The sequence below is a fragment of the Salinisphaera japonica YTM-1 genome (assembly GCF_003788585.1).
GTDB classification, from domain to species: domain Bacteria; phylum Pseudomonadota; class Gammaproteobacteria; order Nevskiales; family Salinisphaeraceae; genus Salinisphaera; species Salinisphaera japonica.
This window is the reverse complement of the sequence record NZ_AYKG01000019.1, coordinates 1-52,417: the sequence shown is the minus strand read 5'-3', so window position 1 is coordinate 52,417 and position 52,417 is coordinate 1. Positions and strand designations below refer to the sequence as shown.

Below are 52,417 nucleotides of genomic sequence, written 5' to 3'. Positions count from 1 at the left end.
ATACCAATAAAAACCGTCATCTCGTCACTTCTCCTTGTCCGTACAGCATCACCGATCGATTGTCGGGCGCTTGGATACCATTCAAGTTGGTCGAGATTAAAACGCCGGGGGCCTGATCTAACGCGCAGGTTAAAAACCTCAGGGCGTGTGGAAGCTCACCCGGCGAGCACCCCGGATACTAGCTAGATATCCGGGGCAAGACACAAGGGCGTGTCGTTCAGCCTGACAGCCGTCGCCGCCGCGGGGCCATGTTCTCGCGGCGCTGGTCGGGCGAGTCGAGATCGAATCGCTGGCCCCCGGTGGGCAGGATCACACGTGCCAGGGCGCGATCGCCGGGGGTGTTCGCATCGGCCCGTGCGCGCAGGGTCTCGGCCAGGGCGATACGGGATTCGGTCTCGCCGTGGTTGAGAAACACGGTCGCCGGCACGCGGGGCCGAGCCTCCGGGCCGGCCGGGTCGAAGACAAACCGCTGCAGGGCATCGAGATCGCCGTGACCGGAGTAGTAATCGCCGAAATCCACGATGCGTGCACGAATACGCGAGGTGTCCAGGCGGACATTGCCCAGCGGCAAGGCCATACCCTCGGGCCACTCGCCGTTCAGATAGGCGCGCAGCCGCCCGGCGCCGGTGGTGGGCGGGGCATAGCCGCACAGTACAATGGTGGCCGCCGGATTGGTGATCTGGTCGGCGATGAAATCCACGATACGCCCGCCTTCGCACATACCGGAGCCGGCCAGGGCGATCACGCGGCTTAAAGTCTCGTCCTGCATGGCACGCAGGGTGCCGCCAGGGGCCTTGTTGTCAGCCACGCGTCGCCAGAGCGCGCCCAGATAATCATCCACGGCGGCCTCGTCGGCCAGGCCAAGCCGGGCCGCCATGTCCGGATTGCGATAAGCCGGCGCACCGGCTGGACCGGGCCGGTCTGCCAACGCCGCGGCATAGACCTCGGTCATGCGCGTGGCCAACGGGGCATCCAGCGACAGCCAGCGCGGCCGGCCAGCGGCATCGGGGGCGCCGGCACCGGTCACACGCAGTACGGTATCCAGATCGAACCACAGCTCCTGGGCCCGGTGGATCGCGAAACAGGGCGCTATGACCGGGCCGCCGCCACGGGCGTCGCTATCGGCCAGCAAGTCGGCCCAGGCCTGAATGCGTGCATCAAAGGATTTGTACTCGGGCCCGCGTGCCGGCTCGGCCCCGCGAGTGGATTCGACCACCATGTAATCCACGCTGGGCGGCAGGGTCTGTCCGGCCAGAAGCGACTGGTACGGGTTGTCCGGGGTGTTGCCGCCGATATCGCCGGAAAACGTGATCGCACGGGCCACGCCCACGCGGCTGCGCCAGCCGAGGGTGGCCGATACCGCACCCAGAATATGCGCGCTGCGATGAAAGGTGATCGCCAGGCCGTGCAGGCGCAGCGGCGTGTCGAAGACGAAATCCGGCCAGCGATCCACGGTGTGGAAATCGATCATCTCGACGTCGCTGGCGTCGTACTCGCGCGAGAACTTGGCCGCGTCCAGCAGTGCCAGGCGTGTCATCCAGGCCGTGGCATCGGTGCAGTAGACCGGCCCACGAAACCCCGCACGATGCAGCTGCGGCAGCCGGCCGCAGTGATCCCGATGGGCGTGCGTGAGCACCACGAAATCCAGCAGGCGGGCATCAAACGGCAGGCGCGGGGCGCCGTCGGGGATACCTGCCGGGCGCTCGGCGTAGGCCCCGCAGTCCACGAGTGCCCGTACACCAATGCGGTCATCGGTGAGCAGGGTGCATGAACCGGTCACGCCGTCGGCGCCACCGATGAAGGTCACTTGCATAGTCTCGATCCGTGGATCCTGGATGATGCCGATCCGCGCCGGCGGCGCCTGACGTCGACACGTCGGTGTCACAGGCACACGCCAGTTTCAGGCTACGCAGCGCGGCGGCGATTGGATCAGTTGCCCGTATCGTGCATACGGTCTCGTACTGAGACGATATGGGGGTGGCCCGGGCGCAAGCCAAGCGCCGGTGATGGATGGCCGTCAGTGATTGCGCAAAGCGGCTTTCAGCTCTGTCTTGTTCATCTCCGAGCGGCCCTCGATACCGATCTCCTGAGCGCGCTCGTAGAGCTCGTCCTGTGTCCAGTCTTCGTAGGGATCGGCCTGGCCGCCTTTCTTGCCGGGGTTGTCGGCGTTGGCGATTCGAGCGGCTTTTTCCTTGCTGGCGCCTTCCTCGCGCAGCGCTTCGTACTGATCGTCGTTCTTGATCGATTTGCCGTGGTTGTCGTCTGCCATGGGGGCGTTCGATGTGTGTTCGATGATTCGACGATAGGCCGCGAGCCGCGCGCGCTCAAGTGCGATCCTTTCATCACGCTTTCATGATGGGCGCCGAGACTCATCGGCAATCGCGTCGAACAACAACATAGGAACCGTGCATGGGTCACCGCGAAAAACGCCGTACGTCTTTCTTCGCGCCGCAGTCGCGCCGCTCATTCTTGCGGCGGGCTGGCTATACCGCGGGTGCGGTCGTGGGCGCCGGGCTTGTCACCGGCTGTAGCGACGGCGCGGATGTACGGGTCGGGCGCAGTCCGGGCAGTTCGGACACGGCGTTTGCCCACGGGGTCGCCAGTGGCGATCCGCTGGCCGATCGGGTGATGCTCTGGTCGCGGGTCACGCCCGCTATGGCCGGGGACGTCAGCGTCGAATGGCGCCTGTCGGAATCACCGGATATGACCAACCCGCTACGTAGCGGCACGGTCGTGACCCATGCCGAGCGCGACTACACGGTGAAAGTTGATGCCGCGGGCCTGGCGCCGGGCACCACGTATTACTACGACTTCCATGCGCTGGGCACGGCCTCCCCGATCGGGCGCACCCGTACGCTGCCCGAGGCCGGCGTCGAGCGCCTGCGCATGGCCGTGGTCTCCTGCTCGAACTACCCGTTCGGGTTCTTCAACGTCTATGGGCGGATCGCCGAACGGGCCGATCTGGATGTCGTGCTGCACCTGGGCGACTACATCTATGAATATCCGGGCCGCGGCGTGCCGCCCGAGGTCAACCCCGACGAGTACGGCGACGGCCGCTCCTTGGGCCGCGCGCCCGAGCCACCGTATGAGATCGTCACGCTGGATGATTATCGCACCCGCTATGCCTGTTACCGCACCGATCCCGATCTGCAGGCCGTCCATCGCCAGCATCCGATGATCGTGGTCTGGGACGATCACGAATCGGCCAACAACAGTTGGCAGGGCGGCGCCCAGAACCATGACCCGGCCCGCGGTGAGGGGCCGTGGCCCAAGCGCGAGACGGCCTCGGTGCAGGCCTACTATGAATGGCTGCCGATTCGAGAATCCGAGCCGGATACGCCGCTACCGATCTATCGCAGCTTCGATTTCGGTGATCTGGTGCGCCTGAACATGCTCGATACGCGCCTGATCGGCCGTGACGAACAACTCGACAACAACGCCGAGAACGGCTTCACCGATACCGGCGCCTACGCCGATTCGGAGCGTACCCTGATCGATAACGACCAGTATGACTGGCTGGCCGATCAGCTACAGAACAGCCCCGCGCGCTGGCAGCTCTTGGGCCAGCAGGTCATGTTCGGCCAGCTCAAAGCCGTGGGCGCGCCGAACAGCGCCAATACAGAGAATCCCGACGGCCAGGGCGGCGTGTTCATCAATGCCGATCAGTGGGACGGCTATCCGCGGGCCCGCGAGCGTGTGTGGCGCCTGATCCGCGGCGGCCAGGGCGCGCCCAATGTGGCCATCGACAATATCGTGGTACTGACGGGCGATATCCATACCTCCTGGGCGCAGGACATCACCGAAGATCCCAACAACCCCGATTTTTATAATCCGGACACCGGCACGGGCAGCATGGCCGTTGAGTTCGTGGGCACCTCGGTGACTTCGCCCGGCAGCAACGGCGATCCCGAAAGCGTCAAGAGTCAGAACCCGGCGATGCAATACGTGGAGCTGGCCAGCCGTGGCTATATGTTGCTGGATATCACGCGCGAGCGTGTTCAGTCCGAGTGGTGGTTCGTCGACGACATCGAAACCCGCAACGACCGGCAGCGCTTTGGCGCAGCCTATCTCGTCGAGAACAGCCAGAACCACGTGGTCGCAGGCGAGGGGGCCTCTGTCGAACGACAGACCGCGCCGGCGCTGGCGCCGGTACGCGCCAACTTCAATACCGATACCGCCTGACGCGCGTGGCCCAAGAAACAGCCGGCGCGGTCTGTGCGGCGGCGCCGAATGTCGTATCGGCACCTTGACGAAACGACGCCATACTCGGGGGTTATTCCGACGAGACCGCGCCATGCACTCACTCATGCCCCGTTGGCGCTGCGGCGCCGTCGGGCTGACGCTCCTGTTCGTAGCGCTCGTTGCCGGCTGCGCCGGCGTCGGGCGCTCGGATACCGCCCAGCTCGCGGATTTCATGCGCCAGGAGCGCGGCTGGGCCGGCCTGTCCACGCATGTCGCGACATTGCCCGACAACACGCCGGTCACGTATTCCGAAGGTGGGCCGGCGGCCGCACCGACACTCGTGTTACTGCATGGCTATACCGGCGATCGCAACCATTGGAACCGGGTGGCCCGAGAGCTGACGCCCCGCTGGCATCTCATCGTCCCCGACCTGCCCGGCCACGGTGAAACGCCGTTGGATGACAACGCCTCGGCCGACGGTATGTCCAACACCCTGATCGATTTCGCCCGTGCGCTGGGGCTGGATGATTACACCCTCGTGGGTCACTCGATGGGCGGGGCCGTGGCCGAGCTCTGGGCGCTGGGCCAGCCGGACAAGACCCGCGGCCTGGTGCTCATCGACGCCGCCGGCGTATATCGCAACAACCCCTCGCCCGTGATGCAGGCCATCGCCCGCGGCGAGAATCCGCTGGCGGTTCGGTCCATCGCCGATTATGACCGGCTGCTGAGCTTTGCCATGGCCAGACCGCCGTTCATCCCGGACAGCATCGAGCATGCACTCGCACTGCAGGCCGTGGCCCATCGCTATGCCCAGAGCAAGATCCTCGACAACCTGCTCAGCGTACAGAACAACCTGCCGGCCAGTTCGTTCCAGATGGTGTTGAACGGGCTGCGGATGCCCGCCTTGATTATCTGGGGCGCGAAAGACCGGATCTTCGATGTCCGCGTGACCGACGAGCTGGCGACCGGCCTGGCCGACAGCCGTGTGGTCATCTTCGACGACGTAGGCCATACGCCGATCCGCGAAGCCCCGCGGCGTACCGCGCGGGCCATCGACGGCTTCGCGGGCGAGGTGTATGGCCCCTAGTTCGACTGTTCCGTCGGCCGGATCGCGATCTCGTTGACGGCCGCGTGGCGCGGCCGGGTGATCATGTAAGCCACGGCATCGGCCACGTCCTCGGGCGCCAGATAACCCAGCCCCGTGGGTTGGGTCGTGTCCGGGGCATAGGTCTCGCCGGTCGTGGTCATCTCGGTCGTGACCAGGCCCGGCTCGATCAGGCCCATACGGACATGCTTGGCGCCAAGCTCCTGGCGCAGGGCCTCGGAAAAGCCGTTGACGGCGAACTTGGTCGCCGAATAGACGTTGCTGTTCGGCCCCGGCACGCGCTTGCCGGCGATCGAGCTGATCGTGACCACATCGGCGATCCCCCGCGGCCCGTCAGCGGCCGAGACCAGATGGGCCAAGGCCGCATGCGTCGTGTTCAATACGCCGGAGACGTTCACATCGACCATGGCCTGCCAGTCGGCCAGCTCGGCTTCCAGCGCGGGCGCCCATGTCCCCACCCCGGCGCCGTTGACCAGGATATCGATCCGCCCGAAATCGGCCGCGACGCGGGTCATCACGTCGCGTACGGCATCGGCATCTGCCACATCCACCGAGTAGGCCACCGCCTTGCCGTGGTTGTGCTGGGTGATCTCGTCGGCCAGATCAGCCAGGCGATCGGCGCGCCGGGCCAGAAGCGCCACATGGGCACCGCGCTCGGCCAACGCCCGGGCCGTGGCCGCGCCGATGCCGCTGGAGGCACCCGTGATGACCGCGACCGTATCGTCAAGTCTCAAAGACATGGGATCTCCTATTTATCACGTTCAGGCAATCGTGTGGCCTGCCGCGATCAGCGGCTGGCCTGAGCCTGTTGACTGGCCGTGCAGTGCAGATAATCACTGTGCTTGATCCAGTCCGGTTTCGGATAATAAGCGAACAGATACTGACCGCCCTTGAGACTGTTGATCAACGGTTTGACGATTGCCGGACGCACCGCCGGACAGCCCCAGCTGCGCCCCAGCCGGCCGATGCGTTTGACGAACGACGGCTTGGCGTAATCCGCCCCGTGCATCACGATCGCCCGGCGATAAGCATTGTCATTGACGCCGTCTTCCAGGCCTTTCAGGCGCAGCGCATAGCCCTTGCTGCCGTAATAACTGTTGGCCGTGCGATACAGGCCGATGCTCGAAGCATGGCTGCCCGGCTTGTTGGAAAAGAAGGTGGCCTTGTTGTCGCCCGTGGCGCTGCCGTGGGCGACCCGCTCATGAAACAGAAGCGCCGGTTTCGACAGATCGAACACCCACAGCCGACGCGCCGTCGAGGGTTTGGAATAATCAATGACCGCCAGGGTGTTGGCATCCGGCTGGCCGTGATACTCCGCACACTGCATGGCCTCGGCGGCCATCGACAACACGTGTTTGTCGGCGTTGGGTGCCAGTTTTTGGAGCGTGTCACCGAGCGGCGACGCTACGGCACCGGTACTGGCGAGCAGCGCGCCGAAGACAACCCCGGCGCTGCCAGCCAGCAGGCGTGGCACGTGTTTTTTCTGACGAAAACGATAGAGCGATTTCGGCACGATGGCTACGACCTGTTAGTCAAACATTTGAAAACGTTGACTTATGATACGCGTTGCCACTTGCCCCCGATTTAACATAGTGGCGGGCAAAGGTCGGGCGAATCCCAAATCAACGCGCTCGATCCGGGTTCGGCATGACTGAACACAAGCCATCGATGTGCTCGTTGAGATCGGGTTTGATCGGATTCCACATCGGGTCGAGAATGAAATCGATGCCGTTGCGTCGGGCCATTTTTGATGCTGGTACGAAGTCAGAATCACCAGCCACTAGAATAATTTGATCGACAGCCTGTTGTTGAGCCAGCGATGCGATATCCAGCCCGATACGCATATCGACGCCAGACTGCTTGACCTTGTAGTACATCGCCGACCGATCCAGATCTTCAAGGCATATGCCGCGACGCAATTGTTTGATCGCGCCGGGCGTCAACGTCCAATCGCCGTTCTTCGCTTGAATCTCGCCCAGACGAAGCGCCATTTTTCGTTGTTGTCGCAACTTGGCGTGCAGATCCTGTCTGAATCCGAAATCAATCGTGTCTTCGACGCGAACGATCTCCCCGGTTATCGGATGCGGGCCGGCGTTGTACCGAGTCGGCGCACAGTCGTAAAAGAAAATACGATAAAGCTCGCGGCGTTTGTGACCAATCGGATTTGCTTTACGGATCCATCGGTAGGCAGAAGCCGAAATATCTCTTGCCATAACGTCAGCGGTAATCGCCTGATCAGGCGCCACGCGTGCCTTGATCGACCTGTAACGCCGGACGAAGAAGCCACCATCGATCAATATCGCGGTCTTCATCGTCGCTCCTTCCAGCCAAAAAAAACCCATGAGGCCGCTCCGGTGATATCGCTACCGGTTAAGCCTCATGGGCGCTATACGGTTGAAATATAGCGAGGTGCTAAATTCGGGTCAAGGTTGAAAAAAGCACGCGTTTCCTTCGAGCCGAGGGGCATCAACGAGCGCCGATCTGGCTTAACAAGAACGCAAAGATCAGCCCCATTTCCTCCAGTGCGGCAAAACGCCCGGGCAGGCCGCCATGGCCGGCGGCCATGTGGGTCTTGAGCAGTAGCGGGTTGGTATCGGTCTTGGTGGCCCGCAGCTTGGCGGTCCATTTGGCCGGTTCCCAGTAGGTCACGCGCGGGTCGGACACGCCGGCGATGACCAGCAGGGCCGGGTAATCCTGGGCGGTGACGTTCTGGTAGGGGCAATAGCCGTGGATAGTGGCAAAAGCCGTCGCGTCGTCGCGCGGGTTGCCCCATTCGGGCCATTCCGGCGGGGTGAGCGGCAGGGTGTCGTCCATCATGGTGTTCAGGACATCCACGAACGGCACGTCGGCAATCGCTGCGCCGAACAGATCGGGCCGTTGGTTGACGACCGCTCCCACCAGCATGCCGCCGGCACTGCCGCCGAAGGCCGCGATCCGGCCGGGGGCGGTGAGGCCCGTCTCGCAGAGATGCTCGGCCACGCGGATATAGTCGGCAAAGGTATTGGGCTTCTTGTCGAGTTTGCCGTCCAGATACCAGCGATAGCCGCGTTCCTTGCCACCACGCACATGGGCGATGGCGTGGATGAAGCCGCGATCGATGAGCGAGAAACGACTGGACGAGAACGCGGCTGCCTCGCTGATGCCGTAGGCGCCGTAGCCGTGGAGCAGACAGGGCGCGCTGCCATCGATCGGCGTGTCGCGATGATGAATCAGCGTAATCGGCACGGCCTCGCCGTCGGCCGTATCGGCCGTGATTCGGCGCACGATGTAATTATCGGGCTCGAAACCGCTGGGCACCTGGCGCTGCTTGCGCAGCACGCGCGTGCGCTGGGCCATGTCGTAGTCGAAGGTCTCGTCGGGGACATGCGGCGCGCTATAGAGAAAACGCAGGGTCTGGGTGTCGTACTCATAGCCTACCGACATGCCCAGCGAATACGCCTCGTCGTCGAAGGCGATGGCGTGATCGGTGTCGGTCTGTTTGTCGGTGATGATGATCCGCGGCAGGGCATCGGCGCGTTCCATGCGTACGCGATACCGGGCCAGTTCCACGTGATCGAGGATCAGCCGGCCCGGTTCGTGGGCCACGATTTCCTGCCAGTGGTCATAGGCGGGCGTGCCCACCGGCGTGCGCATGAGCCGGAAATCCTCGGCGCCGCCGGCGTTGGTGAGGATGACGAAATGCGTGCCGTTGTCGTCGTCCACGCTGTATTCGCGGCCCGTTACCCGTTCGGCGATTAGCGTAGGTGTGGCCTCGGGCGTGGCGGCCGGGATGAAACGGGTTTCGCTGGTGGCGTGGTCATGGGCCTGGATGAGCAGAAAATCGCCCGACTGGGTCTCGCCGATCGAGACGAAAAAACCGGCATCGGGCTCTTCATAGACCAGCGTGGCTTCGGTTTGGGGCGCGCCCAGCGCCAGGCGCCAGACGCGGCACGGCCGGTGATTGTCATCCAGGGTCGTGAAGAACAGCGTGGCGCTGTCGGCCGACCAGGCCGCGTTGCCGGTGGCGTTGTCGATCGGCGGCTGGATCTCGTCACCGGTCGCGATATCGCGCACGTGGATGGTGTAGGCCTCGGAGCCGCGCTCGTCGAGGGCGAAGGCCAGCTTGGCATGGTCGGGGCTGTGATCGACCGCGCCCAGCGAGAAATAAGTCCGGCCTTCGGCCTCGGCGTCGCCGTCCAGCAGGATCTGCTCATCGGTAAGCGGCTCGCCCGGCTCGGCGCTGCCGTCGGCGGACCTTGGCGCGCGACAGAAGATCGGGTGCTGGCCGCCTTCACGAAACCGCACGTAATAGACCCAGTCGCCGTCGGGCGTGGGCACGCTGGCATCCACCTCGGCCATGCGGGCCCGCATCTCGGCCACCAGCTCGGTCTCAAGCGCGGTGGTAGCGGCCATCATGGCCTCGGTATAGGCGTTTTCGGCTTCGAGATACGCCCGAATCTCGGGGTCCAGGCGGCTCGGGTCCATCATGGCCTCGCGCCAGTCGGGATCACGCAGCCAGGCATAGTCGTCGATGAGGCGCACGCCGTGCACCGTGGTTTCGACGGGCGCTTTCTTGGCGATCGGTGGGGCCGGCAGGTCAGCGCGTTGGCTCTGGTTCATCGAGGACATCACGGTTACAAACGAAGGCGTGTCACAGGAAATGGCGCCGCGGCTGATGAGTTCAAGCGGGCAGTGCGCCGCGGCGCTCGTCGGGGTGTGTCAACAAGCGATCGGCACGCCGGGCGGCTTCATCGAGCCGTGCCTCGTCGCGCGGGTTGTGGATATTGGGCCGGGCCGCGGTGTCGAGCGCTTTGGCATGGGCATGCAACAGGTCGCGATCGGTCGAGCGGCCTATGAACTCGCCGCATTCGCCCAGCCGGTCGAGCATGTGAACGGCCGCATTCACGTCGGTGGCGAAATAGCAGCGCAGCTGATCGAAGATGGCGTTGGCCAGAGCCTCGAAATCGAACGTTGGCGCCCAGAGCCGCAGCACGTCGTTGTCATCGAAATAGGTCAACGAGGGCATGCGCCGACGCGCCAGGCGGTTGAGCGAGGCAACCAGCCAGTCCAGGCAACTCATGGCGGTATACGGGTCGTTGGTGCCGGGCGACAGGGCACGGGCCGCGATCTCGACCAGCTCGTTGACCAGAAAGAGCACGTCCTGTGGCTTGGTGCGCTGGCTGCCGATGGCATAGGCGCGTTGTACCGTGCCCTCTATATTGCTGTTGTCGAGCGCATCGGCCGGCCACACACGCGCCAGAATCTGTTGCTCGGCCACGAAATCGCCCGGCACGCGCTCTACGCGCACCACCAGATCGTGCTTGAAGGCGGCGTTCACGATCGTGGCGTGCGCCATGTTCTGGATATAACCGTCCTGGGTGGCCCGCACGGGGGCCGAGCGCTCTAGGAAATCGGTGGGCAGGGCCGCGGCCGGCTGGCGGTCTTCGGTATCGCGCGAGCGATTATCGAAAGCCTCGATCGCCCGATCCAGATCAGCCGCGATATCGGCGATGACGTTGGACACATGCAGCGATTCGGCGATGTGATGAATGAAATAGATCAACACCGCCAGGCTGGCCATCGCCAGCATGATCGCGAACAGGATCGACAGATGCGGCACGAAGGTGGTGCCCGTGTCGTTGCTGGCCTGAATCGTGCGCAGCAGCAACAGGCAATAAGTGAAGGTGGCCAGAAACGTGCCCAGCGTAATCTGATTACCCTTGTCGCTCATGAAGTTGGTGAGCAGGCGGGGGCCCAGAATCGTGGTGGTGTAGGACAGGGCAGCGATCGTGATCGAGAACGTCACCCCGGCCACGCCGATCATCGAGCCGGCCACCGTGGTCAGCACGTCGCGCGCGCCCGAGGCTTGTACGCGATAGACCCAGGGCACCGCATCGATCCACGAATTACCCAGCCAGCCGTCGGCGGCGGCCAGCAAAAACGACAGCAGAGCCGCCCCCAGCGACATCACCGAGGGAATGAACCAGTAGCTGTTCTGTATGGCGGTCCAGAATTGGACAAGCTTGGCCACAGGGGCTCCATCGCGTAAATATGGGGCGACTTTACAGGCAAACAGAGCACGAGTTATGCAGCGCGCCATCGGCGAGATGACCATCGAATGCATCAAGGGCGATATCACCGATCAGGGCGATATCGAGGTGATCGTCAACGCGGCCAACCAACAGCTCAAGGGCGGTGGCGGTGTCGACGGCGCGATTCATCGCGCAGCCGGGCCGCAGCTGGTCGAGGCCAGCCGCGCACTGGCGCCCATCAGCGCCGGGCAAGGCGTGATCACGCCGGCCTTCGATCTGCCCAATGATTGGGTGGTGCATTGTGCCGGGCCGGTCTATTCCGATGACCCGGATGTGCCCCCGCAGTTGGCGGCCTGCTATCGCACGGCCATTGAGCTGGCTGAAGACAAGGCCGCGGCCTCGATCGCGTTTCCCGCGATATCGGCCGGCATCTATGGGTATCCGCTGAGTGAGGCCGCCACGATCGCCATGGAAACCGTGGGCGAGGCCGCGCGCTCGGTCATTTCGCTGCGCCGGGCGCGCTTCGTGTTGTTTTCCGATGAGGCTCACGATGCGTTTGCCGAGGCATTGTCGATTCTCACGTGATGCCGTGGGCTGCATCAGTTGCGGGCTATATCACGTTGGTTACACGTGAAACGCCTGCACCATCAGTATTTTTGCCAAGAGGACACCATCGTGGCGCAATCGCATAAAGACACCTTGATCGAATGGCTACAAGAGGCCCATGCCTTCGCCAAGCACGGCGAGACCATGCTTTCTGGCCGCACCGACGCGCTCGAGGACGACTATCCCGAGCTGGCGGCCCGCATGCGCGAGCACGTCGAAGAGACCCGGGCCCACCAGAAAGAGATCGCCGAACTGCTGGCTGACCTGGGCAGCGATGTCAGCAAAGCTAAGGACATCGGCGGCAAGGTCTCGGCCGTGGGTCATTCCTGGGGCACGCAGATGAGCGGCGAGACGCCGGTACAGAGTGTGGCCGCCAGCATCGCCTTCGAGCACTTCGAAATCGCCAATTATCGAGCGCTGGTCACGACCGCCGAGGCCGCGGATGAAGGCCAGGCCAAGGCCACGCTCGAATCACTCGTGGCTGATGACGTGGCCATGGCCAAATGGCTGGACGACGTGCTGGTGGATACCACGAAGCACTATCTCGCCAGCTAAGGTCGAAAGTCGTATAGGTCGGGGCGCGGTCAAGTGGCATCGTCAACGCATCGTTTTTGATCGTGCCCGCCATGAGCCCATCGCCTGCGACACGCTACGCCGCGGATTTCGAGCTTGCCCGTACCGACCCCGCGGCCTTCTGGGACCGTGAGGCCGGCCATATCCGCTGGATGAGCGAGCCGGAAAGCGTGCTCGATGCCCGTGCGGCCCCGTTCTATTCCTGGTTCGTCGGCGCCACGCTCAATACCTGCGACAACTGCGTGGATCGCCACGTCGAGGCCGGCCACGGCGAGCGCGTGGCCCTCATCCATGACAGCCCCGTCACGGGCACGATCACCCGCCTGACCTATGACGAGCTGCTGACGCGTGTCGCGCGTTTCGCCGGGGCCATTGCCGCGCTGGGCGTGGAAAAAGGCGACCGCGTGATCATCTATATGCCGATGATGCCCGAGGCCGTGATCGCCATGCTGGCCTGCGCGCGGATCGGCGCGGTGCATTCGGTGGTCTTCGGCGGCTTTGCCGGGCCGGAGCTTGCCAAGCGTATCGATGACGCCACGCCCAAGCTCGTGATCTCGGCCTCTTGTGGTATCGAGCCGGGCCGGGTGGTGGCCTACAAGCCGCTGCTGGATCACGCCATTGAGCTGGCCGCGCACAAGGTCGAGCGCTGCATCATCATCCAGCGCGACACCCAGCCCTGTGATCTCATCGCCGGGCGTGATATCGACTGGCATGAAGCCGTGGCTAGCGCCCGTCCGGCGAATTGTGTGCCGGTAGCGGCTACCGACCCGCTTTATATTCTCTATACCTCGGGCACCACCGGCCGCCCCAAGGGCGTGGTGCGCGACAACGGCGGGCATGCCGTGGCCATGCACTACTCGGCCCGCGCGGTCTACGGGCTCACGCCGCAGGATACGTTCTGGACCGCCTCGGACGTGGGCTGGGTGGTCGGCCATTCTTATTGTGTGTATGCGCCGCTGCTGCTCGGCTGCACCACGGTCATCTACGAAGGCAAGCCCGTGGGCACGCCCGATGCCGGGGCCTTCTGGCGCGTGATCGAAGACCACGGCGTGAACGTGTTCTTCACCGCGCCGACCGCCTTCCGGGCGATCAAGAAAATCGATCCGGAAGGCCGGGCCGCCGCCGGCCACGATGTCTCGTGCCTGCGCGCGCTGTTTCTGGCCGGCGAGCACTGTGATCCGGATACCGCGGCCTGGGCGGCCCGGCATTTGAACGTGCCCGTGGTCGATCACTGGTGGCAGACCGAGACCGCCTGGGCCATCACGGCCAACCCGCTGGGCATCGCGGATCTGGCCGTGCCCAGTGGCTCGGCGGGCCGGCCCATGCCGGGCTATGACGTGCATGTGCTGGGCCCCGACGGCCAGGACGTTGCCGCCGGCGAGATGGGCGATATCGCGATCGCCCTGCCGCTGCCGCCGGGTACGCTGACCACGCTCTGGAACAACGACACGCGCTACGTCGAGGCCTATCTATCGGCCTACGAAGGCTATTATCGCTCGGGCGATGCCGGCTATTTCGACGCGGATGACAACCTGTGGGTGATGAGCCGTATCGACGACATCATCAACGTCGCCGGACATCGGCTGTCCACCGGGATGATCGAGGAGATCGTGGCCGCCCACGACGACGTGGCCGAGGCCGCGGTCATCGGCGCCCGCGATGCCGACAAGGGCCAGTTGCCGGTGGCCCTCGTGGTTTTGAAGGCCGGCTGTGAGCGCCCCGAAGCCGATATCGTGGCGGAGCTGATCGCCGCCGTACGGGCGGCCATCGGCCCGGTGGCGGCATTCAAGAAAGCCGTGATCGTCGAGCGCCTGCCCAAGACGCGCTCGGGCAAGACCGTACGGGCCACCCTGCGCCAGATCGCCGACGGCGACGAGGTTCAGATTCCGGCCACCATCGACGATGCCAGCGGCCTGGACGAGATCGCCGAGCGGCTGGCGACTATCGGCTACGGGCGCTAAGATCCATGGTCATCAGGTAGTCATCCATGACATACCCGTGGCCGATGGCCTTGGCGTGCTCGGCCACGATCACGAACCCGGCGCGCTGGTAGAACGCGATGCTGGCGGTGTTGTGGCGATTCACGCGTAGCGTGAGTTGGCGCGCGCGGCCCGCCCGTGCGGCATCGATCAGATACGCGAGCAGCCCGCGGCCGATGCCTTGACCACGGGCCGAGGCGTCGAGATAGAGCTTGTCCAACAGCATCGTGGCGGGTTCCGGCCCCGGCCCCGGCCCCGGCCCCGGCCCCGGCCCCGGCTCCGGCGCCAGCGCGGCATAGCCCAGCGCTTGCCCGGCCTGCTCGGCCAGGTAGAACGCAGTGCCGGCGTCTTCGGCGGCGGCAAGTGCGGTCGGCGTATAGCCCTGGGCCAGCATGTAATCGACCTGGGCGTGGCCAATGATCGGTGCGTAGTGGGCGGGCCAGATGCGATGCGCCAGCTCACTGATTGCGGCCCGATCGGCCGGGCCGTGCGCACGCCGAATCGAGATATCAGCGTTGCTTGTCATCGCACTCGTCATCGGCCCCGTTATCGCTCCCGGCCAGATGCCGGCGCAGGGCATCGCCGTAGGTGCGATCAGCCAGCAGCGCCCGCCCACGGCGCGAGGTCGATAACTGTGTCTCGATCCAGCGCGCCCGACGGCTCAAGCGCTCGTGCGCCTCGGACTCGGGCAGGGCCTGGGCCAGCAGATCCTCGACTTCGCGCAGCTCGCGGTGGGTCTGTATTTCGGGCGGCACGAAGCCGGCGTTCTTGAGCAGGCGATAGCCCGCGCGCAGCTCGGCCGGCACCTGGCGGGCCTCGTCCGGGGGCAACGGCTTGCCCTGGCCGGGCAGGTTGTCCAGATCGCCGTTGTCGATCGCGGTCTGGATATGGGCGTCGGCGAGTTGGTCGAGTAGGCTCATCGGTCTGGATTGTAGCGTGCGCGTGCGGCATCAGTACGCGGTCGAATCAGGACACGAGTTTATGACGGAGTTTCTTGCCCCCGCACTCGACGGCGCGGATACGGTCGAACGCTGCGAGATCGGCGACATGACGATCGCCTACGAAACCTTCGGCCGGCCCGACAAGCCCGCGCTGCTTCTGATCGTGGGCCTGGGCATGCAGCTGCGCGCCTGGCCGGATGCCTTCTGTCGCGCGCTGGCCGATACGGGGCTCTACGTGGTTCGTTTCGATAACCGCGATATCGGCCTGTCGAGCCAGTTCAAGACGAAAAAGCCGTATCCGTCGCCGGTGAAGGCATTCCTGCGCGGGGTGATGAAGCGCGATATCGGCGCGCCGTATGATCTGTATGCCATGGCCGACGATGCCACCGGCCTGCTCGATCATCTGGGCGTGACCGAGGTGCATGTGGTGGGGGTGTCCATGGGCGGCATGATCGCCCAGATCCTGGCCGCGCAGGATCCGGGCCGGGTCAAGACACTCACCTCGATCATGTCGACCTCGGGCCATCAGAAACTGCCGCGTAGCCGTCTACGCGTGCTGCGACGCCTGGCCAAAAAGCCAAAGAGCCGCGCGCCGGAAGACGTGGCCGCGCAGATGGCCAAGACCATGCGCATGATCGGCAGTACGGATCCCAAGCTCGCCCGCAGCGAAGCCGACTGGTACCGCGAATGTCTGAAAAACGCCGAGCGGGCCTACTCGCCGGCCGGCACGCATCGCCAGATGCTGGCCGTGCTCTCGGCCACCTCGCGCCGCGATACCTTGGAAACGATCCGCCAGCCGGCGCTGGTCATCCACGGCAAGGCCGATCCGCTCTTGCCCGTGGCCCACGGGCGCGACACGGCCGCCCACCTGCCCAACGTGCATTACGAGGAGATCGACGGCCTGGGCCATGACCTGCCGCCACGGCTGTTGCCGCGCTATGTGGCCTGGATCCGCGCCCTCATCAACGGCGAGCTGGCCATGGATAACACTCACGGCGTATAGGTACGGCCGCGCCAGGTGCGGGCGCGCCCGCGACGGGCGGCGATGAGTGCCTGCCATTGCAGGGCCAGCGTCGCGACCACGGCCGCCGGGTGCAGCGCCACGGCCAGGGCGCGCTGACCCGTGGCGCGGGCCACGGCAATCCGTGCGACGGCAAGCAGCACGACAGCAGGGGCGGCGACCCCGAGCGCCTGAATCGAGGCCGTGAACAAGGCCGCGATCAGCACCACGAACGGCCAGAGATGCCCGCCGGCCAGGAGCAACGTCCAGACCGGCAACGCCGGCGGCGTGGCCATGCCCTCGGTCGCGTCCTTGGAAAACCCGCGCCAGGCGCTTTCAAACCCGTCGTACATGCGACAGCGCGCCAGGCCCGCGGCATTGAACAGATCCGTGGCATGGCCGGCCCGGCGTGCATTGGCCGGCAGGTTCAGCCCGTCGTGCATGCGCGTGGCGATCGCCGCGTGCCCGCCGGCGGCGGTATAGGCCGCGCGCGTCACGAGCATGAGCTGGCCACAGCCGGCGGCCAGGCTCGGCGCGCGCGGCATCAGGCGGGCCAGGCCCAGCGGCAGATAGCCCAGCAGCAGCACCGGAATCATCGGCACCAGAAGCGTCTCGCCCCAGGTATCGGTCGGCTGGCTCGGAAACCCGCTGGCCAGCCCCAGCCCGCGCCCGTGCAGCCAGGCCGTGGCCCGGGCCAGCGCGTCGGGGGCCAGATGCACGTCGGCATCGATGAAGACCAGCGTGTCGTGGCGGGCTGCAGTGGCCAGCTGGGCACAGGCATGTTGCTTGCCGTTCAGGCCGGCCGGCAGCGGGGCCCCGGTGATCAATCGCACACGCGCGTCACGGGCGGCCAGGGCGCTGACCTGATCGGGCGTATCGTCGCTTGAGTCGTCGTCGAGCACGATGATTTCCAGCTCGATGTCGCGGCTGGCTAGTGCGGCGTCGAGCGTGGCGCCAATACGCGCGCCTTCATCGCGAGCCGGAATCAACAGAGACACGGCCCGGCGCGGCGCACCATCCGACACCGCCCCAGGCACTCGAAACAGCGCCAGGTTGATCAACGTCAGCCCGGCGTAGAGCCCGGCCAGTCCCAGCGCGATCCAGGCGGCGAGGATCATCGCGGCGGGGTTTGATCATGCCGGGCATCAAACGCCCGGCCCTGCAGCGCGGCCTTCACACGCCGGCCCAGATCATAGACGCCGCCGACGCCCGCGCGCCCGGCGATCAGGGTGTCGAAATCATCGGGCGAGCGCATCATCGCGCTATCAGCCAGGCGATCCATCTGCTCGGTGAGCGCCGTGGTTAGAGCCTCGGCGCTGGCCTGATTCGCAGCGATCGGCGTGCCAAAACGACACAGCGCCTCGGGCTGTTTTTCTTGCCAGAACGGGTATTCGATCGCCAACGGCACGGCAACGGCGTTGGGTACGCGGGCCAACAGCCGGGCCAGGCCCGGGCGCAGGGTGAGCGGGCGTGCCCGCGGATCGGCGAAGGCGCCTTGTGCCGTCACCCAGAGCATGCGATCCGGGCTTGCAAGCAGGCCCTCGGCCACGCGCAGGAAACGCGCGGCCCCGCGATAGCCTTCTGTATCAATACCGAAGATACCGACGCGACGCAGAATCCGGTATTGATCCAGGGCCGCGGCGTCCATCGGCCCGTAGCTGTCACGATCAGCGAACAGCTGCCCGGCCAGCACGATATAGAGTGCCGGGTCCCACCAGGCCGGGTGGTTGGAATAGACCACGAGTGGCGTGTTGGCGGGCAGCTCGGGCAGGCCGGGCCGGGCGATCCGCAGCGCGTTAAACGAGCCTGCGATCTGGCGCTGCATCACCCACGTGAAAAACGCCGTGGCCAGCGCCGAGCGCTGGGCCATGACGGCCCCGGCCGCGGGTGATACACGGCTCACGCCGCGCCCTGTCGTTCTCCGAAATCCGCATCCAGCGCATCGGCGGCGATCCAGCCGGACATCAGCGCCATGGGCATGCCCGGGCCGGGATGGGCCGAGCCGCCGGCCAGATACAGCCCGTCGACATAGCGGCTGCGGTTGCCGGGCTTGAACGCGCCCATCATCTTGCCGTGGCTGGCCAGGCCATAGATCGCCCCGTCCAGCACGCGATAACGCTCGTGGATATCCTGTGGGGTGAGCGCACGCTCGACCACGATCCGCTCCTCCAGATCATCCATGCCGGCCGCACGGGCCAGCTTGTCGAAGATCACCTGGCGATAGCCGGGCAGCATGTCCTGCCAGTTCTGGCCGGGCCGCAGATAGGGCGTGTGCACCAGCACGTAGAGCGCTTCGCCGCCGTCCGGGGCCACGCCGGGCTCCGTGCGCGCGGGGGCTGCGATATAGGCCGTGGGGTCGGGTGCGGGCACGCCCTTGTGATAGATCGCTTCGAACTCTTCTTCCGGGTCGCGCGAGAAGACGAAGTTGTGATGCGCCAAGTGCTCGTAGGCACGATCCAGGCCCAGGTAGAGCACCACGCCCGAGCAGGCTGGCTCGCGTTGGCCGGTCTTGGCAAAGGCCTTGGCCGGGGCGCCGCCCACCAGCTCGCGATAGGTGCGCACCGAATCCATGTTGGAGATCACGGCGTCAAAGGCCATGGTCTGGCCGTCGGTGGTCTTGATGCCGGTGGCGCGTCGCCCGTCCATCGTGATCTGGGCGACATCCACGCCGGTATGAAACGTCACGCCGAGTGACTCGGCCAGGCGCGCCAGTGCCGCCGGCACGGCCCGCGTGCCGCCCATCGGGTACCACACGCCTTCGCCGACCTGCATATGGGCGATGCCGGCCAGTACGGCCGGCGAGGCCGCCGGCGAGCTGCCCACGTACTGAATGAAATGATCGAGCATCTGGGCCACGCGCTTGTCTTTCACGTGCTTGCGTACCAGCCCGCCCACGGACTGATGCATGCGCAGGGCCATCACGTCGCGCATGGTGTGCCATGACATGTTCTGGCCCACGTCGATGGTGTCCTTGAGATCCTGAACGGCCTTCCAGAAAAAGAACTTGTCCGAGATACGCGACAGATTCTCCGCCACGGCCAGAAAATCGCGATAGCCTTTTTCCGTACCCGGTGCGAAGGCGGCCAGCTCGCGATCCATCGTGGCCATGTCCTGGTGCAGATCGAGCACGTCGCCGGGCTCGAAGAAACAGCGCCACTGCGGGTCCAGGCGCACCAGATCGAGCATGGATTCGATGGGGGTATCGGCCTCGCCGAAGATACGTTCCAACACACGCGGCACGGTCAGGATCGTCGGGCCCATGTCGAAACGAAAGCCGTCTTCTTCCAGCACGGCGGCCTTGCCGCCGAGCCAGTCGTTCTTTTCCAGCACGGTGACGTCGTAACCGCGGGCCGCAGCGGTCACGGCGGCGGCCAGGCCGCCGAGGCCGGCGCCGATGATGCCGATGGTAGGCCGGGTCATGACAACACTCCTTGTCGTGAGAGATGCAGATCATCGTCGATCAGACTAGCGGCAATCCGGGCGGATTCGAAGATGGTGGGCAGCCCGCTTCCCGGATGGGTGCCGCCGCCGGTGAGATACACGCGCTCCAGATCCTCGAAGCGGTTATTGGGGCGCCAATGCAACATCTGGCCGATGTTGTGCGCCAGGTTGAAGGTGGCCCCGCGATAGATAGCGTAGCGGGTGGCCCAATCGGCCGGCGTGATCATGTGCTCGGTCTTGATACGCGTATCAAGATCGGTGCGCTCGATGCCGATCAACCCGGCCAGGCGGTTCAACATCAGCTCGCGATAGCGCGGGCCGGCCTCGGCCCAGTCCATCGGCCCGCCGTCGGGGGCCAGGTTCCCCACCGGGGCCAGCATGTAGATCGTGCTGTGGCCGGCCGGGGCCAGGGTGGGGTCGGTCTGGCTGGCGTTCTGGATATACAGCGTGGGATCAACCGGGGCGCGTTGGTCCTCGATGGCCCGGATATCGTCCAGATAATCGGCCGAGAGATGAATCGTGTGGTGATGCAGCGCCGGGTAGCTGCCTTCCAGCCCGATATAGAGCATGCAGGTCGAGCAGCTGTATTGTTTTTTCTCGATGCGGGCATCGGTCCATTTCCGGCGCAGCCGGTCGGGCACCATCTTGTGCATGGCACCGGCAAAATCGGCGTTCACGACCATGGCATCGGCCGGATAGAACCCCTGGCCGGTGATGGCACCCACGGCTTTCCTGCCGTCGAACTCGATCCGGGCGACCGGCTCGGACAAACGAATATCCACGCCCGTATCACGCGCCACGCGCGCCATGGCCTGGGAAATGGCTCCGCAACCGCCGATCGGGTGAAACACCCCAAAGCCGTGTTCCACGTGCGACAGAATCGTGAACAGGCTGGGGCACTTGAACGGCGACATACCCAGATATTTCGATTGGAACGAGAACGCCAGGCGCACCTGGGGATGGTTGAACCAGCGCTTCAGGTCCGTATCCACGCTGGAAAACGGGCGCATCAAGGGCAGGGCCTTCAATACGTCCGGGTGGGTCAGATCACGCAACGAGGCAAAAGGGCGCTGCAAGAGCGGGCGAAACGCATCGAACTTGATGCGATTGGCTTCCAGAAACGCCGGCACCTGCTTGGCATCGTCTTCATCAAAGCGGGCGACCTCGGCCTGGAGCTTGTCCACGTCGTGGCTGGCCAGGATCGAGCCGCCGGATTCGAAGATCAGCCGGTACATGGGATCGAGCCGCACCAGATCGACCTCGTCTTCGAAACGCCGGCCACAGGCGGCAAAGATCTCGGCCAGAATCTCGGGGTAGAGGAAAAAAGTCGGGCCCAGATCGAACGTAAAGCCGTCCATGACCAGCGAGGATGTGCGCCCGCCCACGCGATCCTCGCGCTCAAGCAGCGTGACGTCGGCGCCATTGGCGGCCAGCAGCATGGCCGTGGCCAGCCCGCCCGGTCCGGCACCGATGATGACCACCTGCTTGCCGGCGCTGCGCCCGGCCATGGCGCGCAGCTGGGCCACGGCCTGGCGTGCCCCGGATCGAAGGGCTTGTTGAATCATGTGGTTGCCTTTTCTCGTGAGCCCGCGAAGCCACGGCAGCTGCGCCGTCGTATCGACAACGCTTACGTCAGCTGCGACGAGCGCGATGCACGCGTGCATGGCCGTCACGATAGTATGGCGCACCGTGCCGAACGCGTCGTTCGGCGGTTTTGTCGCGGTGGATGAACGCCATGAACGACCCGCAGACCGCGTGCCTTAAGGCCCGGATCGATGCTGCCCGCGCGGCGCTGCCGGCCTGGCAGGCACGCCCGGTCAAGACACGGGCGCGGTTGGTCGGGGCCGTGCGCCACGCGCTGGCCCAAGAGGCCGATACCGTCATCGCGGCCGTCGGAGATCGCTTCGATCGCGGGCCCGCCGAGACACTGACGACCGAGATCATCCCGTTGGCAGATGCGGCGCGCTTTATCGAGCGCTGTGCGGCGCGCGTGCTGGCTACCCGGCATTTTGGCGCGAACGGGCGCCCGGCCTGGCTCTGGGGTGTGCGCGGCACGGTTCGGCGCGTGCCGTTGGGTGTCGTCGCGATCATCGCCCCGGGCAACTATCGATTGTTGCTGGCCGGCGTACAGATTCTTCAAGCGTTGGCCGCCGGCAATGCTGTCATCGTCAAGCCCGCGCCGCACGCCAGCGCGTCGCTCGTCTGGCTGCGCGCCGCACTGGTCGCCGCTGGCTTGCCGGGCGCGTTGTTTCAAATCATCGAAGAGGATCCGGGCGCCGGTGAAGCGCTGGCCTCGGCCGCCATCGACAAACTGTTTCTGACGGGGTCAGCAGCCACCGGGCGCGCCGTGGCCGGCCAGCTGGCCGCGCGCACGGTGCCGGCCGTGCTGGAGCTTTCGGGAAACGATGCGGTGTTCGTATTGGCCGGCGCTGACATCCACGTGACCGCGCGGGCGATCGCCTGGGGCATGAGCCTGAACGGCGGGGCGACCTGTATCGCACCAAGACGGGTGTTCGTGGTGCGCGAACGATTTGATGCGCTGGCATCAGCACTGCGCGACGCCCTGGCCGATGCGCCGGCGCGTGCGCTAGACGTCAAACCGCGGGCCATGGCCTGTGAGCGCATCGCTGGCGCGCAGGCATGCGGCTGGCGTCTTCTCGGCGCGTCGCCCGAGCTCGGCGCGACCGGCATGGCGCCCTGTGTGCTGGCCCAACAATCGCCGAGCGATTCACCGCTGCCGGGCGATCTGTTCGCCCCGGTGGCCACGTTGCAGCCGATCGACACGATCAACGACGCAATCGCTATCGATCACGACAGCCACTATGCCCTGGGGGCCGCGGTTTTTGGCGACCCGGTCGAGGCCGCAGCACTGGCCGAACGCTTGCACGCCGGCGTAGTCACGATCAACGACTTGATCGCGCCCACCGCCGATCCCCGTGCGCCGTTTGCCGGCGCCAAGGCCAGCGGCCATGGCACGACCCGCGGTGCTGAGGGCCTGCTGGAAATGACCCGGCCCCAGACCGTGCTTACCCGTCGCGGCATGGCCCGCCCGCATCTGGCGCCGGCCAGCGAGCACGACGCCGATCTGTTCAAGGCGTATCTCACGATCGCGCACGGGCGCGGTTTCGGGCAAAAACTGGCCGCGCTCAAGACCGCGATCCGTGCGGGCCGGGCCCGGATGCGTTGATCAGAAATACTGCATGGCAAAGCGAATCGTGCCGCCGGGCTCACGCAGCTTGATCGCGGCCGCGTCATAGTCCGGCGGGCCGTGATGCATCTTCGCGTCATTGGAAAAGCCCATGCCTTCCTTCGGCCAGCCGATCCAGTTGGTATCCAGCGTGTCGTTGTCGTTGGTATCGGCATAGGCCTGTACGGCATACACGCCGGGCGGAATATCCCCAATCGTGACCGCGGCGGCCCCATTTTCAGGTGCGGCGGCGCCTTTATAGGCACATTCGGCCTCGGTGAAATGATCGCGATCACAGACCGCGACCCGTACCACGCCCGTGTTGTTCTTCAGCCCGGTCACTTCGACGGTCAGCGTGGCCGCGCCCGCCAGCGCGGGCAGCCACAGACCGGCCAACATCAGACCCATCAACAATCGTTGCATCAGCTTTTCTCCATCGATACCGGGCGCGCCCGGCCGAGCCCGATCAATAACATCAAGGCCACCAGCACGGCGATACAGGCCACCAGATACGCATCTGAAAAAGCAGCCGTGGCCGTGCCTTGACCATAAAACGGATTGAGCGCGGGCGTGCCCTGGCGTTGTCGAAGTGCCAGCACGCTGCCGAACACCGCGGCCCCGGTGCCAGACCCTAAGAAGAAGAAAAGCTGATAGATCCCAAAGCCCACGCCGGCAATCTCGGCCGTCAGCGCCTTCGAGGCCGCATTGGCCGCTGGCGAGGTCACGCCGGCATAGCCGGTACTGGCGATCACCAAGGCGATGGCGACCCGCCAAGGTGCGGCGCCGACCGCAAACGACGACATGAACAACAGGCCGGCCAAAAGAATCGAAAGGCTCGTGCCGAGCACCGCACGCGGCCCAAAACGATCCGACAGCCGCCCGATCGTGGGTGAGAGCAGGGCGACCGAGAACGCACCTGGGGCAATGACAAGCCCGGTTTGAAATGCCGTGAGCCCCATCTGATTGATCAGCAGCAGCGGGGTCAAAAACAGCCCACCGCCGATGAATGCCCCCTGGGAAAGCAGCGCGATGCCCGAGGCCGAGAGGAACTGGGTATTGGCAAACAACGCCGGCGGCACGAAAGGAAATGCGGCCCGCCGGATCCGAATCGTGAAGCCGGTCAGCAGTAAGACGGCGGCTACCAGCGCGCCCCAGGCCTGTGGCGCGGCTAGCCCGCTGTGATTGGCAGTCGTCATACCAAACAATAGGGCAGCCGCACCGGACGCCAGCAACAGCCCGCCGGGCAAGTCCAGCCGGGCAAACCGATGCGGGCTGCGCGCCCGTTCGGCGTTCAAATCCGGCAGATAGCGCCAGGCCGCGGCGAACAACAATGCGATCACCGCCAGTGTGCCGTAGAACAACACCCGCCAGCCGGCGGCCGTCACGCCGATACCGGCCACCAACGGCCCGGCGGCCGCCCCCAGGCCCACCGCGGAGGACAACGTACCGAACACCGCCCCGCGTTGCCCGGCCGGAAACAGCCGTGCCACCGAGCCATAAGCCAACGAGGGGATCGCGGCAGCACCTGCTGCCTGTACCGCCCGCCCGGCGACCAGCACGCCGAAGGTCGGGGCCAGGGCACAGGCCAGCGACCCGATGCCGAAGATGACGAGGGCCGCCAGAAACGTCGCCCGCAGGCTGTAGCTGTCCGAGACGCGCCCATAGAGGGCAACGCCAGTCGCAAAGACGATCGAATACGCCGTGACGATCCAGCCCGAGGCACTGGCCGAGACGTGCAAATGCGCGCTGACCGCCGGAATGGCCACGTTGACCATGCTGTTGTTGAGCACGCTGGTGAAGGCGGCCAGCACCATCACCAGCAACAGCGGGTTGGTCAACGGCGAGGTCGAGGCAGTGTCAGAAGCACGATTCATGCAGGGCGCACCGAGGTAGAGCGGCGCTTACTGTGCCACGGGCGTCGCTTGGCTCAGAACCCAAGCCCCATCTGATCGCCTGACGCCGGCGGCGGGGCGAAGGCCGAGGTGTCCAGCTCGAAGCGTTCATGGTTCAGCGCGTGGCGCGTACAGGCCAGGCGAAACCGCTTGGCGATGAGATCGGCATAGGTGCCGGTGCCGGTCATGCGCGTGCCCCAGGCCGACTCATAGTCTGCGCCGCCGCGCATCTGGTTGATCAGGCTCATGACGTGGGCCGCGCGGTCCGGGTAGTGGGCATCCAGCCATTCGCGAAACAGGGTTTTCACGCTGTGGGGCAGGCGTAGCAGCACGTAGTTGGCGCGCGTGGCACCGGCGGTGGCCACGGCTTCTATCAAGTGCTCGATCTCGTGGTCGGTGATCATCGGGATGATGGGGGCCACGAGCGCGCCGGTGGGCACGCCCGCATCGGCCAACGCCGCGATCGTTTTGAGCCGCTGGCCGGGGGCCGCCGCGCGCGGCTCCAGCGTGCGCTTGATCGCCGTATCCAGGCTCGTGACCGAGACGAACACGCTGACCAGATTCTGCTTGGCCAGGCGCGCCAGAATATCCAGGTCACGGGTGACGTGGGCGCCCTTGGTGATGATCGAGACCGGCTGGTTGAAGGCCTCGGCGGTTTCCAGAATCTCGCGCGTGATGGCCAGCTTGCGGTCATCCGGCTGGTAGGGGTCGGTGTTGGCCCCCAGCGTGATGGGGGTGCAGCGATAAGCCGAATGGCGCAACTCATCGGCCAGCAGCGTAGCGGCCTCGGGCTTGTAGTAGAGCTCGGTCTCGAAATCCCGCCCGGCCGAATGATCGAGATATTCGTGGGTGGGCCGGGCGAAACAATAAATACAGCCGTGGGCACAGCCCTTGTACGGGTTGATCGAGGCGGCAAAGGGCACGTCCGGCGAGTCGTTGGTCGCGATAACCCGGCGTGTGGGGTCGCGGTGCAGGCGTGTCGGCGGGGCCTGCTCGGCGTCTTCTTCGGCCGTTGTGTCCAGCGTGTCCCAGCCGTCGTCGAAGTCCTCTGCGTGCGTGGCCGCGAAACGGCTGGCCGTGTTGGTCAGCGCGCCGCGAGAGGTGTGATGAACCGGGCGATGCGTCATATAAAAACTGTATGGAAGAACAGTCTGAAAGACAAGATCAGTTCTGGCGATTTGTCTTTTTGCGACAGCCTGCGGCGGTCATGACGCCACGATTGAGCGAGTCCTCATTTAGTTGTATTTGACAGCTATCGTGCTGACGCCTAGATTACGATCACCCAGACCACCCGTGCAGTTCATCATTCCACGCCCGGATTCTTGCTCTATGCGATGTACTCTTGGCGGTTCTTCACGCCTTTTCGGTATGGCCGCGGCCGGCCTGCTGCTTGGCGCATGTGCGGTCGGCCCGGATTATCAGGCCCCGGCAGCGCCCGAGGACACGGCCTATGACGTGAACCCGGAAACCGCCGGCGATACGAACAAGCCCGCAGCCGACGATAGCGCGGGCATCGCGGCGCAGGCATTCGATACCGCCGCCCGGGTGCGCGCCGACTGGTACCGGGTATTCGAATCCCAGCGCCTGGACGCGCTGATCAAGCAGGCGATCGAGGACAGCCCGACGCTGGCCGCCGGCCAGGCCCGGATCAAGGCCGCGCGTGAGGTGGTCAAGCAGAACAAGGCGGCCCTGTATCCCCAGATCAACGTGGGCGCGGGTTATGACCGTAGACGGGTGACGGGCGCCCAGTTCGGCATCAACGATCCGCAGTTCACTAACGTGTTCAATTTCTATGATGCCCAGGCCACGGCCAGCTACGATCTGGATCTGTTCGGCCGTACCCGGCGCCAGATCGAGGCCGCCAGTGCAGCGCTCGACGAGCAGCAGTATCAGGTGGTCAATACCTATGTCACGCTGATCAATAACGTGGTGGCCACGGCCGTGGCCGAAGCCGGGCTGAACGCGGCGATTCAGACCACCGAGGCCTTGATCGACAGCCAATCGGACGCCCTGGATATCGTGGGCAAGCAGATCGCCTTCGGTGTGGCGATCGATGCCGATGCGACCCAGATCCGTACCCAGCTTGCCCGCACGCGTGCCTCGCTCGAGCCGTTGAAGAAACAGAAGACACTGGCCGTGAATCGACTGGCCGTGCTTGTTGGCAGCACGCCGGGCCAGTTCAATGACCCGGCCTTCACGCTCGATGAACTCGCTCTGCCGCGCGACCTGCCGGCCAGCCTGCCGAGCCAGCTGGTCAACCAGCGCCCGGACGTTCTGGCCGCCGCGGCCGCCGTGCACGCCGCCAGCGCACAGATCGGTGTGGCCACGGCCAATCTATTGCCTGACGTGCGGATCAGCGGCTCGTATACCCGCCAGGCGCTCACGCCGGCCAATCTGGGGGACCCCATCAACGCGCTCTATACCCTGGGCGCCCAGCTGGCCGCGCCGATCTTCGCCGGCGGGCGTCTGCGGGCCCAGCGTCGCCAGGCCCAGGATCTGTACGTGGCCGCGCTGGCGGATTATCGCGCGACCACGCTGGCGGCCTTTGGCGATGTGGCCAATGCCCTGCGCTCGCTGGAAGCCGATGCCCGCGCGCTGATCGCCCAACGAACCGCCGTGGATGCGGCCGGCAACAATCTGGATACCGTGCGTACCCAGATCAGAAACGGCGCGGCCGATTATGTTTCGCTCTATACCGCCCAGGCGCAATACCAGAACGCGCAGCTGGATGTCACCAAGGCACGGGTGACGCGATATCGCGATACCGCCGATCTGTTCCGCGCGCTGGGCGGCGGCTGGACCAACGCCGACGGGCAGGCGCTTTCGGCGGCGACAGGTATCCCGGCCGCAGCGCGCGAATAAGCGCCACGGCGCCCGCGAGTCGGCGTTCCCGCCGAACTACGGGGCGATCTTCTTCCCGGCCCAGTCGAAAAGCTGGCCGGTATCCTCCGGCGTCAATTGAGCAACGACGCCCAACAGATGCTTTGCGGCCTGGATCGGCGTCTGGAGCTGTTTTTCCGGCACACGCTTCTGAAACGGTTCGGACAGATCGGTATCGACCGTGCCGGGATGCAGGCCCACACAGATCAAGCGCTTGGATCGTCGTGCCAGCTCGATCGCCGCCGTGCGGGTAAGCTGGTTCTGGGCGGCCTTGGAGGCCCGATAGCCATACCAGCCGCCGTAGCCGTTATCCGATATCGAGCCCACCCGCGCGCTGATCGAGGCCAGCACGGCGCGATCGCCGTGGGTCATCAGATCCGAGAAATGCTTGATCATCAGCGCCGGGCCCGTGGCGTTGACGGCAAAGCTGGCCGCGAAATGCTCGGGCTGGATATCGGCCAGGCGTTTTTCCGGCCACTGGCCGCTGGCCTCGTCGTGTAGCAGCCCGGCACAGTTGATCAACAGATCGAGGCGCGGGTGGCGCTCGCCGATTTCTTGTCGGGCCTGCTCGATGCTGGCCTCGTCGGTGATGTCCAGGGCCACGATTGCCAGACGATCGTCGCCGGCCCTGGCCTGTAACGCCTTGAGCTCGTCGGCGTGTTCCGGGTGTCGCGTGGTGGCGCTCACCCGGGTGGCGTCGTCTTCGAGCAGCTGGGTGACCAGCGCCAGTCCCAGGCCGCGCGCACCGCCTTGTATCAATATATGTTTGCTTGCCATAACGAATCGATCCCGAAAGCAGGACAGCAGAGTGTGATCAGCCTACGACACGGCCCGGTGCGCGGATGTTGCTCGCCGGGGCGTCAACCCATCAGCCAGCTGAGCAGGGCGACGCCGAGTACGGTGAAGATCAGCCCGGAGATCAGCCGCACCGCCAGTAGTCGCCGCAGCCCGGCAACGAGCACCAGCAGGCCGATGATGAGTATCACGAGGCTGGCCGTGGAGTCGCCGATCCCCAGCGTATCCCGCAGCCCGGTATAGAACCCGCCAACCGCCTCGGACAGGTGTGTGAGCACCCAGGCCAGGCTGTCGACCACGGTACGGATCAGTTGGCCCAGCTGCTCACCGGCCCAGTGAAAGAGAGACTCGTTTGCCATGACGCCGCTGTTTTGCGAAGAGGGCGTCAGTCTAGCGAATCCGGTGCGCGGCCGATGGGCGCGGCAGGGGCCAGCCGGAGATCGGGCTGTAACGGCGTGCGGCTGGCAAGAAGACCGTCTGCTGCATGGCCCGAGGTACGGGCCTGATCGTCCGGCTCGGCGCTGGACGACGGCGCGGGGCCCCGAACTTCATCGGCGCGGGTACGAATCGGGGCCTGTTGCTGGCGGGCCTCAGTCGTGCCGTCGCCGGTGATGTCAATATCGACCTCGACCATCATGCCGGGCGACACCTGAATCTTGGGCCCGTGGTCGATGGCGATACGCACCGGAATACGCTGGGTGATCTTGGTGAAATTGCCCGACGGGTTGGGGTCGGGCAGCAGCGCGAACTGGTTGGTGGCCGCGCCGCCGATGACCTGGATATGGCCGGTATAGGTCGTATCCGGGCGGGCATCGACCGTGATGGCCACCGGCTGGCCCACGGCCAGATCGCCTACGGCGGTTTCCTTGATATTCGCCTCGACCCACACATCACGCGGGTCGTGCATCATCAGGATGGGCTGGCCGGCCGAAATATATTCAGCGGGCTCGATGAAGGTCTTGTCGACAACGCCGTGGATCGGGCTTTTCACGGTCAGGTCATCAATCATGTTCTGTTGATGGGCGAGTTTGGCGCGGGTGATCTCAAGCTGTGATTTCAGCACGTCAGGATTGGTGACCTGGCCGGCCGACAACAGGCCGGTCTTGGCGTTGGCGATGGCCACCTGGTCCTGTTTCACCTGGCTCTGGGCGCGCTGATAATCGGCCTGGGCGGATTGATAATCGTAGCGATAGATATCGCGCTGTTTTTCGGTTCCCCCCTTGGCCTCGTACAGATTCTGTGCCCGGGTGTAATTGTTGTGGGCTTTTTCCATCCGTGCCTTGGCCGCCGCCATGGCTGACTTGTCAGCAGCCAGCCGTGCCCGGGCTGAATCCACGCCGCCGCCGATCTGCTGGCGGGCCAGGGCAAGCTCGGTCTGGATATGATCGATCCGAGCCTTGAGCTCGTCGAGCTGCAAGGTATCCGGGCGGCTGTAGAGTTGGGCGATCGTCTCGTTCTCGGCCAGCCGATCGCCCTCGATGAGATCGAAACCGGTCACCCGGCCATCCAGTCGCGAAGACACCGTGATCACGTGCGACTCGATGCGGGCATCGTTTTCCGAGACGTGGGTCAGGCGGTGATGAAGCCAGAACGCCAGCCATACGATCACGAGTATCGCGGCCACGACGATCGCCACGCGCTTGAGCCATCGGCGCATCGTAGAGGCGGTCTTCGGCTCGGCGGATTCGGGCTTGGTATCAGTCATAAGAAATAGCGTCAGGTGCCTTGGGGCTGCGCGGCATTTTCTGCGCGCGCCTGTCGCTCACGCGCCAGGCCCCAACGAGACAACAGGTAAGAAGGAACCGTCACGATGGCCAGGCCCACGGCGACGACCAGAAAGCCGTCCTGATAGGCATAGATCGTGGCCCAGGTGGCATCCACGCGAGACAGCAGCACCTGGCCGGCGGCTTGTTGATACACCTCGGACGTGCCCGTGCGCGCCGCGATCTCGCCGTATTGGCGTATCGCCTCCATCGCGATCGGGTTACCCGGCGTGAGCCCTTGATGGGTCAGTTGTGCGCTATGCAGCGCCGTACGGCGATCGAGCAGCGCCACGAGCAGCACCGTGCCGAAGGCGCCGCCCAGCTGTAGCGCAAAATTGATCGCTCCCGAGCCATAGCCGATCAGCCGCGGCGGCAGGGCCGCGATCGAGCGCGAGAGTGTGGGCGGTGGCACGGCGGCAATCGCGGTGGCCACCAACGACATCGAGACCGTCAACGAGAAGAACGACGTGCTCCAGTCGGCCTGGGCAAAGCGCCAGGTGGCATAGGCCGCGACCAGCAGCGCCGGCACCGATATCCAGTGCGGCGGCAGCTTGTCGTTGAGCCGGCCGACCAGGGGCACCAGCACGGCCAGCACCAGGGTCGACGGCGTGAACAGAATGCCGGAGGTCACCGGGCTGTATGCCAGGATCGAGTCCATGAACTGCGGCAACAGATACATCACCCCGTAGAACGCGCCGCCAAACAGAAACAACACGATCGAGCCCGCCAGGAACTCCCGGGTCTTGAAGATATCCAGATCCAGAATCGGGCGTTCCTGGCGCGGCTCCCACCAGATGAAGAACACCGTGCCGATCAGGGCGATGGCCTCCAGCCACAGGATACTGGCACTGCTCCAGGTCCAGCGCTGCCCGTTGGCCAGGGCGGCCAACAGCGCGAATATCGACACGAACAACACCGTGGCCCCGATCCAGTCGAGCTTGGGCTTGGGCCCGGTTTCTTCACGATCGGGCAAGAAGACCAGCCCCATGAGAATGGCCACCACGCAGATCGGCAACACGATGAAAAACACATAGCGCCAGTTGAAGTCGTGCACCAGAAACCCGCCCACGACGCTGGCCAGCGTCAACGGCAGGCCCAGGCTCATGGCATAGATCGCGGTGGCCAGGCCGCGTTTTTCCGGCGGGTAGACCATGAACAGGGCTTCAAGGGCCACCGGGCGAATCACGCCGGTCATCGCCCCCTGGATCACGCGGGCAGCGATCACCATGCCCATGCCCTCGGACCAGCCGCCCAATAACGAGGCCGCGATGAACACCAGGAGCAAGCCCACATACGTCTTGCGCTGGCCGAAGGCGCTCATCAGCCAGGGCGAGATCAACAGGGTGACGGTGGTGGCCGCCAGAAACCCGGTCGACAGCCACTGCACCTGCGACGCGCTCATGCCGAATGCCCCTTTGATGTAAGGGGTCGCGACGTTGACGATCGTGATCGACATGCCAAGTGCCACCAGGCCGAGCAACACCGTGATCGTGACGTAAAGACGGTATTTCGGGCCGTAGCGCTCGAACATGGCCTCTACCTGGGTCATGAGGCTCCGGGCGAAAGACAGTCGGGCGGCTATTAACCTGTATTATGCACCAAAATGATCGGCCCGGGGCAATCAGCGGGGCGGCAGGCCCCGCGCCGGCATGACGCGGCGCAGCACAAAGCTGGTATGCACGCCGGACACCCCGGGAATACGGGTGATGTGCTGAAGCAGAATACGCTGATAGTCGTCCATGTCGGCGACCCAGATCCGGAGCTGGTAATCGGCCTCTTGGCCGGTGATGAGCAGGCACTCCACCACTTCGGGCAGCTCGGCCACGCGGGCCTCGAAGGCTTCGAAGCGCTCGGGCGTGTGTTGGTCCATCGAGATATGCAGCACCACGTTCAGCCCGTAGCCCAGCCGGCGCGGATCCACCTCGGCGCGATAGCCGGTGATGAAGCCGGCCGCTTCCAGCGCGCGCACGCGGCGCAGGCAGGGCGAGGGCGAGAGATTGACCCGCTCGGCCAGCGCCTGATTGCTGATGCGGCCCTCGGCCTGAAGGATCTGCAAGATCTGGCGGTCGAAGCGATCGAGATCGTCGTCGGTGCGTGATTCGGCCATGGGTTGATATTAAGTTGCGCGTTTTGCCGATATTAGCGCAATAAAAAACCGATAAGCGCGCTAAAAGCCACAATATCGCAACGTTCTGCCGGACAGGCCGGCGTATCATGGCGTTATTCGGTCGCACATGACCGACACGGATAGCATCACGGAGCACGACATGTCCCGATTCGATCATCGCAAGTATTCGCCGGCGCCCAAGGTCACGGGGTTCACCCGCACCTGGCCCGATCAAGAGATCACCCGCGCCCCCATCTGGGTCAGCGAGGATCTGCGCGATGGCAATCAGGCGCTGCTCGAGCCCATGACGGTCGAACAGAAACAGAAACTGTTCAAGCTGCTGGTCGATATCGGCGTGAAGGAAATCATGGTCGGCTTTCCCTCGGCCAGCCAGCCGGATTACGACTTCGTGCGCTGGCTGATCGACGAGAACCAGATCCCCGAGGACGTGACCATCGCCGCACTCACCCAGTGTCGCGATCACCTGATCGACAAGACGTTCGAGTCACTGGACGGCGTGCCCAAGGCCATCATCCATCTCTACAACTCCACCTCGACCGTCCAGCGCGAGCGTGTATTCGAGATGAGCCAGGACGGCATCATCGATATCGCGGTCGGCGGGGCCAAGCGGGTCAAGGAAAACGCCCGTGCCCGGCCCGGTGTGGATTGGCGCCTGGAATACTCGCCGGAGAGTTTTTCCACCACCGAGATGGATTTCGCGGTGCGGATCTGTGAAGCGGTGATGGACGTCTGGGAGCCCACGCCGGCCGATCGCATCATCTTCAACCTACCCAACACCGTCGAGCAGGTCGGCCCGCATTATCACGCCGACCAGATCGAGTATTTCTGCCAGAACGTGAAGAACCGCGAATCGGTGATCGTGTCGGTGCATACGCATAACGACCGCGGCGGCGCGGTGGCGGCCGCGGAGCTTGCCATGCTGGCCGGCGCCGAGCGCGTCGAAGGCACGCTGCTGGGCAACGGCGAGCGCACCGGCAATATGGATATGGTCGTGCTGGCCATGAATCTGTATTCGATGGGCGTGGATCCCGAGCTGGATTTGTCCAACCCCGACGAGATCGTGCGCGTGGTACACGAGTGCACCGGCATTGCCCTGCACCCGCGCCACCCGTGGGTGGGCGAGCTGGTCTATACGGCGTTTTCCGGGAGCCATCAGGATGCCATCCGCAAGTCGCTGCGCAAGCAGCAAGACGACGAGCCGTGGCAGGTGGCGTATCTGGCCATCGACCCGCGCGATATCGGCCGTGATTATCAGGCCGTCATCCGCGTGAACAGCCAGTCCGGCAAGGGCGGCATGGCTTTCTTGCTGGAGCGCGACTACGGCATCAACCTGCCACGATGGATGATGCTGGCGCTGGCCCCGCACGTCCAGGCGGCCAGCGAAAAGATCACCGGCGAGCTGGGCTCGCCCGAGATCCGTGATCTGTTGTTCACCCATTTCGATCGCCAGACACCGATCTCGTTGGTGGACTACAGCGTGCGCCGGGCCGGCGAAGGCCAGAAGATCTCGGTTACCGTGACCGAGAACGGTGAGCAGTTCACGCTCGAAGGCCAGGGCAACGGCCCGTTATCCGCCTTTGTCGCCTCCTGGAATGCACGCACCGGCGACGACCTGATGATCGCCGATTATGCCGAGCAGGCGGTATCGGCCGGCTCGGATGCGGATGCCATCGCCTTCGTGCAGATCAAATCCGGCACCGTGCGTATTCCGGCCGTGGCCGAGGACGCCGACACGCTCTCGGCCTCGATCAAGGCCATCATCAGCGCGATCAATCTCTCGCGTGAGACCGACGACACCGGCCAGCGCGGCGGCCTGACTGCCTTGGCGAGCTGATCGGTCGTTTTTAGCCAAGACAAGCCAATCCGCCGATGGACACCGATGGCCGCCGATTGAAGACGACGATACAGGGCGACTTGATTTCGAGGCGTGGTGGGCTAAGGCGTGTGCGTTCTTTAAAGAAATCATCCGCAGATTTCGCAGATGATGCAGATTAGGGCTTGGTGGGGCGGCGGTTCGTACGGCTGAGTACAAGTCCGCCAAGTCTTCCATCAGAGTTTTCGTGATTTTAATCGGCGAAACCGGCTTTCATCAGCGGCTAAATGCCGAAATGAACGATTACGCGCCGGGCAACGCGCCCAAGAGTTCGCCGATACGCTGGGTGGCTTTCAGGCCACTGCCGGTGAGTACGACAACGGTCGTTTGGTCGGCGGTGATGACGCCGGCGTCCAGCAGCCGGGCCAGCGCGGCATCGGCGGTGGCGCAGGTTGGCTCGACATAGAAGCCCGCGCGGGCCAGAGCCTCGTGCGAGGCCTCGATCTCGGCTTCGGAGATGGCCACGGTCTGGCCGTGCGAGCGACGAATCGCCCCGAGCACGTCGCGCCACCGAATCGGGCGTTCGATCGACGTGCCTTCGGCCAGGGTGGGCCGTGCATCAATCGTGGCCAGCGTATCGGCTCCGCTTAAAAATGTGGCGTGCAGCGGCGCACAGTGTTCCGGTTGAGCGGCAAACAGTCGCGGCAGGTGCGATATCTCGCCGGCACGCAGCAGCTCGGAAAAACCGATATCGCAACCCAGGATATTACTGCCGCCCCCGGTGGGGATGATGATGTTGTCCGGCGCGCGAAACCCCAGATCCTCCCAGAGTTCGTAGGCCAGCGTCTTGGTACCCTGGAGGAAAAACGCCTGCCAGGCATGGCTGGCATAGAAGATATCGCGGGCCTGACGCTCGGCGGCGGCTGACGTGTCGGCGCGGCTGCCGGGCACCAGCTCGCACTCGGCACCATAGGCACGCATCTGTACGGTCTTGCCGGCCTGGGTATAAGCCGGCACCAGTATCTTGGCGGCCATGCCGCCGGCTGCGGCATACGCGGCCACGGCGGCCCCGCCGTTGCCGGAGCTGTCCTCGAGCACGTGACGAATGCCCTGCTCGCGCAGCATCGACAACATCACCGAGGCGCCGCGATCCTTGAAGCTGCCGGTCGGCGATTGCCACTCGAGTTTGAAATACGGGCGGGCCCCGCGCCAGTCACGCGCGATCAGGGGCGTCATGCCTTCGCCCAGTGTGATCGGCGCGGCTACCGGGAGCGGCAACGCTGCCCGGTAGCGCCAAAGCGATCGGCAGGTGGCATCGATCGCATCACGCGTGATGCCGGCCAGCGGCGTGACCATCAGCGGGCTGCCGGTGTCCGAACACCAGCGCGGCGTCGTTATTGGATAGGTTTGATCGGTCGCCGGATCGATATAGGCCGGCTCGGGGATAGAGGACAAGAAAACACCCGTCGAAACGATCGTTGAAGTTTATCTAAACCCTGGGTTTTGACCTTGTGCCGCTGGTCGCGTCGGCTCACAGATATTTGACCCAGGCCTGGTCGGTGCGTTGTTTGTAGCGTCCGAACCCGTAACAGGCCGGGGCCGTGGCCAGTGCCACGGCCCCGGCGATCAGCCATAGCCAGCCCCAGTGGTCGACGCTGACCAGTGCCCCATAGGCCGGCTCGAAGAACAGCCCGGCCAGGCGGTTGGCGCCGTGCAGCAGATACAGATGCACCAGATAGAAGAACAGGGGGGCACTGCCAAAGATCGTCAACACGCCCAGCGCACGCGCCGGTAGATGCTTGAATCCGGCCAGCAGCGCGGTACCGATGCCCAGATAACACAGGATGAAATCGGCCGACGGCGGATATTTCGTCAGATTGAAGAATGACAGTACGGCCATCACGCCGTGGGCGTCGGGCCAGCGGGCCACCGGCTCGCCGTAGCCGTTGAGCGTGCGCAGCACGACAAAGCCCGCGAACATGATGCCCGCGGCCCACCACAGATAGCGCTGTCGACGATCTGGCCGGCTGTCTCGGGAAAACCACGGCCCGGCACACCAGCCAAGCGCAATCACGCCGATCCAGGGCAGCAGCGGATACGAGGTTCGTGCACTGGGCTGCCAGGGCAGAAAATCGAGTGGAATACGCCCGCGCTCGTGCAAGATCGTCCAGACGGTCGTACCGATCTGTTCCGCCGGGATATGGATGACATCGAGCAGGTTATGGCCCAGCACCAGCAGCGCGCCGATGAGCAGGATCAGCCGTCGCGGTAGCCCGATCAGCCCGGCCAGGGCGATCATCGACAGCCCGATCACCCAGATCACCTGTAGAAAATAGGTTTCGGGTGTGAGGTCGAACGTCCAGGCGAAGTTGACCAGCGTGACCTCCAGCACCACCAGGAACAGCCCGCGCTTGAACAGAAAACCGCGCGCCGCGCCCGGCCCGTGTTTCTGGCCATAGAGCCAGGCCGCCAGCCCGGTCAGGGCGATGAACACCGGGGCACAGACGTGGGCACACAGGCGGGTTGCGAACAGCCCCGGCGTGGTGTCGGCCGCCATCGGGTCGCTGACCTGGGCATGCAGATAGAAGTATTCACGGGTGTGATCGACCAGCATCAACAACATGACAAGCCCGCGCAGGGCATCGATGCTGGCAATACGAGAGGCCGGCGGGGCAACAGACACGGACGACATTGAAACAGGCGCTTGAAACAAACGATATATCATACGATATATGGCCCAGCCGATTGGGCGCTGCGAAAGCGTCGCGGGCTCTGTCATGCTCCGGGATTCATGAGCACGCAACGAGATGACAGCATGGCAACGATCGGCTCCCTGCCAGCGCGGCTTGTCCAGACGGCCGCGGATTGGCTGTCGCAGGATGTCACGCCGCGGGGCGTGCCGCGGACCGACTTCGAGCGTCTTTGCGAGCAGATCCAGCCGGTTGACGTGATCCTCGTGGAAGGGCGCAGCCGTGTGGCCGGCATCATTCAAAGCGTGACGCTGAGTGCCTGGACCCACGCCGCGCTTTATATCGGGCGGGCCGGGGATATGGTCCACCCGGAAGCGGTCGCCGCGATCAAGACCGCCGGCTGGGCGCCCGATACGCCGTTGATACTCGAGGCCCAGCTCGGCGAGGGCGTGCATCTGTCGGCACTCGATCGCTATCGGCAAGAGCATCTGCGCCTGTGCCGGCCGCATGAAATCGCCGCCGGCGATCGGGATCGGGTGTTGGCTTATGCCCTGGATCGCCTGGGCATGGCCTATGACACGCGCCAGATTCTCGATCTGCTGCGGTTCTTTTTTCCTTATGGTCTGTTGCCGCGCCATTGGCGCTCGAGCCTGTTCGAAGCCGGCCACGGCGAGCCTACACGGGCGATCTGCTCGACGCTGCTGGCCAATGCGTTTGCCAGCGTGCGTTATCCCATCCTGCCGGTCATGCACCGCGGCGCCGACGGCCAGGCCATGTTCTATCGCAGCAACGCCCGGCTGATCACCCCGCGTGATTTCGATCACTCGCCGTATTTCGATGTCATCAAGTATCCGTTCTTTGGCGACGATATCGCGCGTTATCGCGATATGAGCTGGGGCGACACGCGGCCCAGGGCGGCAGAGCGGCGCAGGCGATAACGCCGCGAGTCTGCGTATACTCGAAAAAACATACGGGATCACAGGACGTCATGGTGCATCGCAAGAACGCCCAAGCCTTAAACCACGGCACTGAGATAAAAGCCAACGGCCGTGGCCGCAAGGCCCGCACACCGGCGCATATCCCGTTGATCGGCTGGAAAGACGTGTTGTTGCGTGTCTTTCATGCGTTTTCCGACAACAACCTGTCGATCATCGCCGCCGGCGTATCGTTCTATGGCTTGTTGGCGATCTTTCCCGGCGTGGCCGCGTTCGTTTCGATCTATGGCCTGTTTCAGGATCCCAACGAGGTCGTGCGTGAGATACAGGGCCTGTCCGGCATGGTGCCGCCGGATGTCATCAGCACGATCACGGACCAGATGACCCAGATCGCCGCGCGCCCGACCGGCTCGCTCGGGCTGGCCGCGGTCATCACGCTGGCTTTGGCGCTCTGGTCGGCGCGCAAGGGCACCACGGCGTTGATGGTGGCGCTGAACGTGGTCTATGCCGAGAAAGAGTCACGCAACTTCGTGGTGGCCACGCTGGTCTCGTTGGCGCTGACGTTTGCCATCATTGCCGGGCTGATCGGCGTGGCCCTGCTGGCGGCCGGTGTGCCGCTGGTCACGGCCGCGCTCGGCCTGCCGACCTGGGCCGTGGGCGTGGCCCGCGGCGTGGGCCTGGGCGCCGGTGCGCTGCTGCTGATGCTGGGTATTGCCGGCATGTATCGCTACGGGCCCAGCCGTACCCGGCCCAAATGGCGCTGGGTGATCGTGGGCGCGGCCATCGTGACCGTGTTCTGGATCATCGGCTCGCTGGGTTTTTCGCTCTATGTGGCGTTTTCCGGCAGCTATTCCGCCACTTACGGCTCGCTGGGCGCGGTCGTGGTGGTGCTCACCTGGCTGTATATCACCGTGCTGATCATGCTGGTCGGTGGCGAGATCAATGCCCAGATGGAGTTTCAGACCAGCGAGGACACCACGGTATCCGGCAACAAGCCGATCGGTGAGCGCGGCGCGTTCGTGGCCGACAACGTGGCCAAGCGCGCCGAGGATATCGACTTCGAGGCCGAGCCGCCGGATCCGCAGTGACGCATTAGATCTTCAGTTCCGGCGCTATCACGCCCGGGCGATGACGGCTGTTGGATCATCCAGCAGCTCGTCGAGGATCGGATCCGAGAAATCGCCGATCACCAGGGATGCGCCGGCGTCACGTAGTGCCTGTGGGTGATGCGTGGTGACAAGCGCGACGGCGGCCAGCCCGGCTGCACAGGCCGCCTGCACGCCGCGCGGCGAATCCTCGAAGGCGATCGCGTCGTGGGCCTGGATGCCTGCGCGGGACAGTGCCAGCGTATAAGGCTCGGCGTCGGGCTTGATCTTCGAGACGTCGTCCTTGAACACACGGGGCTCGAAGGCCGTGTCCAGGCCCAGGGGAATCAACGATTCGAGCGCATCCGCCTTCGGTGCGTTGGTGACCAGTGCCAGCTTGAAGCTCTTGTCGCGCGCGGCATCCAGAAACGGCGTCACGCCCGGCAACGGAGCGGCCCGGCGCGTACGATCCCGGTAGCGCGCGGCTTGATGGGCGTGCAGATCCTGGCGTGCGGCTTCGTCCATCTCGGGCAGCAGCTCGGCCAGCACGTCGGGGGTGTCTCGACCGTGGAGACGCTCGTGATAGAAATCGTAGTCCACATCAATACCGTGTGGGCGCAGGATCTCGAACCAGGTCGCGCGCGATAGATCGTGCGTATCACTCAACGTGCCGTCGAGATCGAAGAACAGATAATGAGCCATGAAAGGCTGTGCCTTTAAATAATTGCGGGCAATCTGTTCAAGATACGTGATCGCCTGCGGGGCCACGAAAGTGGTTGGCCCTTACAGCAGTGCGTGCAGCAAGTAATAGAACACGATCGAGAACAGCGCCGCGCCCGGTAGCGTCAATATCCAGCCGGCGAACACGCCGCCCAGCACCGACAGATCCAGGGCCCGCATGCCGCGCGCCAGGCCCACGCCCAGTACGCCGCCCACCAGCGTCTGCGTGGTGGATACCGGAATACCAAACCACGTCGCCAGTACCACGGTGCTGGCCGCCGACAGCTCGGCAGAGAAGCCACGCGTGGGGGTCAGCTCGGTGATGCGCCCGCCGATGGTCTTGATCACGCGATGGCCATAGGTGGCCAGGCCGAACACGATACCCGCACCGCCCAGTACCAGCACCCAGCCGGCCACCTCGGACTGGCCGCTGATCTCGCCGGGATGGGCCAGGGTATTGATGATGGCCGCCAGCGGGCCGACCGCGTTGGCCACGTCATTGGAGCCGTGGGCAAACGCCATGGTGGCTGCGGTGAATATCTGGGCATAGCCGAACACGCGCTCGACGTTACGAAACTTGTCCGAGGCCCGGGCCTCGGGCGTCAGATCCACCCGTTTGAGAATCAGGGCCGCGCCGGCAGCCACGGCCAGGCCGATGCCGATCGAAATCGCGATGCTCGTGCCAAGCGATAGGTTCAGGCCGATATGCGACAGGCCCTTGATCAACGTGACCAGACAAATCACGAGAGCGGCCAGAAATACATAGCCCGGAATATAGCGCCGGGCGCCGGCCGCCGGATCGGGGTTTTCCAGCACCAGCCGCCGGATCGATTCGAACAACAGAAACGCCAGTCCGCCCGCGATGATGGGCGAGGCGATCCAGCTCATCACGATGGAGAGAATCTCGCCCCAGTTGATGGGCCCGGCACCGAAGGCCACCAGGGCAAAGCCCAGAATGCCGCCGATGATCGATTGCCCGGTCGATACCGGCATGCCGAACGTCGACATCACCAACAAGAACGTACCCGCACCCACCAGGGCCGAGAGCATGCCAATGACCAGCAGATCCGGCTGAGCGGCCACTACCTCGGGCTTGATCAGCCCGCCGCTGATGGTCTGGGTCACCTCGCCCCCGGCCAGCCAGGCCCCCAGGAACTCGAAGATGCCGGCGATGATCACCGCCTGCCAGATGGTTATCGCCCCGGAGCCCACCGAGGTGCCCATGGCGTTGGCCACGTCGTTGGCGCCGATGCCCCAGGCCATGAAGAAACCGAAGACACAGGCCAGAATGAGCAACAGCTCGGTGTGTTGAGCAATCAGGGACATGCAGAAATCCTTGTCGGGATCGCAGCGAGCATGGTCCGAGCGCGATCGGCGCGCAAGGATCGGGTCGTGCGCGTCGGCAGACGAGGCGTCGGGGCGGGCGCCGGTTTCATCAGACTTGCCGATCGGCCGGAAACAGCCGCTGGGGCAGGGCAGGCAGGCATCAGTGTGTCACCAGAATCTGTAGGCGTGTGCCTACGCGGTCAGCACGGTCGGCTAGGGTACCGATCCAATCGATCACGCGATAGATGAACATCACGTCCAGCGGTGCGTAATCGGCCTCGATGGCCAGCAGCGCCTGGCGAATATCGATCTGTTGGCGATCGGCCTGTTTTTCCAACTGCGACAGCCGCTCGGCCGAGGCCGAAATCATGTCCTCGCCGTCGGCGGTGAAACCCGCGCCCAGCAAGGCATCGAACTCGGCCAGCAGATGCCGTGATTCGGCCACGGCCGCAATCGCGGTATCGCTGTAGTCATGGATTGCGGTATCGATATCGGCCGGAAACTGCATGCGCCGGCCCAACATGAGCCCGCTGATGTCCTTGATCTTGTTGATGATCTTGTCCTGGGCCTCGATCAGCTCCAGCAGATCAGCGCGCGAGACCGGCAAGAACAGCCGCCGCGGCAAATGCAGACGAATTTCATCTTTCAGGTCGTCGGCGCGATGCTCGGCGGCCACGATCGTCTCGTGCAGACGTGCTGCGCGTTTCCAGTCGCCGGTCTGGGCGGCGATCAAGAAATCTGCCAACAGCTCGGCACCGTCGTTCACGGCCTCGATGTGGCGTGACAAGGCAGCAAACGGCGATTTCGCAAACACGCGCGACAACGCGGAACCGGTCGGTGGTGTCATGGGCCGGCCAGTACGGATTTGGCTCGATGTTAAGAGGCGGTCATGTCACGCTCGTGACAGCCGGGCTCGGCGTGTTTAGCGAGCCATCATGATCTGCAGGCGCGCCCCCACCCGCTCGGCGCGATCAGACACGGTGCCGATCCAGTCGATGATCTGGTAGAGAAACATCACTTCCAGCGGTGGCAGCTCGGATTCCTGGGCCAGCAGGCTGCGCCGAATGGCGATCTGTTCTTCATCGGCGCGTTTTTCCAGCTTGCCGAGTTCGACGACCATATCCTCGATCATCTCGGAGATATTGCGCCCAAAGCCGGATTCCAGCACGTCGTCGAGCTCCTCGAGCACCTTGCGCGCCTGGTGCACGGTATCGATCGTAACCTGGATGTATTTATTGATCGGCGCCAGCAGATTCGGCGGAAACTGCATGCGCCGGCCGGTCATGAGCCCGGCGATGTCCTTGATCTTGTTGATGATCTTGTCCTGGGCCTCGACCAGTTCGAGCAGGTCGGACCGAGAGATCGGCAAGAACAGTGTATTGGGCAGGTTCAGCCGGATACGATCCTTGAGATCGTCGGCCTCGTGCTCGCACTCGGATATTTCGGTATACAAGGCGCCCGCGCGATCCCAATCGCCTTCGGTGCTGGCGTTGAAGAAATTGGTCAACAGATCCGCGCCGCGATCGACCTGGCGGATATGCTCGGACAGCGCCTCGAAAGGCGAGCCGCCCCCGAACAGGCGAGACAGCGGGCTGGCTTTACTGATGTCCATGACGTGATCTCATCGTCGGCACGAATGAAAAAGCGCATCGAAAAACGCGATGTGCTCATTGTGGCAGATGATGCGAACGGGCGGGATCAGTCGTCCAGATGCGCGGCCCGGCGCGAGCCCTCGGCCAGCGCGGAGAGATCCAGATCGCCTTCGCCGGCGGCCATCCCCTCGGCCAGGCGCTCGCGGACTGCGGCTCCGACCGGCAAGGCCACATTGTTGGCATGGCCCGCGGCCAGCGCCAGATCCACGTCCTTGGCGCCGAGTGCGAGCTTGAAGCCTTCCGGGTTGTCGTAGTCGCGCTGGGCCATCGCCGGGGCATAGCCTTGATAGGCCGGTGCCGCGAACACCGAGGACGTTACGATTTCCAGAAAATCGCCGGGTTCGACGTCATAGCTGGCCGTGAGTGCTGCGGCCTCGCCCATCGTCTCGACCGCGGCCATCAACATGTAATTGGTGGCCAGCTTGATCACGTTGGCGCGATAGGCATCCGTACCGACCGGCCAGACCTTGGCGCCCATGACGTCAAAGGCCGGGCGTGCCGTTTCGATCGCATCCGCATCACCGGCGGCCACGATCTGTAATTTGCCGGCCTTGGCGATATCCGGTCGGCCGAGCACGGGAGCTGCGATATATGTCTTGCCGGCCGCCGCGTGCTGCTCGGCCATGGCCTTGGCAAAGTCGATCGATACCGTGGCCATGTTCACATGCACCGTGGTCTGGCCCAACGCACCGATCAGATCGTGTTCCTCGACCAGCGCCGACAGCGCCGCGTCGTCGGCCAGCATCGTGATAAGCACATCACAGGCTGCACAGTCCGCCGGTGAGTCGCCCTGTGTTGCGCCCGCCTCAACCAACGGCTTGCACTTGTCGGCGGTGCGATTCCAGACCGTTACATCCAGCCCGGCCGCCACCAGGTTATGCGCCATGGGCGTACCAATCGCGCCGAGGCCAATGAATCCTATTTTCATAACATCGCCTTTTGAAAAGACTATCCGCCGATTGCGCAGATTGGGCATGGCGCCGAGCGTGAATCACCACGCCTCAGGGATCGAGATAATCGACGATCGGAGAAAAAAGCAATCCGCCGATGAACGCCGAGTAAACGCAGATGGATACAGAAAGATGAAAGAAGCCGCTACGGCTATCTTCATCATCTACAAACCATCGGCAACATGCAGGCTATGGCATCACCGCAATCCAGTGGCCCCACCAGGTCCACACCCGCGTCTATCTGCGTTCATCTGCGGATAAAAGAGAACCGTTCTCCCCGCCAAGCCTAGGGGCTGTTGCCGTTTCGTAAGAGCGCCGCGTTGGCGCCCAAAATTCGGCTAGGCAAGGCGCGAGCCGCCGGTCGTGGCGTGCCACGATCAAGGTGAGCAACGCCGCATGGCCAAATTTTGGGCCCAACCCTTCGGGACAAGCGCTGTTTTGCGGCAATCCAGCGTTTTAGCACGCTAGCGCAGAACGACTGCGCGGCGCGTGCTATGCCTCGTCTTGCCGCAAAACAGCGCTTGGCGCGGACTCGTACGAAACGGCAACAGCCCCTAGGCAGTAGGCTCCCAGACGTGCGGCAGGAAGCGATAGCCGTCGCCGTCGGCGACGACATAGCCCACGCCCGGGAAGTCCAGGTGATGGCCGGCGACCATCTCACGCGACTGGGCCACATCGGCCATGATCTCGCGGCGGGTCTTGCGGGCCTGGTCGGGGTCGACATCGAAGCCGATGCCGGCATCCGGGTTCGGAAACTGGATCTGTGGCATGTGCACGACATCGGTCCAGATCAGCACCTGCTCGTTGTTCGACTTGATGCGATAGCCCGAGTGATCCGGCGTATGGCCCGGCAGCGCCACGCGGGTGATGCCGGGCAGGACATCGTCGCCCTCCAGGCGCTGAACCTGCGAGCCGATGGCCTTGAGCACGCGATCGGCGGCCTGGAAATGCTCGGCGAGCTGTTCGTTGGGCGCGTCGCCGGACCAGAAATCCAGCTCGCCGGCCGGGATCAGCACCGTGGCGTTGGGCATGGTGGGTTTATCGTTGTCGTCGATCAGCCCGCCGACGTGATCGGGATGGATATGGGTGACGAGCACCGTATCGATATCCTCGGGGGCCACACCGGCATCAGCCAGGCTGGCAGCCAGCCGCCCGCCGGCATCGCCGCCCAGCGGCCCGAAACCGGCATCGATCAGAATCTTCTGGCGGCCGGTATCCAACAGATACGCGCTCAGCGAAATACGCGCCGGCGTGGGGCGACGGCTGGCGTCCTGCAGCTGCTTGGCCTCGGCGTCGTCGATGTTGAGCAGCACGTCGAGGCCGGCCTCAAACTGGCCGTCCATCAGGGTGGTGAGCGTGAAATCACCGATCGCCAGACGATGGGCGTTGGCAGGTTGGCGCTGTGTCATGTCGTTGAAACGATTGTGAGCAATACACGCAACCTACAACAATCAGCATCGGTTTTGCATGAACGGGCCCGCTGTCGGATATCGGCCGGGTATTAATCATGGACCGATCGATCGTTGACGGTGTCAACGAGATCGACGATCATTCGCTGGATTATTGCCTGGTGCATGCAGTGAATGAGCGATACGCGACTGATCTTCGGCGAAAGCCTGCATCGTTTGATGCATGCCTATCAGCGCGCCATGCGCGAGGGCTTTCGCGCCCACGATATCGATCTGACCGTGGCCCAGGTACGGGTGCTCAAAGGCGTGGCCGCCGCAGATGCGCCCACGGTGCAGGGCGTGGCGGCCCGTATGGATAGCGATCGGGGCCAGGTGACCCGTGCCGTGGCCCGACTGCGCGAGCAGGGTCTGGTCGTTCAGCGCGACAACACGGCCGACCGGCGGAGGCCGCTGCTGGCGATCACCTCGTCCGGCCAGGACCGGCTTGCTCGTGTCATCGATATCCAGGCGGCGGCCGGCCAGCGCATGGCCGGCGGGCTGACGGATACCGATGTGGCGCGCTTCGTGGCGATTGCCGATCAGATGACCGATGCCCTGCATCTCGGCGACGGCGCTGTCCTCGATGGCTGAGGCCAGCGAGCCGCGCATGGCGGGTTATCTGCTAGCGGGCCTGGCCGGTGTGCTGCTGGCCTGTATCGCGGCCGATATCAACGCCCAGGCCACCACGCTGGCGATGGCCGATATCCGCGGTCATCTGGGCGTGGGGATTGATCGCGGCAGCTGGTTCGAAACATTGTTTTCCGTGGGCGAGGTCATGGGCATGCTGGTCGCGCCCTGGCTGGCCATTGCGTTTTCCATGCGCCGGTTCGCGGCCTTTGCCACGCTCATGCTGGCCGTATTGTCGCTCGGGTGTGCCGCGGTCAACTCGCCGGAGCTGTTTTATGGCCTGCGCTATCTACAGGGGCTGTCGACCGGGTTTCTGATTCCGCTCTTGATGACGGTGGCACTTCGGTTTCTCACGCCCTCGATCAAGCTGTTCGGGCTGGCCGCCTATGCATTGACGGCCACCTTTGCGCCCAACTTCGGCGCGCCGGTTGTGGCCTGGGCACACCAGGTGGCCGGTTATGACGCGATCTATCTCTCGGTGGTGCCGGTCGCGGCCCTGGCCTTTGGGTTGATCGTCTATGGCATACCGCAGGATCCGTTGCGCCTGGAACGCTTCAAGCAGCTCGACTGGATCGGGCTGATCCTCGGCTGGACCGCCGGCATCTGTATCGTCACGCTGTTTTCCCAAGGCGAGCGCCTGGACTGGCTGCATTCCCCGATGATCGATGTTCTGGCCATCGTGGGGAGCGTCTCGCTCGTGGTCTTTGTCTGGCACGAGTGCTATCACCCGGTGCCGTTCATCTGGCCCCAGCTGTTGCTGCGCCCGAACTTTGCCTTCGGCACGATCATGCTGTTTGGCTTCATCGTGCTGGGCTTTGCGTTCTCTAACCTGCCGTCGCGGTTCTTGTCCGAGGTACACGGTTATCGCCCGGCCCAGACCATGCCGGTAGCCATGATCGTGGCCTTGCCGCCGCTGGTATTGCTGCCGGCGGTGTCGTGGCTGCTGAATTTCAAACGCGTGGACGCGCGCTGGTGTCTGGTGGTCGGGCTCGTGCTCGTGGCCACCACGTGCCTGCTGTATACCCAAGTGTCTCCGGACTGGATCCGGCATAATTTCTATCTCGGCCAGTCGATCGCCGTGGTGGGTCAGGCGCTGGTGGTGGTCTCGTTGTTGATGCTGGCTACCGGCGTGGTCGCGCCGCAGGAAGGCCCTTATGCCGCGGCCACCATCAACGTCACCCGCGCACTGGCCGCACCGATCGGCACCGGCGTGCTCGACTGGTTCCTGCGTGTACGAAGCGATACCCACTCACACGCGCTGCTCGATCGTATCGGTGCCCATCGCTACGAGCTGGCTCAGTCCACCGCGCTGACCGGCCACGACCCCGCGCCGATGCGCGCCGACGGCGCGAGCGCCAGCGCGATGTCGCAGTTCGCCAGCCATATCCAGAGCCAGGCCCAGACGCTGGCTCTGGCCGACGGCTGGCAGCTCATGCTGGTGCTTGCCGTCGGGCTGCTCATGACCTGTGTGATCACCGAGCGCGTGTATCCGCCCCGACTCAAAATTCCGCCCGGCACCTGATATGGCAGACGACTCCGAAACACCCCAGAAATCGCGCTCGCTCGGCTGGTACGTGATGATCGGCGTGATCGCGCTGATCCTCGTCGTAGGCATTGCCGCAGCCCTCTGGCAGACTTTTGTGCCCGATGCCGATATCTGGACCAACGATGCTCAGATCGAAGCCCATTATGTGACGATCGCACCCAGAGTCTCGGGCCAGATCGCCCAAGTGTTGGTCGCCGATAACGAGGTCGTCGAGAAAGGCCAGCCGCTCGTGCGCCTGGATGCCCGGCCCTATGAAACCGCGGTGGCCGAGGCCAAGGCCCAGACCGGCACGGCCCGGGCACACGTGGATGAGCTTGGTGCCGAAATCGAACGCCAGCCCGCGCTGATCGATCAGGCCCGGGCCGTGGTCAAACGCGACAAGGCCTCGGCCGATTTCGCCGCGCGCAACGCACAGCGCTATCGCGAACTGGCTCGCGCCAACGGCATTTCTGAGGAGCAACGCCAGCGTCAGGAATCCGATTCGCGCTCGGCGGACGGCCAACTGGCTGCCGATCAGGCCGACCTGGACGCCACAAAGAGCCAGCTCAAGGTCTTGAAAGCCCAGAAACAACAGGCCGAGGCACAGCTTGCCGTGGCCCAGGCCCAGCTGGCCGATGCACGCCTGAACCTGTCGTATACGACGATCGTTGCCCCCAAGGCCGGCGTGGTGGGCGAGCGCGCGGCCCGCCCCGGCGCCTGGGTGGATCCGGGCACGGCACTCATGGCCGTGGTGCCGCTACAGAATATCTACGTACAGGCTAATTATCGCGAGACCGAGCTGACCCATGTGCGCCCGGGTCAGCGTGTCTCGATCCATGTAGACGCTTTTCCGGATGCGCCGTTGACCGGGCATGTGGATAGCCTGGCCCCGGCCACGGGCGTGACGTTTTCACCTATCGCCCCCGACAACGCCACCGGCAATTTCACCAAGGTGGTTCAACGCCTGCCGATCAAGATCACCATCGATCCGGGCCAGGGCGCGATCGCGCGCCTCAAACAGGGGCTGTCGGTGGAGACCACGATCCATACCGATCTAACCGACGTGGACTCGAACCTTGGCGTGCACGGCCAGCCCACCGACCGCGCCGGCCTGGAAGCGGCGCGGTCGGGCGCCGATTAAGCGTTGTCCAGGCCCAGGGTTTCCTCGAACAGGCTCGCCAGGCGTTTATAGTGACGTGCATCCGCGGCCTCGTCATAGGCCGGCGTATCGAAGGCCGTGTAGCCGTGGGCGGCCCCGGCATATAGCTCGGTGGTGAAATGCACGCCGGCCGCGGCCAGGGCCTCTTCCATACGCGCGATCTGGGCCGGCGGTAGATGCTCGTCCTTGTCGGCATGGCCGAAATAGACCCGCGCGCGAATCTGATCGACGATATGCACGGGGCTGTTATCGTCGCCTTTCGCGGCCAGTTTGGCGGCATGGAAACCGGCCGCCGCGGCCACGCGCGCCGGGAACTGGGCCGCCATACGCAAGGCAAACGCCCCGGTCAGGCAATAGCCCACCACGCCGATCGGCCCAGCTGCGAATTCGGCCTCGGCGTCGAGCGTATCGACCAGGCCCGCAAAATCCCGGCTCTGGGCTTCTGGCTTCAGCCGCGCGGCATATTCAAACAACGTGGGCCGCACATCATCATCCCGAAAACTCTTGCCCTCCGGGACGACCGCGCCGGCCGCGTCGCGATAATAGATATTGGGCATTAACACGGCATACCCGTTATCCGCCACGGTCTGGGCCTTGTCGAAATAACAGGGCCGCAGGCCGCCGATATCGGTGAACAGCACCACGGCCGGTAACGGCCCGTCGGCGTTCTCCGGCACGAAGATATGCGCGTCCATCGCACCGTCAGCCGTCTGGATCGAGATCTGGCGAGACATAAGTACCTCGTGAAAAATCGTTGCCGCAAAAATGCGTGAAAACCCAAGCGCTTACAACAGCCGTGTGCCGTTGGGTACGGGCGTATCCGGCACCGCCAGGGCGATGCGCCCGGCCGAATCATGGAAACCGGTGACCAGACACTGCGACTGGATTGGGCCGATCTGTTTCGGTGGGAAGTTGATGACCGCCATGACCTGACGGCCCACGAGCGCATCCGGCGCGTACAGCTCCGTGATCTGGGCACTGGATTTGCGCGTGCCGATCTCCGGCCCGAAATCCACGTGCAGGATATAGGCCGGCTTTCTCGCCTCGGCGAATGCCTCGGCCGAGACAACAGTGCCCACGACGAGTCGGACTTTCAGAAAATCCGCAAAGTCGATCGATTCGGAGCTGTCAGCCATGCCTGTCGCTGCCCGTTTGATATAGCTCGGCCACCGCGCGGCCCACATCAGCCAGCACCCGGTCACGCGCCTCCCCGCTCGCGCGCGAACCGGCGTAATAGGCGCTGACGACAATCGCATGGCCCGCGCCGGGATGGATGATCGCGATATCGGCGGCCGTGTTGTCGCCACCCGATCCGGTCTTGTCGCCGATACGCCAGGCGCTCGGCAGCCCGGCCCGCAGGCGATGATCGCCGGTCTGGTTGGCCTGCATCCAGGTCAGCAATTGCGCGCGGGCGCCATGGCTCAATACGTCGCCCAGCAGAATCCGCGTCATCAAGCCCCGCATGGCGTTGGGCGTTGTGGTGTCCTTGGCGTTCAGAGTCGGCTCATTGAGTGCGGTCTCGAGCCGGTTCGAGCGGGTCGTGGCGTCACCCAGTGCGCGGATGAAGTCCGTTAGCGCTGCCGGCCCGCCAACGGCGGCGAACATCAGATTGGCCGCGGTGTTGTCGCTTTGTGTCAGTCCGGCACGACAGATCGCACCCAGCGTCATGCCGGTCGCCACGTGCTGTTCGGTCTCCGGTGAATAAGTGACCAGATCCGCCCGGGTGTAGTCGATGTGTCGTTCCAGCGATTCCTGACCGGCATCCATCCGCGACAGGATCAACGCGGCCAGCGGCAGCTTCACCGTGCTGCACAACAAAAAGCGATCATCGCCGCGGTGGGACAAGCGCCGCGCGCCGGTCGTATCGCACACCGACACGCCAAGCCGGCCGCCGTGGCGGGCTTCCAGTGTTTTCATGCGTGCCAGAAACACCGCGCGCCGGTCGTTTGCCAAGGCCGGCGCGAACATAACCAGCCCAGCCATCGCGGCGATGCCCTGGATGACAGAACGACGTGTCGGCATGGTAAATGTCCTAGTCTGTTGCCGTTATGCGAGCGCCACTTTCGTCGAAAGTCCGCAGTGTGCCCTGCAAGACTCCTCAGCGGCAGGGCGCCCATCTTCAATTTCATGGGCGGCCCAACCCTTCGGGACAAGCGCCCCAAAAATTCGCGACACGTTGGCAATCCAGCGTTCTAGCTCACTGGCGCAGGGTGACTGCGCGGCGCGGGCTACGCTTCGTCTTGCCGCCCATAGTCAATTGATGGATCGCTTGGCGCGGGCTCGCATGAAACGTAAGCAGGCCCTATTCAGCGATCATCATCGCGGCATCGGCCAGCGAGGCCAGGCGTTTGTCGGCCGTGCTGAAATCGTGGTGGACGTGCATGGCACCCGGGAAGGCGATGGTATAGAGCCCGGCGGCCTTGGTTGCGGCAACGCCCTTGGGGTTGTCCTCGATGGCGACCGCCGCATCGGGTGACAGGTTCATGGCGGCAAGTGCTGCATCATAAATATCGGTGGCAGGCTGGCTGTTCTCGGCCCGGGAATCGTCGCCGATGAACTCGAACATATCGGGCGCCAGATCCTCGACCGCTTTGAAGATCGCCATGATGTTTTCGCGCGCAGTGGTCGTGGCCCAGGCCAGCTTGGCCCCGCGGGCCATGGCGGCATGCAGAAGCTCGGGCACGCCGTCGCGCAGGGTAAGGCCGTCGCGCACGATGTGTTCCTGGAACAGCCGGGTCTTTTCCGCGTGGACGTTGGCGATCTCGTCGTCGGTGAGCGTGCGGCCGTCGTCGACGCTCAGCTCGGCCAAGCGCTTGTGACCGCCCGAGTCGTTCAGGCTTTCGGCATAGGCGCCTTCAGTCCAGACGAAATCGATGCCCAGATTGGCAAACGCCTCGTTGAAGCAGGCCAGCTGGATATGCGAGGTCTCGACCAGCGAGCCGATGCCGCCAAAGATCAGTGCGTTGTAACTCATGCAATCGTCCTTGTTTGTATCAAGCCGGAATGGGGACTTCGCTTTTGACCATACCGCGATGGAGTACGCGATCGCTCACCGTCGCACTATGGTCGCCGTGATGCAGCTTCACGCGGCCACCCCGGATGACGACATCGTGGGGCGTCAGACGCGACGATAGAGACAACGTTCAAGCGTGCTTGCTCATACAGCGCTTCGATCGTCTCCTGGCTCTGGGCGGGCGTGTAACCCGACAGCTCGCTACAACGCTCGAGCGTGGATAAGTAAAGCGCAATCTCGCCGGTGATGGGGTGGCGACGCAGCAGCGGATGGCGTTGCATCGCGTCCTGATCCGTCAGGCCGGCCAGATCGATCGCGTCAGTTTCGTAGCCAAAGGCGATATGCTCAGGTAGAGAAAGCGATGTCGTCATAGGGCGATCCCGGTCGTATGCACGCTCAACCATCAGCGGCAACAGGCCCTAAAGATGACCAGAAAACAGCGGCTTTGCGCATGCGCAAGATTACGGAGCCGGTTCATTCAGCGATGCCGCTAATATCTCGGCAAGGGGCCTCATGAGTCGTCGAACGCGTATGCCTGTCTTGTTGTTGCGCAGGGTCTGTGAGCTGCTGGTGCTGGTGGGCCTGGGGCTGAATGCGGCTCAGGCCGAGGTAGCCACACGCTTTCCCGACACGGCCGAGCAGGGTGCGATGGTCATCGGCCGCGTGGCGCCCGATAGCAGCGTGCGCTACGCCGGGCGCGATCTGCGGGTGACGGATTACGGCACAGTGGTGTTCGGCATTGCCCGTGATGCCCGCCAGCCGGCCGAGGTGACGATCACGTATCCCGACGGGCGCGTGGCGCACGTACAAATCGCGATTCGGACCCACGATTGGCCTGTCCAGCGGGTCAACGGCGTGCCCCAGAAGACGGCCACGCCGCCGCCGGCCGTCGCCAAACGCATCGTCCGCGAGCAGGCCGAGGTGGCTGCCGTGCGCCGATCGAGTAGCGATGCTCTGGGGTCTGTTGAGGTTTCATACGAGCCCGCGTTGA

General features: G+C 64.4%; 48 protein-coding genes and 1 pseudogene. 15 read left to right on the top strand and 34 right to left on the bottom strand.

The annotated features are described in order from the left end of the window. Positions 1 to 217 precede the first annotated feature (217 nt). Positions 218 to 1,813: an MBL fold metallo-hydrolase gene (locus tag SAJA_RS07355; RefSeq protein ID WP_123658026.1), complete on the bottom strand. Its 1,596-nt coding sequence runs from the start codon at positions 1,811 to 1,813 to the stop codon at positions 218 to 220. Between the two features lie 204 nt (positions 1,814 to 2,017). Next, positions 2,018 to 2,269 carry a DUF7218 family protein gene (locus SAJA_RS07350; RefSeq protein ID WP_123658017.1) on the bottom strand — a complete coding sequence of 84 codons (252 nt, stop codon included), beginning with the start codon at positions 2,267 to 2,269 and terminating at the stop codon, positions 2,018 to 2,020. Between the two features lie 140 nt (positions 2,270 to 2,409). On the opposite strand from SAJA_RS07350, the gene SAJA_RS07345 reads away from it, so the two are divergent. Beyond that, positions 2,410 to 4,182: an alkaline phosphatase D family protein gene (locus SAJA_RS07345; protein ID WP_123658016.1), complete on the top strand. Its 1,773-nt coding sequence runs from the start codon at positions 2,410 to 2,412 to the stop codon at positions 4,180 to 4,182. Positions 4,183 to 4,294: 112 nt separating this feature from the next. Next, positions 4,295 to 5,269 (top strand): alpha/beta fold hydrolase, encoded by a 975-nt coding sequence (locus tag SAJA_RS07340; RefSeq protein WP_123658015.1) that lies wholly within the window; start codon positions 4,295 to 4,297, stop codon positions 5,267 to 5,269. On the opposite strand, the gene SAJA_RS07335 is transcribed toward SAJA_RS07340, so the two are convergent. The 5 genes from SAJA_RS07335 to SAJA_RS07315 form a co-directional block, all read right to left on the bottom strand. Next, the gene (locus SAJA_RS07335; RefSeq protein WP_123658014.1) at positions 5,266 to 6,027 is read right to left on the bottom strand and encodes an SDR family oxidoreductase; all 762 of its coding nucleotides are present in this window, start codon (positions 6,025 to 6,027) and stop codon (positions 5,266 to 5,268) included. The two genes, SAJA_RS07340 and SAJA_RS07335, sit on opposite strands and share 4 nt — an antisense overlap. A 47-nt stretch (positions 6,028 to 6,074) precedes the next feature. After that, complete coding sequence (locus SAJA_RS07330; RefSeq protein WP_425471646.1) at positions 6,075 to 6,752, bottom strand: murein L,D-transpeptidase catalytic domain family protein; 678 nt, start codon at positions 6,750 to 6,752, stop codon at positions 6,075 to 6,077. A gap of 157 nt (positions 6,753 to 6,909) precedes the next feature. After that, positions 6,910 to 7,629, bottom strand: coding sequence for an NYN domain-containing protein (locus SAJA_RS07325; protein WP_221180163.1), 720 nt, complete (start codon positions 7,627 to 7,629; stop codon positions 6,910 to 6,912). A gap of 124 nt (positions 7,630 to 7,753) precedes the next feature. Continuing rightward, positions 7,754 to 9,886: a S9 family peptidase gene (locus tag SAJA_RS07320; protein WP_123658013.1), complete on the bottom strand. Its 2,133-nt coding sequence runs from the start codon at positions 9,884 to 9,886 to the stop codon at positions 7,754 to 7,756. 61 nt (positions 9,887 to 9,947) lie between these two features. Further along, positions 9,948 to 11,297 carry a DUF2254 domain-containing protein gene (locus SAJA_RS07315; protein ID WP_123658012.1) on the bottom strand — a complete coding sequence of 450 codons (1,350 nt, stop codon included), beginning with the start codon at positions 11,295 to 11,297 and terminating at the stop codon, positions 9,948 to 9,950. A gap of 55 nt (positions 11,298 to 11,352) precedes the next feature. On the opposite strand from SAJA_RS07315, the gene SAJA_RS07310 reads away from it, so the two are divergent. From SAJA_RS07310 to SAJA_RS07300, 3 genes are all read left to right on the top strand, one after another. Next, entirely contained in the window at positions 11,353 to 11,883 is a 531-nt protein-coding gene (locus SAJA_RS07310; protein WP_123658011.1) for a macro domain-containing protein, read from the top strand. Positions 11,884 to 11,973: 90 nt separating this feature from the next. Beyond that, positions 11,974 to 12,459, top strand: a complete 486-nt coding sequence (locus tag SAJA_RS07305; RefSeq protein ID WP_184999794.1) for a DUF892 family protein — start codon at positions 11,974 to 11,976, stop codon at positions 12,457 to 12,459. Between the two features lie 71 nt (positions 12,460 to 12,530). Then, positions 12,531 to 14,438, top strand: coding sequence for an AMP-binding protein (locus SAJA_RS07300; RefSeq protein WP_123658009.1), 1,908 nt, complete (start codon positions 12,531 to 12,533; stop codon positions 14,436 to 14,438). Here the strand turns inward: SAJA_RS07300 and SAJA_RS07295 are convergent. After that, positions 14,419 to 14,982, bottom strand: a complete 564-nt coding sequence (locus SAJA_RS07295) for a GNAT family N-acetyltransferase (protein WP_184999793.1) — start codon at positions 14,980 to 14,982, stop codon at positions 14,419 to 14,421. The genes SAJA_RS07300 and SAJA_RS07295 overlap by 20 nt on opposite strands. Then, the gene (locus SAJA_RS07290; protein WP_123658007.1) at positions 14,966 to 15,376 is read right to left on the bottom strand and encodes a DnaJ family domain-containing protein; all 411 of its coding nucleotides are present in this window, start codon (positions 15,374 to 15,376) and stop codon (positions 14,966 to 14,968) included. Before SAJA_RS07290 ends, SAJA_RS07295 begins: the two co-directional genes overlap by 17 nt. Positions 15,377 to 15,437: 61 nt before the next feature. Between SAJA_RS07290 and SAJA_RS07285 the strand changes: the two genes are divergently transcribed. After that, positions 15,438 to 16,400, top strand: coding sequence for an alpha/beta fold hydrolase (locus SAJA_RS07285; protein WP_123658006.1), 963 nt, complete (start codon positions 15,438 to 15,440; stop codon positions 16,398 to 16,400). Here SAJA_RS07285 and SAJA_RS07280 read toward each other — a convergent pair. The 4 genes from SAJA_RS07280 to crtI are packed head-to-tail and all read right to left on the bottom strand — an operon-like array spanning position 16,388 to position 21,403. Continuing rightward, the gene (locus tag SAJA_RS07280; protein WP_123658005.1) at positions 16,388 to 17,515 is read right to left on the bottom strand and encodes a glycosyltransferase family 2 protein; all 1,128 of its coding nucleotides are present in this window, start codon (positions 17,513 to 17,515) and stop codon (positions 16,388 to 16,390) included. The genes SAJA_RS07285 and SAJA_RS07280 overlap by 13 nt on opposite strands. After that, positions 17,512 to 18,300, bottom strand: a complete 789-nt coding sequence (locus SAJA_RS07275) for a lysophospholipid acyltransferase family protein (RefSeq protein WP_221180162.1) — start codon at positions 18,298 to 18,300, stop codon at positions 17,512 to 17,514. Before SAJA_RS07275 ends, SAJA_RS07280 begins: the two co-directional genes overlap by 4 nt. Beyond that, positions 18,297 to 19,817, bottom strand: a complete 1,521-nt coding sequence (locus tag SAJA_RS07270) for a phytoene desaturase family protein (protein WP_123658004.1) — start codon at positions 19,815 to 19,817, stop codon at positions 18,297 to 18,299. Before SAJA_RS07270 ends, SAJA_RS07275 begins: the two co-directional genes overlap by 4 nt. Continuing rightward, positions 19,814 to 21,403, bottom strand: coding sequence for a phytoene desaturase family protein (gene crtI / locus SAJA_RS07265; protein WP_221180161.1), 1,590 nt, complete (start codon positions 21,401 to 21,403; stop codon positions 19,814 to 19,816). Before crtI ends, SAJA_RS07270 begins: the two co-directional genes overlap by 4 nt. A 170-nt stretch (positions 21,404 to 21,573) precedes the next feature. On the opposite strand from crtI, the gene SAJA_RS07260 reads away from it, so the two are divergent. Further along, the gene (locus tag SAJA_RS07260; protein WP_123658003.1) at positions 21,574 to 23,025 is read left to right on the top strand and encodes an aldehyde dehydrogenase family protein; all 1,452 of its coding nucleotides are present in this window, start codon (positions 21,574 to 21,576) and stop codon (positions 23,023 to 23,025) included. Here the strand turns inward: SAJA_RS07260 and SAJA_RS07255 are convergent, their stop codons facing one another. The 3 genes from SAJA_RS07255 to SAJA_RS07245 are packed head-to-tail and all read right to left on the bottom strand — an operon-like array spanning position 23,026 to position 26,044. Further along, positions 23,026 to 23,448, bottom strand: a complete 423-nt coding sequence (locus SAJA_RS07255) for a DUF2141 domain-containing protein (protein WP_123658002.1) — start codon at positions 23,446 to 23,448, stop codon at positions 23,026 to 23,028. Beyond that, the gene (locus tag SAJA_RS07250; RefSeq protein ID WP_123658001.1) at positions 23,448 to 24,899 is read right to left on the bottom strand and encodes an MFS transporter; all 1,452 of its coding nucleotides are present in this window, start codon (positions 24,897 to 24,899) and stop codon (positions 23,448 to 23,450) included. Before SAJA_RS07250 ends, SAJA_RS07255 begins: the two co-directional genes overlap by 1 nt. A gap of 53 nt (positions 24,900 to 24,952) precedes the next feature. After that, positions 24,953 to 26,044 carry a PA0069 family radical SAM protein gene (locus SAJA_RS07245; RefSeq protein WP_123658000.1) on the bottom strand — a complete coding sequence of 364 codons (1,092 nt, stop codon included), beginning with the start codon at positions 26,042 to 26,044 and terminating at the stop codon, positions 24,953 to 24,955. Between the two features lie 202 nt (positions 26,045 to 26,246). Here SAJA_RS07245 and SAJA_RS07240 point away from each other — a divergent pair, with 202 nt between their 5' ends. Next, complete coding sequence (locus tag SAJA_RS07240; RefSeq protein ID WP_123657999.1) at positions 26,247 to 27,779, top strand: efflux transporter outer membrane subunit; 1,533 nt, start codon at positions 26,247 to 26,249, stop codon at positions 27,777 to 27,779. A gap of 36 nt (positions 27,780 to 27,815) precedes the next feature. Here SAJA_RS07240 and SAJA_RS07235 read toward each other — a convergent pair whose 3' ends face one another. The 5 genes from SAJA_RS07235 to SAJA_RS07215 form a co-directional block, all read right to left on the bottom strand. After that, positions 27,816 to 28,574, bottom strand: coding sequence for an SDR family NAD(P)-dependent oxidoreductase (locus SAJA_RS07235; protein ID WP_123657998.1), 759 nt, complete (start codon positions 28,572 to 28,574; stop codon positions 27,816 to 27,818). Between the two features lie 83 nt (positions 28,575 to 28,657). After that, entirely contained in the window at positions 28,658 to 28,951 is a 294-nt protein-coding gene (locus SAJA_RS07230; protein WP_123657997.1) for a hypothetical protein, read from the bottom strand. Between the two features lie 26 nt (positions 28,952 to 28,977). Further along, positions 28,978 to 30,297, bottom strand: a complete 1,320-nt coding sequence (locus tag SAJA_RS07225; protein ID WP_221180160.1) for an HlyD family secretion protein — start codon at positions 30,295 to 30,297, stop codon at positions 28,978 to 28,980. Positions 30,298 to 30,308: 11 nt separating this feature from the next. Then, positions 30,309 to 31,904, bottom strand: coding sequence for a DHA2 family efflux MFS transporter permease subunit (locus tag SAJA_RS07220; RefSeq protein ID WP_123657996.1), 1,596 nt, complete (start codon positions 31,902 to 31,904; stop codon positions 30,309 to 30,311). Between the two features lie 72 nt (positions 31,905 to 31,976). Continuing rightward, entirely contained in the window at positions 31,977 to 32,462 is a 486-nt protein-coding gene (locus tag SAJA_RS07215) for an Lrp/AsnC family transcriptional regulator (RefSeq protein ID WP_123657995.1), read from the bottom strand. A 160-nt stretch (positions 32,463 to 32,622) separates the two neighbouring features. Here SAJA_RS07215 and SAJA_RS07210 point away from each other — a divergent pair, with 160 nt between their 5' ends. Next, positions 32,623 to 34,317 (top strand): 2-isopropylmalate synthase, encoded by a 1,695-nt coding sequence (locus SAJA_RS07210; protein ID WP_123657994.1) that lies wholly within the window; start codon positions 32,623 to 32,625, stop codon positions 34,315 to 34,317. Positions 34,318 to 34,599: 282 nt separating this feature from the next. Here SAJA_RS07210 and SAJA_RS07205 read toward each other — a convergent pair whose 3' ends face one another. Continuing rightward, positions 34,600 to 35,742: a pyridoxal-phosphate dependent enzyme gene (locus SAJA_RS07205; protein WP_342777541.1), complete on the bottom strand. Its 1,143-nt coding sequence runs from the start codon at positions 35,740 to 35,742 to the stop codon at positions 34,600 to 34,602. Between the two features lie 85 nt (positions 35,743 to 35,827). Continuing rightward, positions 35,828 to 36,988, bottom strand: a complete 1,161-nt coding sequence (locus SAJA_RS07200; protein ID WP_123657993.1) for an acetyltransferase domain-containing protein — start codon at positions 36,986 to 36,988, stop codon at positions 35,828 to 35,830. A 99-nt stretch (positions 36,989 to 37,087) separates the two neighbouring features. Between SAJA_RS07200 and SAJA_RS07195 the strand changes: the two genes are divergently transcribed. Continuing rightward, positions 37,088 to 37,924, top strand: a complete 837-nt coding sequence (locus tag SAJA_RS07195; RefSeq protein ID WP_123657992.1) for a YiiX/YebB-like N1pC/P60 family cysteine hydrolase — start codon at positions 37,088 to 37,090, stop codon at positions 37,922 to 37,924. 53 nt (positions 37,925 to 37,977) lie between these two features. Next, a complete protein-coding gene (locus tag SAJA_RS07190) occupies positions 37,978 to 39,009 on the top strand; it encodes a YihY/virulence factor BrkB family protein (protein WP_221180158.1) in 1,032 nt (343 codons plus the stop codon). 27 nt (positions 39,010 to 39,036) lie between these two features. Here SAJA_RS07190 and SAJA_RS07185 read toward each other — a convergent pair whose 3' ends face one another. The 6 genes from SAJA_RS07185 to SAJA_RS07160 all read right to left on the bottom strand — a co-directional run bounded on the left by SAJA_RS07185 (position 39,037) and on the right by SAJA_RS07160 (position 45,063). Then, positions 39,037 to 39,708, bottom strand: coding sequence for an HAD family hydrolase (locus SAJA_RS07185; protein ID WP_123657990.1), 672 nt, complete (start codon positions 39,706 to 39,708; stop codon positions 39,037 to 39,039). Positions 39,709 to 39,789: 81 nt separating this feature from the next. Next, on the bottom strand, positions 39,790 to 41,052 hold the full coding sequence (locus tag SAJA_RS07180; protein ID WP_123657989.1) for an inorganic phosphate transporter: 1,263 nt from the start codon (positions 41,050 to 41,052) through the stop codon (positions 39,790 to 39,792). 160 nt (positions 41,053 to 41,212) lie between these two features. Beyond that, on the bottom strand, positions 41,213 to 41,899 hold the full coding sequence (locus SAJA_RS07175) for a TIGR00153 family protein (RefSeq protein WP_123657988.1): 687 nt from the start codon (positions 41,897 to 41,899) through the stop codon (positions 41,213 to 41,215). A 75-nt stretch (positions 41,900 to 41,974) separates the two neighbouring features. Then, positions 41,975 to 42,658, bottom strand: a complete 684-nt coding sequence (locus SAJA_RS07170) for a TIGR00153 family protein (RefSeq protein ID WP_123658019.1) — start codon at positions 42,656 to 42,658, stop codon at positions 41,975 to 41,977. 92 nt (positions 42,659 to 42,750) lie between these two features. Next, positions 42,751 to 43,632, bottom strand: coding sequence for an NAD(P)-dependent oxidoreductase (locus SAJA_RS07165; RefSeq protein WP_123657987.1), 882 nt, complete (start codon positions 43,630 to 43,632; stop codon positions 42,751 to 42,753). A gap of 576 nt (positions 43,633 to 44,208) precedes the next feature. Beyond that, the gene (locus tag SAJA_RS07160) at positions 44,209 to 45,063 is read right to left on the bottom strand and encodes an MBL fold metallo-hydrolase (RefSeq protein WP_123657986.1); all 855 of its coding nucleotides are present in this window, start codon (positions 45,061 to 45,063) and stop codon (positions 44,209 to 44,211) included. 174 nt (positions 45,064 to 45,237) lie between these two features. On the opposite strand from SAJA_RS07160, the gene SAJA_RS07155 reads away from it, so the two are divergent. Genes SAJA_RS07155 through SAJA_RS07145 form a run of 3 tightly spaced genes read left to right on the top strand, consistent with a single transcriptional unit; the run spans position 45,238 to position 48,395 of the window. Continuing rightward, positions 45,238 to 45,693: a MarR family winged helix-turn-helix transcriptional regulator gene (locus SAJA_RS07155; protein WP_123657985.1), complete on the top strand. Its 456-nt coding sequence runs from the start codon at positions 45,238 to 45,240 to the stop codon at positions 45,691 to 45,693. After that, positions 45,686 to 47,251: an MFS transporter gene (locus tag SAJA_RS07150; protein ID WP_184999792.1), complete on the top strand. Its 1,566-nt coding sequence runs from the start codon at positions 45,686 to 45,688 to the stop codon at positions 47,249 to 47,251. The genes SAJA_RS07155 and SAJA_RS07150 overlap by 8 nt, the downstream gene beginning before the upstream one ends. 1 nt (position 47,252) lies before the next feature. Beyond that, the gene (locus SAJA_RS07145) at positions 47,253 to 48,395 is read left to right on the top strand and encodes an HlyD family secretion protein (RefSeq protein ID WP_221180156.1); all 1,143 of its coding nucleotides are present in this window, start codon (positions 47,253 to 47,255) and stop codon (positions 48,393 to 48,395) included. Here the strand turns inward: SAJA_RS07145 and SAJA_RS07140 are convergent. The 5 genes from SAJA_RS07140 to SAJA_RS07120 form a co-directional block, all read right to left on the bottom strand. Then, positions 48,392 to 49,147 carry a dienelactone hydrolase family protein gene (locus SAJA_RS07140; RefSeq protein ID WP_123657983.1) on the bottom strand — a complete coding sequence of 252 codons (756 nt, stop codon included), beginning with the start codon at positions 49,145 to 49,147 and terminating at the stop codon, positions 48,392 to 48,394. The genes SAJA_RS07145 and SAJA_RS07140 overlap by 4 nt on opposite strands. 51 nt (positions 49,148 to 49,198) lie before the next feature. Then, positions 49,199 to 49,549, bottom strand: coding sequence for a tRNA-binding protein (locus tag SAJA_RS07135; RefSeq protein ID WP_123657982.1), 351 nt, complete (start codon positions 49,547 to 49,549; stop codon positions 49,199 to 49,201). Continuing rightward, complete coding sequence (gene bla, locus SAJA_RS07130; RefSeq protein ID WP_123657981.1) at positions 49,542 to 50,435, bottom strand: class A beta-lactamase; 894 nt, start codon at positions 50,433 to 50,435, stop codon at positions 49,542 to 49,544. Before bla ends, SAJA_RS07135 begins: the two co-directional genes overlap by 8 nt. Positions 50,436 to 50,715: 280 nt before the next feature. Continuing rightward, the gene (locus SAJA_RS07125) at positions 50,716 to 51,387 is read right to left on the bottom strand and encodes an HAD family hydrolase (protein WP_123657980.1); all 672 of its coding nucleotides are present in this window, start codon (positions 51,385 to 51,387) and stop codon (positions 50,716 to 50,718) included. A gap of 86 nt (positions 51,388 to 51,473) precedes the next feature. Continuing rightward, positions 51,474 to 51,797: a hypothetical protein gene (locus SAJA_RS07120; RefSeq protein WP_123657979.1), complete on the bottom strand. Its 324-nt coding sequence runs from the start codon at positions 51,795 to 51,797 to the stop codon at positions 51,474 to 51,476. Positions 51,798 to 51,939: 142 nt separating this feature from the next. Here SAJA_RS07120 and SAJA_RS07115 point away from each other — a divergent pair. Then, positions 51,940 to 52,417: pseudogene (locus tag SAJA_RS07115) on the top strand (M23 family peptidase); the annotation flags it as partial.

Excerpts from the sequence above, each read along its gene's own strand:
- SAJA_RS07355 (WP_123658026.1), bottom strand. The coding sequence starts at position 1,813 with ATGCAAGTGACCTTCATCGGTGGCGCCGACGGCGTGACCGGTTCATGC.
- SAJA_RS07350 (WP_123658017.1), bottom strand. The coding sequence starts at position 2,269 with ATGGCAGACGACAACCACGGCAAATCGATCAAGAACGACGATCAGTAC.
- SAJA_RS07345 (WP_123658016.1), top strand. The coding sequence starts at position 2,410 with ATGGGTCACCGCGAAAAACGCCGTACGTCTTTCTTCGCGCCGCAGTCG.
- SAJA_RS07340 (WP_123658015.1), top strand. The coding sequence starts at position 4,295 with ATGCACTCACTCATGCCCCGTTGGCGCTGCGGCGCCGTCGGGCTGACG.
- SAJA_RS07335 (WP_123658014.1), bottom strand. The coding sequence starts at position 6,027 with ATGTCTTTGAGACTTGACGATACGGTCGCGGTCATCACGGGTGCCTCC.
- SAJA_RS07325 (WP_221180163.1), bottom strand. The coding sequence starts at position 7,629 with ATGGGTTTTTTTTGGCTGGAAGGAGCGACGATGAAGACCGCGATATTG.
- SAJA_RS07320 (WP_123658013.1), bottom strand. The coding sequence starts at position 9,886 with ATGAACCAGAGCCAACGCGCTGACCTGCCGGCCCCACCGATCGCCAAG.
- SAJA_RS07310 (WP_123658011.1), top strand. The coding sequence starts at position 11,353 with ATGCAGCGCGCCATCGGCGAGATGACCATCGAATGCATCAAGGGCGAT.
- SAJA_RS07300 (WP_123658009.1), top strand. The coding sequence starts at position 12,531 with ATGAGCCCATCGCCTGCGACACGCTACGCCGCGGATTTCGAGCTTGCC.
- SAJA_RS07295 (WP_184999793.1), bottom strand. The coding sequence starts at position 14,982 with ATGACAAGCAACGCTGATATCTCGATTCGGCGTGCGCACGGCCCGGCC.
- SAJA_RS07290 (WP_123658007.1), bottom strand. The coding sequence starts at position 15,376 with ATGAGCCTACTCGACCAACTCGCCGACGCCCATATCCAGACCGCGATC.
- SAJA_RS07285 (WP_123658006.1), top strand. The coding sequence starts at position 15,438 with ATGACGGAGTTTCTTGCCCCCGCACTCGACGGCGCGGATACGGTCGAA.
- SAJA_RS07280 (WP_123658005.1), bottom strand. The coding sequence starts at position 17,515 with ATGATCCTCGCCGCCTGGATCGCGCTGGGACTGGCCGGGCTCTACGCC.
- SAJA_RS07270 (WP_123658004.1), bottom strand. The coding sequence starts at position 19,817 with ATGACCCGGCCTACCATCGGCATCATCGGCGCCGGCCTCGGCGGCCTG.
- crtI (WP_221180161.1), bottom strand. The coding sequence starts at position 21,403 with ATGATTCAACAAGCCCTTCGATCCGGGGCACGCCAGGCCGTGGCCCAG.
- SAJA_RS07260 (WP_123658003.1), top strand. The coding sequence starts at position 21,574 with ATGAACGACCCGCAGACCGCGTGCCTTAAGGCCCGGATCGATGCTGCC.
- SAJA_RS07255 (WP_123658002.1), bottom strand. The coding sequence starts at position 23,448 with ATGCAACGATTGTTGATGGGTCTGATGTTGGCCGGTCTGTGGCTGCCC.
- SAJA_RS07250 (WP_123658001.1), bottom strand. The coding sequence starts at position 24,899 with ATGAATCGTGCTTCTGACACTGCCTCGACCTCGCCGTTGACCAACCCG.
- SAJA_RS07245 (WP_123658000.1), bottom strand. The coding sequence starts at position 26,044 with ATGACGCATCGCCCGGTTCATCACACCTCTCGCGGCGCGCTGACCAAC.
- SAJA_RS07240 (WP_123657999.1), top strand. The coding sequence starts at position 26,247 with ATGCGATGTACTCTTGGCGGTTCTTCACGCCTTTTCGGTATGGCCGCG.
- SAJA_RS07235 (WP_123657998.1), bottom strand. The coding sequence starts at position 28,574 with ATGGCAAGCAAACATATATTGATACAAGGCGGTGCGCGCGGCCTGGGA.
- SAJA_RS07230 (WP_123657997.1), bottom strand. The coding sequence starts at position 28,951 with ATGGCAAACGAGTCTCTCTTTCACTGGGCCGGTGAGCAGCTGGGCCAA.
- SAJA_RS07225 (WP_221180160.1), bottom strand. The coding sequence starts at position 30,297 with ATGACTGATACCAAGCCCGAATCCGCCGAGCCGAAGACCGCCTCTACG.
- SAJA_RS07220 (WP_123657996.1), bottom strand. The coding sequence starts at position 31,904 with ATGACCCAGGTAGAGGCCATGTTCGAGCGCTACGGCCCGAAATACCGT.
- SAJA_RS07215 (WP_123657995.1), bottom strand. The coding sequence starts at position 32,462 with ATGGCCGAATCACGCACCGACGACGATCTCGATCGCTTCGACCGCCAG.
- SAJA_RS07210 (WP_123657994.1), top strand. The coding sequence starts at position 32,623 with ATGTCCCGATTCGATCATCGCAAGTATTCGCCGGCGCCCAAGGTCACG.
- SAJA_RS07200 (WP_123657993.1), bottom strand. The coding sequence starts at position 36,988 with ATGTCGTCCGTGTCTGTTGCCCCGCCGGCCTCTCGTATTGCCAGCATC.
- SAJA_RS07195 (WP_123657992.1), top strand. The coding sequence starts at position 37,088 with ATGAGCACGCAACGAGATGACAGCATGGCAACGATCGGCTCCCTGCCA.
- SAJA_RS07185 (WP_123657990.1), bottom strand. The coding sequence starts at position 39,708 with ATGGCTCATTATCTGTTCTTCGATCTCGACGGCACGTTGAGTGATACG.
- SAJA_RS07180 (WP_123657989.1), bottom strand. The coding sequence starts at position 41,052 with ATGTCCCTGATTGCTCAACACACCGAGCTGTTGCTCATTCTGGCCTGT.
- SAJA_RS07175 (WP_123657988.1), bottom strand. The coding sequence starts at position 41,899 with ATGACACCACCGACCGGTTCCGCGTTGTCGCGCGTGTTTGCGAAATCG.
- SAJA_RS07165 (WP_123657987.1), bottom strand. The coding sequence starts at position 43,632 with ATGAAAATAGGATTCATTGGCCTCGGCGCGATTGGTACGCCCATGGCG.
- SAJA_RS07160 (WP_123657986.1), bottom strand. The coding sequence starts at position 45,063 with ATGACACAGCGCCAACCTGCCAACGCCCATCGTCTGGCGATCGGTGAT.
- SAJA_RS07155 (WP_123657985.1), top strand. The coding sequence starts at position 45,238 with ATGAGCGATACGCGACTGATCTTCGGCGAAAGCCTGCATCGTTTGATG.
- SAJA_RS07150 (WP_184999792.1), top strand. The coding sequence starts at position 45,686 with ATGGCTGAGGCCAGCGAGCCGCGCATGGCGGGTTATCTGCTAGCGGGC.
- SAJA_RS07145 (WP_221180156.1), top strand. The coding sequence starts at position 47,253 with ATGGCAGACGACTCCGAAACACCCCAGAAATCGCGCTCGCTCGGCTGG.
- SAJA_RS07140 (WP_123657983.1), bottom strand. The coding sequence starts at position 49,147 with ATGTCTCGCCAGATCTCGATCCAGACGGCTGACGGTGCGATGGACGCG.
- SAJA_RS07135 (WP_123657982.1), bottom strand. The coding sequence starts at position 49,549 with ATGGCTGACAGCTCCGAATCGATCGACTTTGCGGATTTTCTGAAAGTC.
- bla (WP_123657981.1), bottom strand. The coding sequence starts at position 50,435 with ATGCCGACACGTCGTTCTGTCATCCAGGGCATCGCCGCGATGGCTGGG.
- SAJA_RS07125 (WP_123657980.1), bottom strand. The coding sequence starts at position 51,387 with ATGAGTTACAACGCACTGATCTTTGGCGGCATCGGCTCGCTGGTCGAG.
- SAJA_RS07120 (WP_123657979.1), bottom strand. The coding sequence starts at position 51,797 with ATGACGACATCGCTTTCTCTACCTGAGCATATCGCCTTTGGCTACGAA.